This is a genomic window from Alkalihalobacillus sp. BA299, from assembly GCF_017745675.1.
Taxonomy (GTDB): domain Bacteria; phylum Bacillota; class Bacilli; order Bacillales; family Bacillaceae_F; genus Alkalihalobacterium.
Genome location: NZ_JAFLJM010000017.1, coordinates 57,672 through 114,833, shown reverse-complemented (window position 1 = coordinate 114,833; position 57,162 = coordinate 57,672). Strand labels below are relative to the sequence as shown.

49 protein-coding genes, 1 rRNA gene and 1 pseudogene (1 of these 51 cut by a window edge) are annotated in these 57,162 nt (G+C 36.2%); 11 read left to right on the top strand and 40 right to left on the bottom strand.

Annotation, left to right across the window (positions count from 1 at the left end):
* The 8 genes from J0N78_RS19875 to J0N78_RS19840 form a co-directional block, all read right to left on the bottom strand.
* Positions 1–88, bottom strand: a 16S ribosomal RNA gene (locus tag J0N78_RS19875); the annotation flags it as partial.
* 306 nt (positions 89–394) lie between these two features.
* Entirely contained in the window at positions 395–1,006 is a 612-nt protein-coding gene (locus J0N78_RS19870; protein ID WP_209124868.1) for a YitT family protein, read from the bottom strand.
* Positions 1,003–1,389, bottom strand: coding sequence for an OsmC family protein (locus tag J0N78_RS19865; RefSeq protein WP_209124867.1), 387 nt, complete (start codon positions 1,387–1,389; stop codon positions 1,003–1,005). Before J0N78_RS19865 ends, J0N78_RS19870 begins: the two co-directional genes overlap by 4 nt.
* Before the next feature lie 379 nt (positions 1,390–1,768).
* On the bottom strand, positions 1,769–2,545 hold the full coding sequence (locus J0N78_RS19860) for a VLRF1 family aeRF1-type release factor (protein ID WP_209124866.1): 777 nt from the start codon (positions 2,543–2,545) through the stop codon (positions 1,769–1,771).
* An 887-nt stretch (positions 2,546–3,432) separates the two neighbouring features.
* The gene (locus tag J0N78_RS19855; protein ID WP_209124865.1) at positions 3,433–3,807 is read right to left on the bottom strand and encodes a YtxH domain-containing protein; all 375 of its coding nucleotides are present in this window, start codon (positions 3,805–3,807) and stop codon (positions 3,433–3,435) included.
* 124 nt (positions 3,808–3,931) lie between these two features.
* A complete protein-coding gene (locus tag J0N78_RS19850; RefSeq protein WP_209124864.1) occupies positions 3,932–5,110 on the bottom strand; it encodes a CaiB/BaiF CoA transferase family protein in 1,179 nt (392 codons plus the stop codon).
* Between the two features lie 171 nt (positions 5,111–5,281).
* Positions 5,282–5,428 (bottom strand): hypothetical protein, encoded by a 147-nt coding sequence (locus tag J0N78_RS19845; protein ID WP_209124863.1) that lies wholly within the window; start codon positions 5,426–5,428, stop codon positions 5,282–5,284.
* Between the two features lie 384 nt (positions 5,429–5,812).
* Positions 5,813–6,232: a hypothetical protein gene (locus J0N78_RS19840; RefSeq protein WP_209124862.1), complete on the bottom strand. Its 420-nt coding sequence runs from the start codon at positions 6,230–6,232 to the stop codon at positions 5,813–5,815.
* Positions 6,233–6,563: 331 nt separating this feature from the next.
* Between J0N78_RS19840 and J0N78_RS19835 the strand changes: the two genes are divergently transcribed.
* Entirely contained in the window at positions 6,564–6,734 is a 171-nt protein-coding gene (locus tag J0N78_RS19835) for an FbpB family small basic protein (RefSeq protein ID WP_209124861.1), read from the top strand.
* A 69-nt stretch (positions 6,735–6,803) separates the two neighbouring features.
* Here the strand turns inward: J0N78_RS19835 and J0N78_RS19830 are convergent, their stop codons facing one another.
* From J0N78_RS19830 to treP, 9 genes are all read right to left on the bottom strand, one after another.
* Positions 6,804–7,766, bottom strand: a complete 963-nt coding sequence (locus J0N78_RS19830) for an alpha/beta hydrolase (protein ID WP_209124860.1) — start codon at positions 7,764–7,766, stop codon at positions 6,804–6,806.
* 50 nt (positions 7,767–7,816) lie between these two features.
* Positions 7,817–9,472: a gamma-glutamyltransferase gene (gene ggt / locus J0N78_RS19825; RefSeq protein ID WP_209124859.1), complete on the bottom strand. Its 1,656-nt coding sequence runs from the start codon at positions 9,470–9,472 to the stop codon at positions 7,817–7,819.
* A gap of 62 nt (positions 9,473–9,534) precedes the next feature.
* Entirely contained in the window at positions 9,535–10,011 is a 477-nt protein-coding gene (gene chrS / locus J0N78_RS19820) for a chromate efflux transcriptional regulator ChrS (RefSeq protein WP_209124858.1), read from the bottom strand.
* 75 nt (positions 10,012–10,086) lie between these two features.
* Entirely contained in the window at positions 10,087–11,610 is a 1,524-nt protein-coding gene (locus J0N78_RS19815) for a tripartite tricarboxylate transporter permease (protein WP_209124857.1), read from the bottom strand.
* 16 nt (positions 11,611–11,626) lie between these two features.
* Positions 11,627–12,076, bottom strand: coding sequence for a tripartite tricarboxylate transporter TctB family protein (locus J0N78_RS19810; RefSeq protein ID WP_209124856.1), 450 nt, complete (start codon positions 12,074–12,076; stop codon positions 11,627–11,629).
* A 26-nt stretch (positions 12,077–12,102) separates the two neighbouring features.
* Complete coding sequence (locus J0N78_RS19805) at positions 12,103–13,122, bottom strand: tripartite tricarboxylate transporter substrate binding protein (protein WP_209124855.1); 1,020 nt, start codon at positions 13,120–13,122, stop codon at positions 12,103–12,105.
* Between the two features lie 526 nt (positions 13,123–13,648).
* A complete protein-coding gene (treR, locus tag J0N78_RS19800) occupies positions 13,649–14,365 on the bottom strand; it encodes a trehalose operon repressor (protein WP_209124854.1) in 717 nt (238 codons plus the stop codon).
* 23 nt (positions 14,366–14,388) lie between these two features.
* Complete coding sequence (gene treC / locus J0N78_RS19795; protein WP_209124853.1) at positions 14,389–16,071, bottom strand: alpha,alpha-phosphotrehalase; 1,683 nt, start codon at positions 16,069–16,071, stop codon at positions 14,389–14,391.
* A 177-nt stretch (positions 16,072–16,248) separates the two neighbouring features.
* Positions 16,249–17,664: a PTS system trehalose-specific EIIBC component gene (gene treP, locus J0N78_RS19790; protein ID WP_209124852.1), complete on the bottom strand. Its 1,416-nt coding sequence runs from the start codon at positions 17,662–17,664 to the stop codon at positions 16,249–16,251.
* 397 nt (positions 17,665–18,061) lie between these two features.
* On the opposite strand from treP, the gene ureA reads away from it, so the two are divergent.
* From ureA to J0N78_RS19755, 8 genes are read left to right on the top strand one after another with little or no spacing between them, the layout of a single operon-like run.
* Positions 18,062–18,364, top strand: coding sequence for an urease subunit gamma (gene ureA / locus J0N78_RS25955; protein WP_247747443.1), 303 nt, complete (start codon positions 18,062–18,064; stop codon positions 18,362–18,364).
* 9 nt (positions 18,365–18,373) lie between these two features.
* On the top strand, positions 18,374–18,748 hold the full coding sequence (locus tag J0N78_RS25950; RefSeq protein ID WP_247747442.1) for an urease subunit beta: 375 nt from the start codon (positions 18,374–18,376) through the stop codon (positions 18,746–18,748).
* Positions 18,738–20,447 carry an urease subunit alpha gene (ureC, locus tag J0N78_RS19780; RefSeq protein WP_247747441.1) on the top strand — a complete coding sequence of 570 codons (1,710 nt, stop codon included), beginning with the start codon at positions 18,738–18,740 and terminating at the stop codon, positions 20,445–20,447. Before J0N78_RS25950 ends, ureC begins: the two co-directional genes overlap by 11 nt.
* 19 nt (positions 20,448–20,466) lie before the next feature.
* Positions 20,467–20,910, top strand: coding sequence for an urease accessory protein UreE (locus J0N78_RS19775; RefSeq protein ID WP_209124851.1), 444 nt, complete (start codon positions 20,467–20,469; stop codon positions 20,908–20,910).
* A complete protein-coding gene (locus J0N78_RS19770; protein WP_209124850.1) occupies positions 20,849–21,592 on the top strand; it encodes an urease accessory protein UreF in 744 nt (247 codons plus the stop codon). Before J0N78_RS19775 ends, J0N78_RS19770 begins: the two co-directional genes overlap by 62 nt.
* A 58-nt stretch (positions 21,593–21,650) precedes the next feature.
* The gene (locus J0N78_RS19765) at positions 21,651–22,259 is read left to right on the top strand and encodes an urease accessory protein UreH (RefSeq protein ID WP_209124849.1); all 609 of its coding nucleotides are present in this window, start codon (positions 21,651–21,653) and stop codon (positions 22,257–22,259) included.
* Between the two features lie 24 nt (positions 22,260–22,283).
* Entirely contained in the window at positions 22,284–22,919 is a 636-nt protein-coding gene (gene ureG, locus J0N78_RS19760; RefSeq protein WP_209124848.1) for an urease accessory protein UreG, read from the top strand.
* Entirely contained in the window at positions 22,891–23,706 is an 816-nt protein-coding gene (locus tag J0N78_RS19755; protein ID WP_209124847.1) for an urease accessory protein UreD, read from the top strand. The genes ureG and J0N78_RS19755 overlap by 29 nt, the downstream gene beginning before the upstream one ends.
* A 76-nt stretch (positions 23,707–23,782) precedes the next feature.
* On the opposite strand, the gene J0N78_RS19750 is transcribed toward J0N78_RS19755, so the two are convergent.
* The 12 genes from J0N78_RS19750 to J0N78_RS19695 form a co-directional block, all read right to left on the bottom strand.
* Entirely contained in the window at positions 23,783–24,157 is a 375-nt protein-coding gene (locus J0N78_RS19750; protein ID WP_209124846.1) for a hypothetical protein, read from the bottom strand.
* Between the two features lie 334 nt (positions 24,158–24,491).
* Complete coding sequence (locus tag J0N78_RS19745) at positions 24,492–26,105, bottom strand: long-chain fatty acid--CoA ligase (RefSeq protein WP_209124845.1); 1,614 nt, start codon at positions 26,103–26,105, stop codon at positions 24,492–24,494.
* 371 nt (positions 26,106–26,476) lie between these two features.
* On the bottom strand, positions 26,477–27,367 hold the full coding sequence (locus tag J0N78_RS19740; protein WP_209124844.1) for a DNA-3-methyladenine glycosylase family protein: 891 nt from the start codon (positions 27,365–27,367) through the stop codon (positions 26,477–26,479).
* A 475-nt stretch (positions 27,368–27,842) separates the two neighbouring features.
* On the bottom strand, positions 27,843–29,216 hold the full coding sequence (locus J0N78_RS19735; RefSeq protein ID WP_209124843.1) for an aldehyde dehydrogenase: 1,374 nt from the start codon (positions 29,214–29,216) through the stop codon (positions 27,843–27,845).
* Positions 29,217–29,291: 75 nt separating this feature from the next.
* Positions 29,292–29,924 (bottom strand): ribonuclease H, encoded by a 633-nt coding sequence (rnhA, locus tag J0N78_RS19730; RefSeq protein WP_209124842.1) that lies wholly within the window; start codon positions 29,922–29,924, stop codon positions 29,292–29,294.
* A gap of 42 nt (positions 29,925–29,966) precedes the next feature.
* On the bottom strand, positions 29,967–31,325 hold the full coding sequence (locus tag J0N78_RS19725) for an MATE family efflux transporter (protein ID WP_209124841.1): 1,359 nt from the start codon (positions 31,323–31,325) through the stop codon (positions 29,967–29,969).
* A gap of 183 nt (positions 31,326–31,508) precedes the next feature.
* The gene (locus J0N78_RS19720; RefSeq protein WP_209124840.1) at positions 31,509–32,927 is read right to left on the bottom strand and encodes an NAD-dependent succinate-semialdehyde dehydrogenase; all 1,419 of its coding nucleotides are present in this window, start codon (positions 32,925–32,927) and stop codon (positions 31,509–31,511) included.
* 17 nt (positions 32,928–32,944) lie between these two features.
* Positions 32,945–34,348: an APC family permease gene (locus J0N78_RS19715; protein ID WP_209124839.1), complete on the bottom strand. Its 1,404-nt coding sequence runs from the start codon at positions 34,346–34,348 to the stop codon at positions 32,945–32,947.
* A 19-nt stretch (positions 34,349–34,367) separates the two neighbouring features.
* Positions 34,368–35,735: a sigma-54 interaction domain-containing protein gene (locus tag J0N78_RS19710; RefSeq protein WP_374193940.1), complete on the bottom strand. Its 1,368-nt coding sequence runs from the start codon at positions 35,733–35,735 to the stop codon at positions 34,368–34,370.
* A gap of 131 nt (positions 35,736–35,866) precedes the next feature.
* Complete coding sequence (gene gabT, locus J0N78_RS19705) at positions 35,867–37,201, bottom strand: 4-aminobutyrate--2-oxoglutarate transaminase (protein ID WP_209124837.1); 1,335 nt, start codon at positions 37,199–37,201, stop codon at positions 35,867–35,869.
* A gap of 446 nt (positions 37,202–37,647) precedes the next feature.
* Positions 37,648–40,857, bottom strand: a complete 3,210-nt coding sequence (locus J0N78_RS19700) for a UvrD-helicase domain-containing protein (RefSeq protein ID WP_209124836.1) — start codon at positions 40,855–40,857, stop codon at positions 37,648–37,650.
* Entirely contained in the window at positions 40,850–43,882 is a 3,033-nt protein-coding gene (locus tag J0N78_RS19695) for a PD-(D/E)XK nuclease family protein (protein WP_209124835.1), read from the bottom strand. The genes J0N78_RS19700 and J0N78_RS19695 overlap by 8 nt, the downstream gene beginning before the upstream one ends.
* Positions 43,883–44,195: 313 nt before the next feature.
* On the opposite strand from J0N78_RS19695, the gene J0N78_RS19690 reads away from it, so the two are divergent.
* Entirely contained in the window at positions 44,196–45,077 is an 882-nt protein-coding gene (locus J0N78_RS19690; RefSeq protein ID WP_209124834.1) for a hypothetical protein, read from the top strand.
* Positions 45,078–45,351: 274 nt separating this feature from the next.
* On the opposite strand, the gene J0N78_RS19685 is transcribed toward J0N78_RS19690, so the two are convergent.
* From J0N78_RS19685 to J0N78_RS19655, 7 genes are all read right to left on the bottom strand, one after another.
* Positions 45,352–46,128 carry a nucleotidyltransferase domain-containing protein gene (locus J0N78_RS19685; RefSeq protein ID WP_209124833.1) on the bottom strand — a complete coding sequence of 259 codons (777 nt, stop codon included), beginning with the start codon at positions 46,126–46,128 and terminating at the stop codon, positions 45,352–45,354.
* A 13-nt stretch (positions 46,129–46,141) separates the two neighbouring features.
* Positions 46,142–48,049 carry an ABC-F family ATP-binding cassette domain-containing protein gene (locus tag J0N78_RS19680; RefSeq protein WP_209124832.1) on the bottom strand — a complete coding sequence of 636 codons (1,908 nt, stop codon included), beginning with the start codon at positions 48,047–48,049 and terminating at the stop codon, positions 46,142–46,144.
* A 557-nt stretch (positions 48,050–48,606) separates the two neighbouring features.
* Entirely contained in the window at positions 48,607–49,935 is a 1,329-nt protein-coding gene (locus tag J0N78_RS19675; RefSeq protein WP_209124831.1) for a polysaccharide biosynthesis protein, read from the bottom strand.
* A gap of 182 nt (positions 49,936–50,117) precedes the next feature.
* A complete protein-coding gene (locus J0N78_RS19670) occupies positions 50,118–51,317 on the bottom strand; it encodes a class I SAM-dependent rRNA methyltransferase (protein WP_209124830.1) in 1,200 nt (399 codons plus the stop codon).
* 188 nt (positions 51,318–51,505) lie between these two features.
* Positions 51,506–52,552, bottom strand: coding sequence for a lactonase family protein (locus tag J0N78_RS19665; RefSeq protein ID WP_209124829.1), 1,047 nt, complete (start codon positions 52,550–52,552; stop codon positions 51,506–51,508).
* Between the two features lie 89 nt (positions 52,553–52,641).
* On the bottom strand, positions 52,642–53,553 hold the full coding sequence (locus J0N78_RS19660) for a hypothetical protein (protein WP_209124828.1): 912 nt from the start codon (positions 53,551–53,553) through the stop codon (positions 52,642–52,644).
* Between the two features lie 369 nt (positions 53,554–53,922).
* On the bottom strand, positions 53,923–54,114 hold the full coding sequence (locus J0N78_RS19655) for a hypothetical protein (protein WP_209124827.1): 192 nt from the start codon (positions 54,112–54,114) through the stop codon (positions 53,923–53,925).
* 265 nt (positions 54,115–54,379) lie between these two features.
* Between J0N78_RS19655 and J0N78_RS19650 the strand changes: the two are divergent.
* A pseudogene (locus J0N78_RS19650) lies at positions 54,380–54,821 on the top strand (transposase); the annotation flags it as partial.
* Between the two features lie 265 nt (positions 54,822–55,086).
* On the opposite strand, the gene J0N78_RS19645 reads toward J0N78_RS19650, so the two are convergent.
* The 4 genes from J0N78_RS19645 to J0N78_RS19630 all read right to left on the bottom strand — a co-directional run.
* Positions 55,087–55,443, bottom strand: coding sequence for an S-Ena type endospore appendage (locus J0N78_RS19645; protein WP_209124826.1), 357 nt, complete (start codon positions 55,441–55,443; stop codon positions 55,087–55,089).
* Positions 55,444–55,538: 95 nt separating this feature from the next.
* Complete coding sequence (locus J0N78_RS19640) at positions 55,539–55,865, bottom strand: hypothetical protein (RefSeq protein ID WP_209124825.1); 327 nt, start codon at positions 55,863–55,865, stop codon at positions 55,539–55,541.
* A 20-nt stretch (positions 55,866–55,885) separates the two neighbouring features.
* Positions 55,886–56,752, bottom strand: a complete 867-nt coding sequence (locus tag J0N78_RS19635) for a class I SAM-dependent methyltransferase (protein ID WP_209124824.1) — start codon at positions 56,750–56,752, stop codon at positions 55,886–55,888.
* Positions 56,749–57,162, bottom strand: partial view of a motility associated factor glycosyltransferase family protein gene (locus J0N78_RS19630; protein WP_209124823.1) — the end only. It continues 1,512 nt past the right edge of the window; 414 of the gene's 1,926 nt are visible here — the last part of the coding sequence; the start codon falls outside the window, past its right edge; it ends in the stop codon at positions 56,749–56,751. The genes J0N78_RS19635 and J0N78_RS19630 overlap by 4 nt, the downstream gene beginning before the upstream one ends.

Genomic DNA, 57,162 nt, shown 5'->3' with positions numbered 1-57,162 from the left:
GAGCAAGCTCTTAATTGGTCCGCTCGACTTGCATGTATTAGGCACGCCGCCAGCGTTCGTCCTGAGCCAGGATCAAACTCTCCATAAAAGTGTTTGATTAAGCTCATTGTCACAAACGTGACGTTTTAAAACATTGACGAGATATCATGTATCTCTTTATTTCGCTTGGCTTTTTGTTCAGTTTTCAAAGAACTTTTTTACCGCTTGCGTTAGCAGCGACAAGAATTATCTTACCAAAATCCAAACACAAAAGCAAGTCTTTTTTTAAAACTTTTTTGGAATGGAAATTGATTGAAACGACCATCGCGTTAGCGACAAAAATTATTATATGACTTATTTCTTCATTCGTCAACAATAAATTATATAAAAATAATATCTACCTTTTTATCACTCATTATTTTGAGACAATTGCTTGTTCATTCAATAAATAATGATTAAACATTTTATAAAAAAGGTCAATGATCTTTGCAGAAATAAATTGAGTAGCGAGAGCAAAAATTAATAAGACCAAATCAATGACAATCGCCAATGACAAAAAGATCACTGAATTAAAAATAAAAAGTAACTTCCCTGGCATTAGATTAAATTTCTTATGAAGAACGTGTACGATAATTGCAATCCCACCAGATGACGCTCCACTGACAAACAATAAACTAACCCCAAACCCAAATAAAAATGCACCAAAAAACATATCCGTATAAACAAAAGAAATTGTTCCACTTAAAAAAGGGTTTACTAACCCTATAGTAATCGAAGTCATTGTTACAGAGTATAGAGTTTTTAATACACTAAATAACCCGATCCATTTATAGGCAATAGCTAATAGGAAAAAGTTAAATACCCATAATGTTAGTTCGTACTTAATAGATAGAAGGTGTTCAAATAAAATCGCAACTCCAGCTGCTCCACCTGAAGGTATGGCATGCGGGAATAAAAAAAGGGACATCGATAATCCTTGTAATACAGCACCTACCGTCAATGATATCCCTATTATCGACTTATTCATCCTTCTACAATCTCAAACGATTCAGTAATTTCAATACTATCCTTCACCGATTGAACCATTGAGCAATTCTTTCTCGTAACAACTAATGACTTTTCAATTTTTTCTTCACTTAAGTTTGAACCTATGATCGTAAAGTGCATATGAATCTTTTGTATCTCTTGTGCTCCTTCAGAATTTCTTGTTACTTTAGCACTTACCTTAATATCCTTATATTCAATTCTTTTTTTCTCCAATACTTTTCGCAATACTCCGCCACTACAAACAGCAACTGATGAAACTAACAACTGATATGGCCTAAAGCCAAACTCTTCATTCCCCGAAACATGTAATGTTCCATATTCAAAGTCTGTTTTAAAGCCATTTTCCTTCAATATAAACTCCATTAAAACACTTCCCTTGTCTTTTATCTTCTTTATTTTACAAAGATTCCAATTATTCGTCACCCTTTTATGCTAAAATATTAGTCTTTTCTCTAAAAATATTTTTCTTGAATATCTATCCATGGGTATTACAATAAACTGCATAATATTAAAGTTGATTATAAATTTACAGATTAAGGTGTATGTCTTTTTTCAACAAATACCGTTCTCGGTGTTCAATGATGAAATCAATAATCACAACAAATCGCATTGGCAGTTGAAGTCCAATGCGATTTTTAAATTTCAAATAATTGTTCACTCTAGATTACTGTTAATTGATTTGTTATTTCAAATTTTTTCTCTCAACCGAACAGGCTCTCGGTAAAAAGCCAGCCTCCTTCTTTTATCCAATCACTTCCCCAACTACTTTATGACTTGGCAATGAAGATAAATTTTTCGGTATGACTTTAATGATTTTTGTTTGTAAGTATTTACTTAGTTCCTTTGCCAGTTCCTGTGAACCAACAATATAAACTCCTTTCCATTGACACTCTTGAGACTTTTGATCGATCAATGGTGCCAGTCTCCTTAACCACCGTTGTTGATTTACTTCTATTCTTTCTTGATACTGATCTTTATGGCTAGTACTTGATCCCAAACGTTCAATAGTGGCTGTTCCTTCATATTTTCTCCAATTGTCATCATCAACATTTAAGGTATACCGTATTTCCTCTGTCACTTCGCCAAGACGGGTATTTAAAGCTAACAGGTCGTTTTGCTGAAGTAATAGCACTCCACTTGCAGGGTATTGTTGTTGAATCGTATCTAATTGTCCAATCATCGGTTGCTTTTCCCAATAAAAATTATTCTCCACTGAAAGTTGCAAATCATAAATCTCCCACACTTCCGCATTCGACGAGGCAAAAATAACAACTGCTTTTTGCATGTTATGTTGTCTTTCTAAGAGCTGCTTTTCTACCTTCTTTTTAACAGAACAATAATTCTTTAATTCTTCTGTGTCATTTCTTACTTTTACGTATTGCTCTAATTTCTTCAAGCCATTTTTCAGTTGTAATTTCCAGTCATCTTGACCAGATCGAAGTGTATTTAAATAAATGGTTAATACACCCTTGTCACAATGGGACACCCTTAATTCCTCTAACCGTTTTGAAAAAGCCAAAATTATTCCCCCTTTAGGACAAGATATATAACCCTATTACCATTTATATTCGTAATAAAACAAAAAAAAGAAGCACTTTTTTCAGTGCTCCTTAAAAATTTAGTGATAACCGTTTGATTTATTAGCTGAACTACTTGTCTTGTGACCATTTGCATGTTTATTACTTGATTTGTTTTTATTCTTATGTTTTTTATTACTCATGCGCGTCACCTCTCCAATTAGTAGAAGAAGGCGGCCAACGTAAGTGACCACCTTCTATACAAGTTCCACATCATTATTTCAAAAAATTACTTTCTGGGGTCGTAACGATTTTTGTCTTTCACAGACACCTCTTTCAACGAATTTGTTATTAACGAATTACACTTTCCGCATAATTGTTCAACGCAATTCACCTCTGAGGTATTTACTGACAAAATGTTATTACCGTAATTTTATTCATTCGATGTGAACTTGTTAATTGAGGATAGCTAACTGCCGTCCTCGGTTATTATGATGTCCCGCTTACGAAATACTATGTACGTTTTAAAAAAATTTTTTCAAAAAAGATTCTCCTTTACATCCCTATATATTATGTGACCCAAACATTGTAAATCGAAAAAGGTGACACCGTTAAAGGGTCACCTTTTTCGAAAGTTCTTCACCATAACTTCAAATGCTTCTGGGGCCGTAACGATATTTGTTTTTCGGTAACACCTCTTTCAATGAAGTTACTTAACAATTTACACTTTCGGCATAATTGTACAATGCAACCACCTCTTGAGGTATTGATTAACAATCGTTATTTCCTTCAGCTTAATGGTGAAAACTTATGTGGAGGATAGCAGCTGCCGTCCTCCTCCATTATGATGTCGCATAATGATAAAATTATGCAGATCTTTTGACAGGAATTATATCCCTTCAAGTGGATCTTCTTTTTTCGTTTCTTTGATTTTTTTGAAATCATCAGCCGCACCTTTGGCTGCATCAATAACTTCAAGCGAACTCGTTTTAATATGCTGGACACTTTCTGATATTTGCTTTACATCCTCACTAACGGAACGGAGCGCATCTGAAATTTGTGTACTTGTATTTTTAATTTTACCTATAATTTCCTCACGATTTTCTTTGATGTATATTGTTGCATCTTGAGCAGCATGCTTTAATTCCTCTGTACCTTCGACAATTTTCTTTCTCGTTTTAGGGTATGCTAATAGAGCCGTTACAACGATTGTACTACCAACAATGATCCCTTTATAAACTGATTGGCATTGCTTTTTCTCCATTGGTCTCCCTCCTCTGGAAATACTTTCATAACTTTAGTTTAGCAATATTTCTTTAAGGAAAAAAGGAAAACCCCTTCAATAAATCAAAAGTTAAATGGATAGTACAATTTCACTAATTTTTTCTTTAGTAAACGCCATGATAAACTTCATTAGCTTTAACGACTTTTTTCGTTTTTAACTTAGCAATCTCTTCATCATCATAATGTAGAACGTCTGCAAGTATCGCATCTGTATGTTCTCCCAAACCTGGAGCAGGGTGCAGCTCTGGAAAAGCCCCTTTTTCTTTATCATATGTAGTTGCCACCTCCGGGTATCCATCAAAAGGAGTGAATATTAAATGCCGTTCTTCAACGTATTTAGAGGATGTTAATTCGCCAGGTTCTAGGACTGGCGCCATACAGCAGTCAACCTTTTGTGAAAAGCTCATCCATTCATGCATCGAGTATGACAAAAATAACTCCTTTATATCACAATATACCGGATTGTCTTCAGTTGTTTCTGACATGTGTGCAGGTACCCATTCATCTTTACCAATAGCATTACAAAAATTAATCCAAAACTTCGGTTCTAAAGCCCCTAAACTCATGTACCGGTTATCCTTTGTTTTATAAACGTGATAGGAGACGATGGATCCCGTTAACTCCGCAACACCTCGCTGGCTCCCTTTTTCACTAGCTATGAGTACATGATTATTCATCAGAGAAACCATCACATCTGTTAACGATAAGTCAATATAACTGCCTTCCTTTTTAATAGAACGCTGAACGAGCGCAGCTAAAATAGCTTCTGAAGTAGCCATTCCTCCGGCTAAATCCGCTAACGTAATCGTTGGATGGACAGGTTCATCGTTTTTATCTTTCAATTGACTAAGTAAACCACTTAATGCAATGTAGTTGATATCATGACTACCAAAATGGCTAAGTGCCGTATCTTGACCATATCCTGTCATTGAAAGATATATGATATTTTTATTTTCACATTTTACATCCTCATAACCTAAACCGAGGCGCTCCATGACACCTGGTCGAAAGCTTTCAATAACTACATCTGATTTTTTCATTAAATCAAGGGCAACCTGCTTGCCCTCCTTTTCCTTTAAGTTCAGTGCAATACTTTTTTTATTACGGTTATTCGCTAAAAAAATCAACCCAGTGCCATCTCGTTTATCTCCAAGTGTACGAGCTGGATCACCTGTTAGCGGTTCAACTTTAATCACTTCTGCTCCCATATCCCCAAGCCGCAAACTCGCATATGGCCCAGGTAAGTATTGTGAAAAGTCTAAGATACGAATTCCTTCTAACATATTGTTCTCTCCCTATTTCTATTCCATTTTCACGAAAAGAGACTGACTTAACAGTGCATTTACACCACAAAACTTTTGAATATAGTGCTCCTTATCTCTTTAGCCCCTATATTAATAGTTGAGTAGTAATTCACTATCACTGAAAGTCAGCCTCATCGAAAATAGCTTAAATTAGTTATATACTTCTGTTAAGAATAGGTCCGTTTCTAATGGTTCAAAACCACTTTCATTATTACGCAGTTCACGAATTTCCATGGTCAATTTTTCAATTTTCTTTTCCATCTCTTCTAATACTCTCATCTCAACTGTAACCGTCATAGCTAACTCCCCCTAAGTTAAATTTAATGAATATTCTGATAATTAAAACCGAAAACAATACACTAACATTGTTGTCCAGTGACAACGACTACTCAACACGGTTTATGATGGTCCTTTCATCAGATAGTGCTCTTAAACTTAAATCCTGTAGTGCTTTAAATCGTTATTTAAATTTATGAATATTCTATCAACGTATTTGTCGTTTGTAAACCTCTTTTTCAAATGTAATCGCTTACAGTTCTAAAATAATTTTTTACCTATATTACCTCAATTTAACTGTAGCTTGTTGATATTGTGGATAAGTTTTGAAGTAGTTTAAAAACACTCATATATAGCCTCCTTTTGTTGTGGATATTATTGTGGATAAAAATATCACACCGTTTTTTACCTTTCTAAGTAGATAAGAACTTCTAGTACCCATTCTTCTTCTACAATAATATTGTCTACAACTGTTCGATATGGAACTTCTGTTATCCACATAAATAATTCTTTCAACAAGTCTAGCCTTCTTTGTTGACGTTTAACTTTAATGCTTATTCCATCTTTGTAAGTATCTGGCTTTTCAAAGGTTTCCTGATTAACAGTAACCATTTGACCTGATAATTGAAAAAAAAGCCATTTAAGCCTCTCATCATTTTTTCTCCTAATTTGAATAACCTCACTGAGCAATTGTTTGCTTTCTTCAGTTTCTGCAATGACCATTAAGTAATCATAGGTGATGATGGAAGTACTTTCTCTCGTCAATAGTTGTTTTATTATGGTTGCAGCTTCCATGTTCCTATACGAGTACTGACGATAATTCATTAGTTCTCCCCTGCTTTCCATTTGTTCATCTTTTATAAATATGAACAGAGTGCTTGCTCTATACGGACACAATAATTCGCTATAATTTTACAATCTTCACTAAATTCAAATATTTTTCGAAAAATTGTAACAATATCTTAATACTGTTAATACAAAGTAAGATTAAAATAGTCTTATAAATAAAAAATTGGCTCTTTTCTAAAAGGACATTGCTATTTGGATTGATAGGCAAGCTAATGCTTGGTACTTCACGCATTGCGTCTATAGATCCAAAATGTAACAAAGTTTACGGAGACAGCCAAAAATTAAAAAACAAAAGGTATGATGAGAGATGAGAAAACACGCACCATCTTTTGAAGAGTTAGTTCTCGAAAACAAGAAACAACTTCTTCAAGATCCTATCGCTTTAAATAAAATAGAAAAGCGAATCGAAGAAAGAAAAGCAAAAGAGTTCCAAAACTTAAACGCAACAGTTGAACAAGCAAAAAAAAGAAAGTTTTAGAACTATATTTTCTTAACACACAAAAAGGGTGCCTCGACGGTCACCCTTTTTAATAAATCTGATTGAAGTTTATAATACGTTTCCGCTCTTTAATTCTTCTAAAAGTAGCTTATACACATTTACACGAATCTCCTGTTTTTCATTAAGCAAATGATGCTTTCCACCATCAAACAAGCAAATTTTACTATTTAGTAAGTATTTAGCAATAAAACGACAATTATATTTCCAGTCAACTGTTTCATCGTCAATTCCTTGGAGTACAAAAACCCGCTGTTCATTCCCTTTCACTGCATGAATTTGATCATTCCAATCTATCAATGCTTTTAGCCAATTAAGAGGAACGTTTGTTGGCTGACATGGGTCTTGTTTAATAAACTGAATAAATTGTTGATCTGAACTATTTTCACGAATGACCCGCTTTATTTTTTTTACGATCGGCTTCATGAAATAGTATCCAAACTTTGTAGCAGCCCATAGGTTTGAACGTATAAGTGGGGCCACTAAAATAATTGAATGAAAATATTGTTGGTCACGTGTAAGTAAATTATTAATCACTACAGCAGCGCCCGTACTATGTGCAATCACATGTATTGGCGAACTAAACTGTCTTCTAACTTCTTGTATTAATGACTCATACACTCTTTGATATTCACTAAAATTACTTATGTTAGCTCGTTCTCCACTAGATAAACCATGTCCTGGCCAGTCAAAAGTAATAACGGTATACCCTTCATCTGTTAGTAACCGTATCGTCGCACTTAATACCCCAGCATGATCTAAATACCCATGCAACAATAAGACAACCTCACCATTAGTATGTTGCATTGAGGAGAACATCTGAACTTTAATTTTATAATGATCAACAGGAAGATCTCCCATTCTATAGTTTATATTTTTATGTGGTAATTTGTAATACTTTAGGTATTGATACACTTCCTCCGTCATTGCAAAAGGATTTTTGAAGTCGAAATTTTCTTTTTGATTTTGTAAATGGTTTATTACTTTTTGTATTTCGATACGGTTCAAATTCATCGTAAATTTCTCCTAAAAAGTTATAAGCGTAACTTACTGCATTTTTCAGCTTAATATCCTATTGCAGCACCATCTCCTCTAGGATCTGCTCCGCTATGTTTTACTTGGCTTTCAGGGTCAATTAATATTGCACCTGCATGGCCCATAACATCAGTAAAGTCTTCCATTATTTCTATCGTATGTCCTTTCTTTATTAACCCTTCAACAACATGTTTTGAAATTCGATTTTCTAGTTTTAAACTGTTTGAGCTTGCTCCCCACGTCCTACCATATAACCATCTAGGTGCTTCTATTGCTGATTGAACATTAAAGTTATAATCAATGATTCTCGTTACTAATGCCGCTTGAGTTTGTGGCTGTCCTTCGCCTCCCATTGTCCCATAAACGAGATATGGATCGTTCCCTTTAAATAGCATGGCAGGGTTTAATGTGTGAAATGTCCGTTTGTTCGGCTGTAAGCAATTTACATGATTTGGATCGAGCGAAAAGAAGCTGCCTCGATTTTGTAATAACACCCCGGTACCTTTTGGAATAATTCCAGAACCAAAATCATGATAGATACTTTGAATAAATGAAACGGCGTTTCCATCCTTATCAACAACTCCAAACCAGACAGTATCTCCTTTAGGATCTAACTGCTTTTCTGTTTCAAATGTTTTCTCAAAATTTATATTATCCGCAAGTTTGATGCCATGTTCCTTTGATAATAATTCATTTACAGGAATATTTGAAAACTCAGGATCTGTTAACCATTTATCACGATCAGAAAATGCTTGTTTAGTAGCCTCAATGAGGAGGTGGTAGTATTCGAAGGAACCTTCTTGAATTGTACTTAAGTTGTAATTGTTCAATATATTTAATATAGATAAAGAGGCCATCCCTTGTGTATTTGGAGGTAAATTATAGGCCGTATAACCACGGTAATCGACAGAAATAGGATCGACCCAATTCGATTGATGAGCTTCAAAATCTCGCTGAGTTAAAATTCCACCACACTTTTGAAGATCTTCTATGATACGCTCTGACAGTGTTCCTTTATAAAAAAGCTTTGAACCTTCATGAGCAATACCTTCTAATGTTAATGCCAAATCCTCCTGCTTCATTATTTCCCCAGTTTTATAACTCATACCACTATTCTTTAAGTAAACTTTTTCAAATTCTGAAAACTGCTGTAAATAACGAAACTGTTGATCTTTCTCATCCAAGTTTACATTTGTCCAGTATTCTTGACTCGGTGTAACCGGAAAGCCTTCTTTTGCGTAATGGATAGCAGAGCCTAATAATTTATCCCAAGAAAACGTACTGTCCATATAATTAACAGCGTATTCATAAGCTTTTTCCCAACCAGCGACTGCACCAGGTACTGTGTTTGCTGATAAATACCCTCTAGCAGGAATGGAAGTTAAGTTTTTTTGTTTATAAAAATTAATAGTTGCATTTTCTCCTGATCGACCACTACTGTTTAACCCTCTTAATTCATGTTTGCTAGCATTGTAGATCAACCAAAAATTATCTCCACCTATACTGTTCATATGTGGGTATACAACGGCAATTGTAGAGGCTGCGGCTATCGCTGCTTCAATTGCATTTCCTCCCTCTTGTAATACCTGCATTCCTGCTTGAGAAGCTAAATAATGTGGTGTTGTAATTACTCCATTAGGAGCCATTGTTGTCGATCGATAGGCACGCTCACGGTTATATAACATCTTTTATTCCCTCCAAATCAATTTAACGTCAAGTTGAGGTCAACACAAAGTGAAACGATAAGCTATAATTTCATTCCCATACGGCTCTTATAGCGCTTAATTAACATTTGACAATCTACACTAACTACACCTTCTAATGCATAAAGTTTCTCGATTAGAAAACGTTCCATATCCTGATCATTAGCAAAAATCCCATGCATATGCAGTTTACTTGGACCTGTCATATGATACAAACTTGTTACTGCAGCTTCATTTTCAAGGTGAGATGCAACTTTATCTAAATATTTTGGTTCAACTTCTACATTAAAAAAGACAGAAACGTGTATACCAATCTTAATCGGATTGATGACAGTAGTAAATTTTTCAATAATGCCTTCTTCCACTAGACTGTTAATACGTGCTTGAACTGCTACACGTGATAAATCCACCTTTTTTCCTAAGTCGGTATAAGATATTCTACTATTCTCATGTAAATATGAAAGTATTTTTCTATCAATCTCGTCTATTACAAGGTTAGGAATATGATACTCAAATGCCATCGCAGAAAATCCTCCTACATCTAATAATTTTATCCAAAGATCTCCCACCTTTAATGCTCATTCGTTTAACAACTATTACACTACCTTTTTTAATGATTCACTTGATTGTTCTACACCTTTTTTATTTTGACGTATGGAAAAAAAGATCGAACCAATAGCTAACAATAGAAATGCCAATGAGATTGGACGAGTAAAGAAAGTACTTATTTCAGAACTAATTTGAAATGCTCTAGTCATCTCACCTTCAAGTGTCGGTCCTAAAATCAACCCTAAAATTACTGGCCCTAATGGAACCTTTGCTTTTTCAAGCAGAAAACCAATTATGCCAAAAATGAGTACAACCCAAATATCAAACGGTCTATTGTTAAGCGCAAAAGCACCAACAGTACTAAAAACTAGAATACTTGGAATAAGAAGGGACTTCGGAACCAACGTAATTCTTATTAATATTGGCAGTAAAAGAGTTTGTAAAAGTAGTACAAATAGTGCACTACAAATAATGGCTACGTAAATAGAGTTAACTAAAATTGGCTGCTGTGAAAATAATCCAGGTCCTGGAGTGATTCCGTGTAAGATAAGCGCACCAATCATAACTGCTTGAGCCACATCTCCAGGTATACCTAGTGTAATAGTAGGAATAAACGCTCCACCAGCCACTGAATTATTCGAGCTTTCCGCTGCTACAATTCCACCTGGATGTCCTTTTCCATATTGCTCCTTGTCTTTTGCTGCCTTTTTTGCACGATCATAACTTATAAAATTTGCAGATTCTGCACCGGCAGCTGGCAGTGCACCTATAAAGCAACCAATCGTTGATGAGCGAACCAAATTCCATTTTTCCTTATAAATATCTTTTATTACTTGTAGGTAAGGAATGCTTACTTTCTTTGTTAATGTTGACTTTTCTTGGGATGAGTAGGATAACTTAATCTCCTCTATATTTTTTAACAATTGCGAAAAGGCAAATAAACCTATTAGTACGGGTATGGGTGATAAACCACCCGTTAAACTAGGAAATCCAAAATCAAACCGTATCGTTCCTGTTGGTGCCACTCCGATTGTTCCAATTAACAATCCTAAACAACCCGCAATGAGCCCTTTTGTTAAATTTCCTCCACTTAAACCAGCGATGAGTGTTAAAGCAAAAACAACTAAGGCAAAGATTTCCCACGGACCAAACTGAAGAGCTACCTTAGAAATAATTGGACCTAGAAAGAAAAGTAATATAGCTCCAATAATAGTTCCTAACACAGAAGAGGCTATTCCAATACCTAAGGCCCTTGCTGATTGACCCTTTTTGGACATTGGGAACCCATCAAATATTGTAACTACTGATGATGGAGTACCTGGAATACCTAATAAAATTCCAGAAATCAATCCTCCTGATAGACCTCCAATATATATACCGATCATTAAGGTTAGACCTTGAACAGGTGCCATACCAAATGTAAATGGAAAAGCTAAAATAATTGCCATCGTAAAAGTAAAACCTGGAATAGCACCAGCGACAATACCGAAGAAGACTCCTATTAACAGATATAATAGAGTAAGGGGTTGAAGTACCTCTTGTATCGCTAAAATAATCGATGTCATATCCATTGGGTTCAACTCCTTTCTATGGTAAGTAGATTTTTAATATGCTTTGAAACACCCACTGAATACCGAACGGTAAAATAACTGCTAACAGTACGTTCACCACTAAATATTGTCTTTTTATTGGTCCTAGCATCGCAAAGACCATTAATAAAAAGAGCATCGTACTGATTAAAAATCCGATGATTGGTAACAAAGAAATATAGATAACGAGCAAAATTAGCGTAATCACAACACGCCAATGTTCAATAATATACACCTTTAAGCTTTTTAATAGATCATCTTTTTGTTTATCTTTAAAACTCTGAATAAAAAGAGAGAGTGCTAGTATTGACATTACTATGATAATTACACTTGGAAAAAAGGAGGGAGCAAATGTTTGCATCCCTGTTTTTTCCGAAAAGCCTCGAGACTCAATAAAAAATATTCCAGCTACTACTAAGACAAGTATCGAAAAAATTCTGTTAACCACTACAACCACTCCCCCTAAGACAAAACTTACTCAAATTTCATTTTGTCTGCTAACTCTTCCATTTTTGTATCTAATTCTTCTAAATGTGAGGTGTATTCATCGGTCGGTTTAAAGTTTGGAAAGCTTCCAAGCTCTTCGATTTTTTCTTGTAATTCAGGGTTTTCTAAGGCTTTTTTGAATGCTTCACTAAGCACTGCAATAACTTCTTCTGGTGTATCTTTTGGTGCTAAAATACCTCTATCAACGGTTACAGCGAAGTCGATTCCTTGCTCGATCAAAGTCGGAACCTCTGGTAAGAATGGATTTCTTTCATTAAACACCATACCTAAAGGTACAAGTGAACCATCTTCAATATATCCTTTACCAGACGCAAAATCAGCCGTCATACCTTCTACTTGATTAGCAACAAGTGCTGCATATTGAGGACCTGTCCCATCATAGTTCACATAATTTAACGATTTCGGATCAACACCCGCAGCGTCTAGTAACGCTGCAATTGTATAATGGTCCTCTGAACCTGTTGTATATGCCCAAGTCATTTCGTTTGGATTTCCCTTAATATACTCGATTAAATCATTAACATCCTTCACATTATTCTTTTCACTAAAATCTCTACTCACTGCAGGGATGTGTGGCGTAGAAGTCATCATCATAACTGGATCAAATGCTGAAAACCCGTAATCGACAATTCCTGTATGGTAAGCTGTTGCAGCAACCTGGTGAATGCCTAAAATAGTATACCCATCAGGTTTTGCATCTTTGACATGTCGTGATCCAACTGTTGCAGTCGCCCCTGCCATATTAGTCGGAACGATTGTTTGTCCCAAATGTTCCTCTGCATAACTTGCAACTAAACGAAATAGTACATCCGTTCCTCCACCTGGTGGATATGGAATAACTAGACGGACAGGCTTGTCAGGAAATTGATCATTGGAACTTACCGAACTATCTCCTGCATTTGTAGAAGAAGAGCTACCACAAGCCGATAGAGTAATTAACAATGCTGCTATTACTACGGTTGTTAAAAGCGAATAAATCTTTTTCATTTGACACCACTCCTAATGTTATTATAATTTCTTTTTTTCATTCAGTATGAAAACTGAAACAAAACTTCCATTTACAAATATTAATCATTTTTCATATATTGCTTACCTTTTGTTAAAAACATTAAATCAAATATTCAGAAACGGGTTCAACAATGTTGTAAGATTTATTAACACATTTATTTTTCAAATAAAGAAAAGCGGAAGCGTCATTCTCGAAATTGATACGTTCTTATTTCTCAAAAAAAAGGCTGTTTCGTAAACTTTGTTGCTTTTGGCCGTTTTTTGAAAATAAAATAGCCTTTTCAAGACAAATTCATTTGTCTGAACGGCTATTTTATTTTCAAAATCTTCACGCTATGCGTGAAGAGCCAAACATCCGCTTGGCTTACGGTCCAAAAACTAAAAGCAACAATCTTTGAAAAAAGAGCAAAAAAAAAAGACGCTCTCAGATTTTTTACTGAGACGCCCCTAACGATAAAGCCCCCACTTCAAATTCAAAAAGTAAAGTGGGGGTGCGATCGATGGATTAAGTTAATTTTCTTCTAGCAAAATCGACGAAACGAAATTTATCAGGTCTGTGCCTGGACTCTGTATATTGAAACAAACTTGCATCATCTAAATAGACAAAGTTTTTTACAACGACAATGTTTACAAACCCTTCAAGATCAAGTAAACGTCGATCTTCTTCTGTCGGTTCTTCAACGGTAATTTCCTTTTTAGCAAAACTAATTGTTAATCCTAATTCTTGTTCAATATACTCATAGATCGAGTTCTCACAAATCGACCTTGTCAAATGCGGAACATATTTTTTTAATATAAAGTCTTTATCAAGGATAATCCTTTCCTTTGTAATCTCACGAATTCGAATGACTTTCCAAACTTCATCCTCATTTACAGCCTTCAATTGTTCTTTTAGAAAAGGGGTTACCTTCATTGCGTTGAACTCTTCAACAATTGTATTTGCACGATTGCCCATTTTCTTTGCCAACTCTTTAAAACTGACGAGCCCTGATATCGGAAAATTCAACTTTTGAACATCGAGCACAATCGAACCTTTTCCTTGCACTTTTTGAATATAGCCGTGTTCTGATAATAGCTTTAGCGCTTTTCGGATCGTTTCTCTTGACGTATCATATAACTCGACTAGGTCATTTTCTGAAGGAAGCAGACTATTTGCGGGATAATCTCCCACTTGTATTTTCGTTGAAAGCTCTTCATATATTTTTACGTATTTATTTTTCACAAATATCACCAATTACAATTATATCATTTCTTAGATAGATGATAAACGACCGATTCATATGGACGAATACTCATCACCTTTGTAAGTTGAATAGCTTCATCATAGTTGGCAATAAGTAATTTATGATTATGTGCATCGATATTCATCGTATCAGGTAGCTTGTAAGATACTTCTTTGTCCGAAAAATTATTAATGACAAGAAGTTTCTCATCCTTCAATGAGCGAATATAGGCGAAAATCTGGTGATGAGCTCGGTCGATTAATTGATAATCACCATACGTAATAATGTCATATTCTTTACGTAATTGAATTAATTTTTGATAGTGATAAAAAATAGAGTTATTATCTTGCAATGCTCTTTCCGCATTAATTTCCCCGTAATTACTAGCAACGTTTATCCATGGTGTGCCTGTCGTGAAGCCAGCATTCATTTTATCATTCCATTGCACAGGAGTTCTTGAATTATCTCGAGACTTTCGTTTGATAATTTCCATGATTTCATCTTCTGCCACACCCTTTTGCTTCATAATCTCATAATAATTTAACGTTTCTACATCACGGTAATCACTAATGTGATCAAACTTTGGGTCGGTCATCCCGAACTCTTCTCCTTGGTAAATGTATGGTGTTCCTTGCATCATATGGATGGTCGTTGCTAGCATTTTCGCAGATTCATTATGATATTCCGAGTCATTTCCGTAGCGAGTAACGACACGAGGCTGATCATGATTACACCAGAACAGAGCATTCCAGCCTCCACCTTTATGCATTTCAACTTGCCATTTCGAAAGTATATCTTTAAGTGCGAGAAAATCTATTTTCCCGATGGCCCATTTTTCTCCGTTCGGATAATCCACCTTTAAATGATGAAAATTAAACGTCATGCTCAATTCTTTTCGATCTGGGTGCGTATATTTGATACAATGATCAATCGTTGTAGATGACATTTCACCAACCGTCATACTGTCATATTGAGAAAACACTTCACGATTCATTTCTTGCATAAACTCGTGGACCCTTGGACCATCTGTATAAAATTTACGTCCGTCACTTGGATGAATAGAACCGTCATCATTAGGAAATTGTTGATCTTTTGATATTAAATTAATAACATCTAATCGAAACCCATCAACACCTTTTTTGAACCAGAAGTGCATCATATCATACACTTGTTTTCTCACTTCTTCATTTTCCCAATTAAGATCAGCTTGCGTCACATCAAAGAGGTGCAAATAATATTGCTCGGTTTGTTCATCATATTTCCAAGCGGAACCACCAAACTTTGAAACCCAGTTCGTTGGCTCTGCACCTTCAACAGGATCTTTCCAAATATAAAAATCACGATATTGATTATCTTTGGATTGCTGTGATTGCTTAAACCATTCGTGTTCGGTTGAGCTATGGTTCACGACAATATCCATGATCACCTTGATATCTCTAATATGCGCTTCTGTTAACAATCGATCGAAATCCTCCATCGTTCCGTACTCTTCATGGATGGCAAAATAATCACTAATATCATAACCGTTATCTCGTTGAGGTGATTTATAAATTGGTGTCAGCCAAATGACATCAATACCAAGCTTTTTTAAATAACTTAATTTATCAATAATACCTTGTAGATCACCAACACCATTACCAGTTGTGTCATTAAAACTTTTTGGGTAAATTTGATATACTGTTGATTTTCTCCACCATTCCTTCATTTTTATACCACTCCTAATGATTTCATTTTCCACTAAGGTACATAAACTTTGTATGGTTTTAGTTTTTCTTTTCTCTATCTTGTCAATGTCATATTTACTTAATCAATAACTACCATCGTTTCCTCTTGAAAAATACCATTGGTACATATCGGCTACCAATGGCATTTTCTTTATTCATTATTGCCCTTTTTTAAATTTCGCAAAGAGATAGGTTAATATAAATGGAACAATCACGGCAATCCCCATCCCAATAAAAAAAGGTACCCATTTATCCGCAACGATAGAGAAAAATGCTGGTAAACCACCTACTCCTATAGATGGTGCTAATACACGATTCATTGTAATAAACATAGCAGCGATGGCTGAACCAATAATTGCACAAATGAACGGATATCTAAAACGTAAGTTCACTCCAAACATGGCGGGTTCAGTAATTCCTAAATAGGCTGATATAGAAGAGGTCATGGATAAACCTTTTACCTTCTCATCTCTCGTTGCAAAATACATCGCTAGAGCTGCAGAGCCTTGTGCAATATTTGAAAGAGCAAGAATAGGCCATAAGAATGTTGCTCCGGTAGAACCTATAAGTTGTAAGTCAACTGCTAGGAATGTATGGTGCATCCCTGTAATAACTAAAGGTGCATAAATTGCTCCATACAGTAGCCCACCAAGAATTGCAAAATTATCGAAAATACCTACAAATAATGCAGTTATCCAGTTACCAATTGTAAACGTAATAGGTCCAATCAGGATGAATGCTAAAAACCCTGTTACTAATAAAGCAATTGGAGCTACGACTAATAGCTTTATCGCATCTGGAACGCGTTTATTAAGAAAAATTTCAATCTTTGCTAGAACGTACGATGCAAACAGAATCGGTAATACTTGTCCTTGATAACCTATTTTGGCAATATCTAAGCCAAACAAGTTCCAATACGGGATTTCACCTGCCTCTTTAGCAGCACCGTATGCCCAAGCATTTAAAAGATCAGGGTGAACAAGCATCAACCCGAGTACGATTCCCAATAGTGGATTACCACCAAACCTTTTCACCGCTGACCAACCAATTAATCCAGGAAGAAAGACGAAGGCGGTATTTGCAATTAAATTAATAATTCCAGCGAAATCTGCCCACTGTGTATGAACATCAACTAGCCCTTGTCCTTTATAAAAAATGTCAGGTGCTGTTAAAACGTTATTAATCCCCATTAATAAACCTGCTGTAACAATCGCTGGTAGGATTGGAATAAAAATATCTGCTAACGTTTTAATAGCACGTTGGAGTGGATTTAAATTTTTCTCCGCTGCACTTTTTGTATCTTCTTTAGTCGCCTCTCCTATTCCTGTTAACGCTACCAATTCTTTATAAATTTTATCAACTAAGCCTTGCCCAATAATAACTTGAAACTGCCCATTTGTAGAAAATGATCCTTTCACCAAATCTATATTATTCAATTGCTCTTGACTCACTTTTCCTTCATCATGTAAAGCAAAACGCAACCGTGTCACACAATGACTGGCAGATGATATATTTTCTTTGCCTCCTATGGCTTCAAGTATTTGCTCGACTGACTGTTTATTCACGTCTCCCATATTCAACTCTCCTTCTGTTATCGTTTACATTTCATAATAAAAATTAGGATAACACTAATGATTCCAACCTTTAATGTTTCTTAATAAAAGGTTCTTATTCTCTAGTTAGAATAACTCCAATAAATACGCTTTCATATAACTTGTATATACAAGAAAGCCGCTTTATTTATAGTAACTTGTATATACAAATATGTCAACTACTGCTGCAAGAAAAGCTTCCTTCTTAACATGTTAAATTTTTGAATAAATAACAGGAAAGGATGAATCAAAATAAAATATCGTAAGCTTTTCTGACGCTATTGTTGTTAATCCCCTACAATTTCTATTAGATTGTGAATAGTAAGAATTAACAGGCAGTGTATTAAAAGCTCACACTAAATGTAAGGCGGTGAACAATTTGCGACTAACACCGATGGAAAAAGAAAAACTTCTAATCTATTTAGCTGGAGAACTTGCCCTCAAAAGAAAAGCCAAAGGGTTAAAACTCAATTATCCAGAAGCAACTGCTATTTTAAGCTGTTTTATATTAGAAGGAGCTAGGGAAGGAAAGTCGGTTGAACAACTCATGAGTGAAGGAAAACATGTCCTTACTTCTCAAGATGTGATGGAAGGTATACCGGAAATGATCGATCAAATTCAAGTTGAAGCAACCTTTCCGGACGGTGTAAAGCTTGTAACAATCCATGATCCAATAATTTAGGAGGAGACTATGATACCAGGTGAAATTCGTTTAGGAAGTGGCTTTATTTCATGTAATAGAGACAGAAATACTATAAAAATGAGAGTAGCAAATACTGGGGATCGCCCTATACAAGTAGGATCTCACTTTCATTTTGCTGAGGTTAATCGTTACTTGACCTTTGAGCGTATAAAAGCAATTGGTATGCGGCTTAACATTGCTTCTGGTACTGCTGTTCGTTTTGAACCTGGTGAAGAAAAAGACATTGAGTTAGTTGAAATAGCTGGAAAAAAGATTGTTCACGGGTTAAATAGCTTAACGAATGGACACACGTCTGAAGTAACTGATATCGAGAAACGGATGAAAGACAAGGGATTTATTGGGGTGAATAATAATGAAACTTAACCGAAGGCAATATGTTAATTTGTTCGGCCCAACAACGGGAGATCAAGTTCGATTAGCTGATACTGACTTATGGATTGAAATTGAAAAGGATTATACAACGTATGGAGATGAATGTAAGTTTGGTGGCGGAAAGGTACTTCGGGACGGAATGGGCCAAAACGGGGTTTTATGCCGAGATGCTGGAGTCCTCGATCTCATTATTACCAATGCAACCATCATTGACTATACCGGTATATACAAAGCAGATATCGGTGTAAAGGACGGTCGAATTGCCGGAATCGGAAAAGGTGGAAACCCCGATATTATGGATGGCGTTAACCCTAATATGATTGTTGGCGCTGGTACTGAAGCCATCGCTGCCGAAGGACTTATTGTCACAGCTGGTGGGATCGATGCTCATATCCACTTTATTTGCCCACAGCAAATTGAAACGGCAATAGCTTCTGGAGTAACAACGATGCTCGGGGGTGGAACAGGTCCTGCCACCGGTACAAATGCTACAACTTGTACACCTGGTGTATGGAATATCGAACGTATGTTAGAAGCCGCAGAAGAATTCCCTGTTAATCTTGGCTTTCTTGGAAAAGGGAACGGCTCGCACGTCAACCCACTCATTGAGCAAATTAAAGCAGGAGCGATTGGTTTAAAGCTTCACGAAGATTGGGGTACAACACCACATACCATCGATACATGCCTAAAAGTAGCAGATGAGCTTGATGTTCAAGTGGCTATTCATACGGACACATTAAATGAAGCTGGTTTCGTTGAAGATACAATTACTGCCATCAATAATCGTGTCATTCATACATATCATACGGAAGGTGCTGGTGGTGGTCACGCCCCTGATATTATGAAAATTGCTAGTTTACCTAATATATTACCTTCGTCAACGAATCCGACAAGACCCTTTACTGTGAATACGATCGATGAACACCTTGATATGCTGATGGTTTGCCACCATTTAGATCCACAAGTACCTGAAGATGTTGCGTTCGCAGACTCTCGTATTCGTCCCGAAACAATTGCAGCTGAGGATATTCTTCATGATTTAGGGGTGATTAGTATGATTGCCTCTGACTCTCAAGCGATGGGGAGAGTCGGCGAAGTCATTATTCGAACGTGGCAAACCGCAGATAAAATGAAGAAACAATTTGGATATTTAAAAGAGGACGCTAAAAATGACAATACTCGTGTTAAACGGTATATCTCAAAATATACGATTAATCCTGCTATTACTCATGGAATCAGTCATGAGGTAGGCTCGATTGAAATTGGAAAGCTTGCAGATTTAGTCATTTGGGATCCGATGTTCTTTGGTGTTAAACCAGAAATCATTCTTAAAGGAGGGTTAATCGCTTCAGCACAAATGGGTGACCCAAACGCATCCATCCCAACTCCGCAGCCTGTTTTTCAAAGACCTATGTTTGCTAGTTTTGGACGTGCCAAATTCTCAACCTCAATCACTTTTATTTCGCAGGTTGCTTTTGAAGATAAAGTACATGAAAAACTAAAATTACAAAAGAAAATTTCACCTGTAAAAAACTGCCGTAATATCGGAAAGGAAGATATGAAATGGAATACCGAAACTCCAGCCATTGACATTAACCCAGAGACCTATGAAGTAAAAGTGGATGGGAAGATCATTGAATGTGAACCATTTGAATCTGTATCTCTTGCCCAACGGTATTTCTTATTTTAACAATGAGGAGGAGTAATTAATGTTAGTAGATACGATAATTGGAAACGTAAAAACACTTACTAATGTCGATAATGTAGAGTGGATTGAAGTAGATTGGGAAGAGCTCAATAAACGTATATTGCGAAAGGAAACGGATAAAGGTAGAGAGATTGCGATCCGTTTAGCAGGAGACGCTCACTTACATTTTGGAGATATTGTTTATCAGAATGAGGGAGTTGTTATTGCCATCCGGACAAAGCTTGAACCCGCATACGTCATCACACCAAAATCAATGAATGAGATGGGAAAAGTTGCTTTCGAACTTGGAAATCGCCACACTCCTTCCCTGATAAGTGATACAGAAATTGTCGTACGATTTGATGAGACGTTAGAATCAATTTTTTTAGAGGCGGGTGTCACGTATGAAAAGAAAGAACGACGCTTCGAAAAACCATTTAAATACAAAGGACATCACCACCATTAATCCTAACTTTTTACATTTTCTACAAATCCATGATTCTGCTTTCCCAATTGGTGCTTACACTCATTCATTTGGAATGGAAACCTACATTCAATCAGGAAAAATAAAAGACAAAGGAACGCTTATTGAATATTGTAAGACCTACCTTTTTACAAATTTAATATGCGGGGATGGAATTTTTGTAAAAGAAGCTTATTCTCTGGCTTTCCAAGAAAAGATCGATGAGTTGATCCAGTTAGAACAACTAGCTCACGCAATGAAAATAGCTTCTGAATCGAAAACTGCAAGCATGAAAATGGGAAAACAATTTATTGAAACCGTCAGTAGACTTTCAAATGCGGATTCCATTTCCGCTTGGAAGAAGAAAATAAAGGAAAAAACGGCTTATGGACATTATGCGGTTGTTTACGGGATATACGCCGCCCATCGTCAATTTCATATCGACGACGTACTTAGTGCATTTTTATATACAGCAATGAGCTCACTCATTCACAATGCCGTACGTGCCATTCCGCTTGGACAAACTACAGGAGTACAAGCGATTTATACCCTTTTAGAGCCAATAACAAAAGCAGTGTCTCTTTTACAAGAAAAAACAATAGAAGATTTAAGTAATTCATCTGTCGGTATTGAACTAGCTTCTATGGAACATGAGCGGCTGCATACCCGTTTATTTATTTCATAGATCAAGAATGTCAAAGCTTCTCTATTAAACAATTACTTAATGAAAGGTGTAGTCTGAGATGGAAATTGGAATTTGGTCCGTATTAGGAATGGGCCTACTTATTGGGTTGCGACATTCATTAGATGCAGATCACGTTATTGCGGTATCAACGATTGCAACTAGAACAGGAAATCCATTTAAAGCAGGGATAACAGGAATCTTTTGGGGGATAGGTCATACTTTAACGATAGTCATAGTGGGGTGTATCTTCCTTTTATTTGGGTTAGGTATTTCAGAGCAGTTTGAATATTATTTTGAAGCAATTGTTGGAATCGTCCTGATTTATTTAGGAATAAGGACTCTATTAGATGCAAAATCCCAGCATGCAGCCACAACTACGTCACTAAATAAGTTCCATATTCGCTCGTTTTTAGTTGGTTTAATTCATGGCCTAGCTGGAAGTGCTGCATTAACGATTTTAATGGTGAGTCAAGTGAATCATAGTGGACAAGGAATTTTATTTTTACTCTTATTTGGAATTGGGTCAGTGGTTGGTATGTTTATTATTGCCACGTTAATAAGTATTCCAATGCGAACAGCAAAAACGAGAACAGTTCAAAATTTTATTTTATATGTTGTCGGGACTGTAAGTATTGGGTTTGGAATTGCTTTTTTCTTTCTAAATTAAAACTAGAATTGGAGGAGATTTGATATGAAACCAATACGTATTGGTATCGGCGGTCCTGTAGGTTCTGGAAAGACAGCATTAACAGAAAGACTTACTCGAGCCATTCACAATGATTATAGCTTAGGTGTAATTACAAATGATATTTACACGAAGGAAGATGCTGAGTTTTTAACAAATAACGGTGTTCTTCCTCCAGAACGGATTATCGGTGTAGAAACAGGTGGTTGTCCTCATACTGCTATACGAGAAGATGCATCTATGAATTTTGAAGCAATCGACGAACTAAATGAGAGATTTGATGATTTAGATATTATTTTTATTGAAAGTGGTGGTGACAATTTATCTGCAACGTTTAGTCCAGAACTTGTCGATGGTTTCATATATGTGATTGATGTGGCTGAAGGACAAGATATTCCTCGTAAAGGTGGACCTGGCGTCACCCGATCAGATCTATTAGTCATTAATAAAATTGACTTAGCTCCTTATGTCGGTGTAGACCTTGATTTAATGACAGAGGATGCTACTAAAGCTCGTGACGGACGACCATTTATTTTCACGAATCAAAAAACAGGAACTGGTATTGATGAAGTGATTCAATGGATTAAACATCAACTATTATTAGAGGATTTGTATGCCGAAGCTCAAACAGGAGAAAAGTAATTCAAAACTAAATCAAATGAACGGCCAGCTATTTCTTTCATTTGATAACTTACATGGTCTGACAAAACTTACTCACTGTCATCAATCATCCCCATTAAAATCTAGTAAAGCACTTTATCTCGATGACACAAATTGTGCAACGGTCTATTTAGTAGAAACATCAGGTGGTATGGTTTCGGGGGATACAAATGAATTTCGTATTTCCTTGTGTAAAGAAAGTGAAGTGACCTTAATTCCACAGTCATCATCCAAGATTTACCCAGCAAATCAACACAAGCCTTGTATGCAATCCATTGATATTGAAATAGAGGAAAACGCAAAGCTCGTTTGGCTACCTGAAACGACCATTCCGTATAAAGATTCAATCTTTCATTCGCATACGACGATACGAATGAAACCTTCTTCTTCTTTAGCTTATAGTGAAATTTTTTCTTCAGGGCGAGAAAAAAGTAATGAAAGTTTTTTATTTCACAGGTTTTCATCTAAAGCATTCATCTATGTAGATGAAAAATTAATCATCTTCGACCATTTAAATTTACAAGGTAAAAATTCATCACTCTTCCATTTAGGGATGTTTGAATCGAGTACTTATTTAGGAACGATATGGTATATCAATTCTAAAGCCAAGAAAGAAAGCTTTGCAGCGATAGTAAATGAATTTAATACATGCCAAACTCATCGTGTTGGCTTAACAAACATTGATGGATACGGATTGCATTTTCGCTGGCTATCCAACGACTTATGTTTAATAAAGGAACAAATGAATACACTACTTGAAAATTTATAAAAAGATGCATTTTTGCAGAGTCAGGCACCGTTAGCACTGTACAGTGTTAACGGTGCCTGACTCCCACATAATTCCCCTACCTTCTTCTCCGCTTTAATATAACAAGGTTTGAGCCTTTCACTTTTACATACGGACGAACGTAACTCCGATAGCTTATCGCTGCCAAAACATAAATGGTTGTAATAAAAGGAATCGGCAGAAGAACAGCTTCTAATAGAACGCGTAGCATTCCACCATGATCTTTATATGTAGATATCGATCCGTAAAGCGCTAATTGAGATGTACTATAAAACATGAGCATAACGAGTACGTTAATGACATGAAAGAAAAGTGACAGTCTACGTTCTTTTGTTTCTCGTTCAATGTTCCACTGAATTAATAAAACAAGTACCATAGAAATAATGGCAACTATCGCTGAAATCGTATTAATTACACCATTTGAAAGTGACATAAACTATCCCTCTTTTATAAAAGAATTTTTGTTATTATGTGCAATTTTAAATTTCAATTATCATATTTCAGCAAAACTAAAAAAAATCTTTAAATAAACGTTTAATTAATTTATATTTGTATTACTTCCATTTTACCAACTCTAAACAATTGGTAAATAAATTTCACCTAGAATACAAAAAAGGGTAAGCTCAATAAAAAGTGTTAGGTCCCCCACAAATTGGGATACACAAAACATACTAAGCTTTACCCTTTTAAACCACTTCTATTCAATTATACCTAACTCACTTTTAACTTTGACTAGATTACAATTTCATAGATTGATTGATATTATTTTACTGAACTTGAAAATGTTCTTTTAATTGGTCACGTAACGCTCTTTTCAGAAATTTTCCGACCGATGTTTTCGGAATTTCCTCTAAAAAGACGACATCATCTGGTAACCACCATTTTGCAAATTGCGGGCGTAAAAATTCAATGACGTCCTCTTTTGTAATTTTTCCTTTATATTCTTCTTTCAATACCACGCAAGCTAACGGACGTTCCTGCCACTCAGGGTGGGGTATAGCTACAACTGCAGCTTCAAAAATAGCGTCATGTGCCATTAATCCGTTTTCTAAATCAACAGAAGATATCCACTCGCCTCCACTTTTTATAAGATCCTTCGTCCGGTCAACGAGCTTTATTACACCTTCTTCATCAATTGTAGCGACATCACCAGTATGTAGCCACCCGTTATGGAATGCCTCTTTACTTCTTTCATCCTTATAATATTCTTTAGCAATCCAAGGACCACGAATCAAGAGCTCGCCCATCTCTTCTCCATCCATTTTTACTTCCCCTTCTTGACCAACGACTTTAATTTCTAATCCCGGTACAACAAGGCCTTGCTTAGCACGAATCGTTAATTTCTCTTCTTCAGGTAAGTCTATTTGATAACTTTTCAATCTAGAGACACTAACAAGCGGGCTCGTTTCCGTCATTCCATATGCATGAAGAAACGGAATTCCGTATTTTACTTCAAATGCTTTAATCATTGCAGCTGGAGCAGCGGAACCCCCGCAAAGGACAGCCCTTAAACTACTCGTATCATATTCACCGGTTTCAAGTTCCTTCAACAGCCCAAGCCAAATCGTTGGAACACCTGCTGTTAATGTTACTCGTTCACTGACAATGAGTTCCGCTAAGACCTTTGGCGTAAACTGTGCTCCAGGCATAATTTGTGTCGATCCAAACCACGTAGCGGCAAAAGGCATTCCCCAAGCATTCGCATGGAACATTGGAACGACAGCCATGCATCGATCTGACTCAGAAAGAGCGCCTGTATCTACTAATCCAAGTGCCATACTATGAAGAAAAATTCCACGATGGCTATAGACTACACCTTTAGGGTTTCCAGTCGTAGCTGACGTATAGCATATTCCAGCTGGTGCATTTTCATCGATGTCTTTAAGAAATTCAAAGTCTGAATTCCCTTCAGACAATAATTCCTCATATGAATAAACAGGGAATAAACTCGTTTCTGGTAATTCACCATCTGTCATGATAATGTACGCTTCAACTGTTTTAAGTTCATCTTTTACACGTTCAATTAATGGTAGGAGGTCACTATCAATTAGAAGTACTTTATCTTCAGCATGGTTGACGATATATGAAATATGTTCAGCAGCTAAACGAATGTTAATTGTATGAAGAACAGCACCTAAGCCAGGAATTGCAAAGTAGGCTTCTAAATGACGATGAGAGTTCCAAGCAAATGTAGCCACTCGGTCACCTTGCTCAACACCTAGCTTTTGTAACGCATTTGATAATTGCCTTGTTCTTTGACCAATTTCACGGTACGTATGTCGTTTAACTCCTGCTGGTGTTTTTGTGATGACTTCTTTTTTTGGAAAATATTTTTCTGCTCTTTCCATCATAGAAGAGATGTTTAATGGTACATTCATCATAAGAAAACGCCTCCTAACATTCTTTTAATCTATAATTTCGGCTTAAAAGCCGTATTACTCGAAATAATGAACTCCCCCTTATGTTTGTAAGCGCTTTCTAAACGCAAAACATAAAGCTCAACTAACATAAGAAACACACAAGCGCCTGTTAACTGGTGTACGGACTTGACTAAGCCGCAGGAGATAAAGAAAACTCGGGTGCTCGTTAGTGAGTCGATGTTAACTTATCGTACGGAGGTGAGGGAAATCTCGTTAATCGGTGGGCGCTTGCCTAGACATTCTAGAAACAATGATAAGAACTAACAGCCACAAAATGCGTATTAGCTCTTATTTACACTATACAACGGTATGTTGAAAAACTAGATTTCATTCTAATTTTTTAAAAACTCATCTAGTAATTGAGGGCGTTCGACACTTAGCCATAAATATAAGCTAGCATAGCTCGAATAAGGTTCCCATTCTTTTGCTAAATCTATAATTTCGTCAGGTTTTGGTTTCGTTTCTAAATGATAGAGACGCTTTAGTGCGTTTTGAATGCCGATATCAGCAGCAGGTAATAAATTAGGGCGACCTAAACCAAATAAAAGAAAGTTTTCAGCTGTCCACTTTCCGATCCCACGAATTTGTATTAATGTTTCAATCACTTCTTCATCTCGCTTGTGACGAAGGGATTCTAAATGGAGATCACCTGTTGCTATTTTTTTAGAAGTATCAATGATATACTCTGCTTTTCGTTGACTAAATTGCAGCTCACGTAGTTGTTCTACCTTTAATACACATACTTGTTCAGGACGAGGATAAAATAGCACTCCTTCAACCTCATAGCCATACTCTTTAACGAATCGAGAAGTAAGTTGATGAGCAAACTTCATATTCAATTGCTGATGAATAATGGTTTTCATTAAACATCCATATAAATCAAAATCACAAACAAGAGGTGCTCCATAAAATATATCAAATAAAATAGCTAACCTTGTATTTTGAAAATGCTCCTTAACTAGCTGAAGATTAACATCCCACCTGAAAATATTTTTTAACTTTTCAAAAACCTTATCTTTATGTTGAATTTCACCTGTGATCATTATTCTCGTTACATCATCTTTTTGTCCAAAAGAAACCGAAACCACGTGGTTTTCATCATAAATAGGAACTTTTACTTCCTGTTTTACGATATCAACAACATGAAGTGGGTCAGATGACAACCTTTCAAGCATGTGAGAAACGGCATAAGGTGTCTTAATTTCGTGTATAATCTCCATCATCTAAAAAAGCTCCTTACTCGTCCCTTAACTCTCATTAAATTATTCGAATTTTCACTAAGTATATAATACGAGATCATTCTCTCTTTTCCTCCTTAGACTTTTAAAAAATAAATATGTAATTTTTAAGGTAGATGTAGAATAAGAAAAGCGCAAGCGCCCGCTTAGCGGTGTATGGACTGGAGCCCCACCGTATGAGATAAAGGAAACACGGCGAGTGCTAACGAGGCGATGTTGACTTATCGTAAGGAGGAGGAGCGAAGTCCACTAGACGCTGGGCGCTGTAGCTAGACAAGAAAAGCAGAAGGTGTCTGCTTATCGGCGACAAGCGCTGGAGGGCCAACAATTAGTGTCCTGACTTTTGGACACGTTTGATGGACCGAAGCGACCTCGAGCCGATGACACCTGCAGCTAGACATCCTCGAAATTTCTTATTCTTAGAAAAAAAACGACTTCAAGTCAGCTTTTTTAAGGAAATTTATTTCATAATTCGTTTTAATACTTTTAGTCCACCTTTGGTCTTGTGATATCTAAAGGGAATATCTATTTTCGTTGATTGATGCATGACTCCTTTTTCGTGTGAGAAAGCATCAAAACTATATTTACCATGATACGCTCCGATACCACTTGAACCAACACCACCAAAAGGGAGCCTCGTCGTTCCAACATGGTAAATGACATCATTAATACAGCCACCACCAAATGATAGATGCTTTAGAACGACTTGCTCCATCTTTTTATTTTCTGCAAATAAATAAAGAGCTAGTGAATTCGGTCGTTTTCTAACCATGTCTATTACTTCTTGTTCGGTTTCATATTCAATGACTGGAAGAATAGGACCGAATATTTCTTCTTCCATGACCGCAGAATTCCAAGTAACATTTTCTAGGATCGTAGGAGCGATAAAAAGACGTTCTCTTATGGAACGCCCACCAAATACGATCGTTCCATCTTTCATGTAACTTAGTAGTCGATCAAAATGGCTTCCATTAACGACCCTTGGATAATCTGAATTTTGAGTTACATCATCCCCAAATTGATCTTTTATTTGATACATTAATTTTTCTAAAAAACGTTCTTTAATACTTTTATGAATGAGTAAATAATCTGGAGCCACACATGTTTGCCCTGCGTTTGTAAACTTCCCCCAAGCAATACGCTTGGCAGCCACATCTAGTTTCGCATCTTTATGAACAATCGTTGGGCTTTTTCCCCCTAGCTCTAAGGTGATCGGTGTTAAATGTTTAGCCGCTGCTTCCATAACGACCTTCCCTACCGTAACACTTCCTGTAAAGAAAATATGATCAAAATTTAACGCTAATAACGCCTTACTCGTTGCTACGTCGCCTTCAACGACTGCAATATAACGATCCTCAAATGTCTGTTTCAATAAGTGTGCAAGGATACCTGAAGTATTTGGTGTTAATTCAGATGGCTTAACAATTGCGCAACAGCCTGCAGCGATCGCTCCAATTATAGGAGCAATCGTCAAGTTTACTGGAAAATTCCATGGTGAAATAATTAATGAAACTCCGTACGGTTCAGGATAAATATAACTATCTGATCCAACATGTGTAATTGGCATCTTTACTTTTCGTGGCTTAGCCCACGCTTTCACATGTTTTACCGCTTCTGTAATTTCATTGTATAGAACACCTAATTCAGTGAGATATGATTCAAAGTCTGACTTATTTAAGTCCTTTCTTAATGCATCACTAAGCTTTTTTTCATTTGCTTTTATAGCGTTTTTTAACTTCTTCAGTTGTTGAATACGAAAATGAACGTCCTTTGTCTCACCGCTATAAAAATAATTTCTTTGCAACTGTAATAATTGTTCATACGTTTCACTCATTTAAAATCTCCTCGGTCCCTAATCAATTCATGTTACTAATATGACGTTCCTTACATCCTCTTACTATAGAAATAGTTATTTCCGACCATAGTCGGCTTTAATTTCACCCCATAATTCTGTACGCCATTTGAGAATTGGATTTTTATACGTACTCGTTTGTAACCATCTTTCAGCACGCTCGACTAAAGACCAAATGTATTCAGTTTCTTTATCACGCTTTAAGTTTGAATTCACTTTCTTATCTTTTACCCATTTCATGGCCGTTTTGGAATCAGAATAAATCGGCGTTTCATCTTTTCCTTGTTGCTTTAACCACGCTAAACCATGTACGATTGCTAAAAATTCACCCATATTATTCGTTCCGATATGTATTTCTGGGTGTGAAAATAGTACCTCTCCTGTTTTCGTATGCACGCCTTTATATTCAACGATCCCAGGATTTCCCCTGCAGCCAACATCAACAGAAACACTGTCCCATACAACATCACTTACTGACTCTACCCTTTTAGTTTGAATTGTTTTTCTCGCTGATGACTTTTTTGTAGGTGCCTTTCCACTTGATAAAGCCGCTTCTGCTTCAGCTTTACTTTCGAACGACTTAAATCTCGCACCTTGGAAGCCTTTAACTTGCCTTTCACATTCAGCCCAAGTGTTGAAAATTCCTGTTTTTCTCCCACTCCAAACGACATAATACTTCTTTTTTGCCAAGTCATTCACCCCATAATTAAATTTCCTTACCATTTTATTTCATTACGGTATCGTCTTTACCGCAAATTTCCGTTGAACGATAACTAAACGGTACAATAGCGCTGTGGCACAGCAAGCAAGTCCTGTAATAAGGCCAACCCAATAACCAAATGGTCCAAGAGAGGTAAAGTTTGCAGTGATATACCCCGTTGGAAGCCCAATGAACCAAAAAGATATAAGTGCCATGAGAAATGGAATATTAACGTCTTTATATCCTCTAAGAGCTCCTTGAATCGGTGTTGCTAGTGCATCAGAAATTTGAAAGAAAATCGCAAACAAAAGAAAATGTTGAATTAAGATTAACACGTCCGGATCATTAGAATAAAGTTCAGCGACTGGTCCTCTTGTGAAATATAAAATAAAAGACGCAACAATCGAAAACAAAACAGCAAATCCGATTCCTAGATAACTATATTGTTTAGCATCCTGTAAACGTTTCGCACCAACCTCATAGCCAACCGCGATCGTTAGAGCAAACGCCACACTCATCGGTATCATATACAGTAAAGATGCAAAGTTAATGGCTGCTTGGTGAGCAGCGATAGTTTCTGTGTTAAATTGACTCATGAGTAAAGTAACTGCCGCAAAGATACTTGTTTCAAAAAAGATCGTAAATCCGATCGGTAACCCTAGTATTAATAATTCTTTCCAAGCGGAAAATGATACCCGAAAAAATATATGAAAAATCAGATATTCCGAAAAAGGACGTATTTTAATGACAAAGTACAAGCCTATACCAAATATAAACCAATAGGTGATGGATGATGCATAGCCTGCTCCGATACCACCCATTCTCGGAAAACCAAAGTGACCAAAAATAAGAATGTAGTTAAAGAAAACATTAATAGGTAACGCAAGCAGTGTAATGATCATCGTTACACGTGTTTGACCCAGTGAGTCAAAAAAGCATCGAAGAACGGTGTATAAAAATAGCGGGAATATACCATAGGATAGCCCAATTAAATAATGCTTGGCTATTCTACTTACTTCATCCGTCAAGCTCATCGCTTCAAGAATAGGATCAAGGAAGATGATCCCAGCGATTATTATGATTGCAACAATTGCGAGTGATAAATATATGGCTTGCATAACAGAAAAAGCCACTTTCCCATGTTTTCCAGCACCAATATCTTGGGATAATATCGGCGTTAACGCCATGAGTATTCCAACTAACCCAGTAAAAATAGGCAACCAAATACTTGAACCAATTGCTACACCTGCTAAATCGTCGGCACCGGCTTGTCCTGACATCGTCGTATCAAAGAAGTTCATTCCATAAAGCCCCAATTGAGTAATAAGAATGGGGACAAGGATGTACATTAGGAGGCGTAACTTTTCTTGCCACGTTTTTGTTTGTTTCATGGTGCAACCAACTTTCCATTACGTAGAACACAATAATCGTTTTATTTACAGGCTAATTTTTTATTTTTTAACCATAACAATAATAACTTGCTTTCATAAATGATAGCAAATAAAAGAGATGGGATACGATCCCACCTCTCATAATTTGAAATTGTTCGTTTTTACTAAGCTCTTCAACTATTATTAGAAAGCAACAGATAGATATTTAACTTCAAGATATTCATCAATTCCGTAATGACCACCTTCTCGTCCTAACCCACTTTCTTTCCAACCTCCAAATGGAGCTTGCGGTACAGATGGAAGCCCATCATTAATACCAACTATTCCATACTCTAACCTTTCACCAATACGGATTGCACGACCTATATTTTGAGTAAAGACATAAGCCGCTAAACCATAAGGTGTATTGTTAGCTCGTTCAATTACTTCTTCTTCTGTTTCGAAGGTTGAGATTGGAGCTAACGGGCCAAAGGTTTCTTCATTCATGCATAGCATATCATCGGTTGCATTTTTCAATATAGTTGGTTCAAAGAAATGCCCTTTTTCACTTAATAGTTTCTTACCTCCAATTACTATTTCTCCTCCTTTTTCTACAGCTTCTTTTATTTGGCCTTCAACCTTATCTAAAGCACTTTTATCAATTAAAGGGCCTATCGTAACACCTTTATCAAGCCCGTTTCCAATTTTTAGGTCTTTAACAGCTAGAGAAAACTTTTCGGTAAATTCTTCTGCTATACTGTTTTGTACAAAAATTCGATTAGCACATACACATGTTTGTCCCGCATTACGATACTTTGAAGCAATAACTTGGGTAGCAGCAGCGTCTAAATCTGCATCTTCCATAATAATAAATGGGGCGTGGCCTCCAAGCTCAAGAGAGATCTTTTTCACAGTTTCCGCTGCTCCCCGCATGAGAATTTTCCCTACTTCGGTAGAACCAGTAAAGGTTAATTTCCTTACTCTTGTGTCACGCTGCCATGTTTCTCCTATTTCCTGCGCATTTCCTGTTACCACATTTAAGACTCCTGCTGGAATACCTGCTTTTTCTGCTAATTCAGCTAATTTCAGCGCAGTTAAAGGAGTTTGTTCAGCAGGTTTTACTACAGCTGTGCAACCCGCTGCTAAAGCTGGTCCAACTTTTCTTGTAATCATAGCAGCTGGAAAGTTCCACGGGGTAATCGCAGCAATAACTCCGATCGGTTGCTTTTGAATAATGATCCGCTTATTTGGAGCAGATGCAGGTATCGTCTCACCGTATACTCGTTTACCTTCCTCTGCATACCATTGAATAAATGAATTTGCGTATTGTACCTCACCGAGTGCTTCTTGCAATGGTTTTCCTTGTTCTTTTGTCATAAGTTCTGCAATTTCTTCTTTATGTTCATTAATTAGGTTAAACCACCTCATTAAATATTCACTACGCTCAGCTGCTGTTTTTGCTGACCAACTACGAAACGCCTGGTAAGCAGCTGTTACTGCCAGCTCAGCCTCCTCCTTCCCTCCAAAAGGAACTGTATCTACATTTTCTCCTGTTGCAGGATTAATTACGTCTATCGTTTGTAGTCCTTCTCCTAGCCATCGGCCGTTCACAAACATATCCATCTTGTTCCCTCCTTCATCTAAACAGATATACTTTTCTTGTTCTGTTCACTTTCGGTACTCCCTTTATACTTTCCTCTATTCATTTGTACAAAGAAATACAAGCCTATAAGAAACCAACCCATAAAAATTGCCCATTCAGGTCCTGTTAATGCTGCAGGCATTCCTGGGAGATAAATGATAAGAAAACCAATACTCAATATAGAAGCTACCCACCCTACTAAAGTAGTTTTTCCAGCTCGGTATGGTCTTTCCATCTCCGGCTCTCTTTTTCTAAGAAGAACAAATGCAATAGCAACAAATAAATATGCTATAACGATTGCTGGGCCACCACTGTCGACAAACCAGACTAGCGCCGGACGACCTAGTAATGGACTTAACACAGCTAATGCACCAATAAAAATAATCGCATTTGCAGGTGTCTTATATTTAGGGTGTAATCGACCAAACCATTCAGGAAGCATCCCCGACTGTGCCATCGCATACATTACACGACTGCCGCCAATTATAAATGCATTCCAGCTCGTCATTATTCCAGCCACCCCTCCGAGAACTAACAAATTACCGAAAAATGAGGAGCCAAAAAGTGCGGTCATTGCATCTGCAGTAGCGAGTTGGGTTACTGAAAGAGCTGCACTATCTAGAGCTAACGCAACACCAATTGCAATACAAATGTAAAACACAATTGCACAAACAACTGATAAAATTAATAATTTTCCAATACTTTTAGGCGGAATATTTGCTTCTTCAGCCGTTTGTGGAATGACATCAAACCCTATAAATAGGAATGGGACCATAATTAATACGGCCATAATTCCACTTGCTCCACCTACAAAGAGTGGTTCAAAGTTTGCACTTTCTCCACCAATTGCTGACCCGAAAATTAACATTAAGCCTATTAAAATAATACTTAGTGTTAATATAACTTGAACTTTTGCAGCAGGTTTTAAACCAAAATAATTAATAGCAATTACAAACAATGACCCCCCAACGCCTACTAAAACCCACGAAGCATAAACATCCCATCCAGCAACCGTCCACATATACCCAACCTGATAGTTAGGGAAAATATATTCGATTACTGTAGGAAGTGCGACTGCTTCAAAAGCTACAACAGATACATATCCTAATGTTATCGCCCAAGATGCAATGAAAGCAGCTTTATCTCCCATTGCACGGTGTACATAAACATGTTCACCTCCAACTTTTGGCATTGCAGAGGCTAACTCAGCATAAGTAAGCCCAACAAAGGTTACCAATAAACCTCCAATTAAGAATGCAAGTACGGTACCGAGAGAGCCTGCTGAATTCAACCAACTCTCTGATAATACAACCCATCCCCACCCGAGCATGGCACCAATTGATAGAACAAATATATCTAAGCGTGATAAAACTTTATTAAGCTCTTGTTTTTCTTTGAACAAACTTATCCCTTCCTTTCGTTCACTCTAATTTTTCAATATACTTTTTTACTTTTCTAGTGGCTGCTGATTGACTGATTCCAAGAGCATCCGCTAATTTGTAAGACGACTTATACTTCGCATATGCTTCTTTAATAATCGCTTTTTCCGTTTCTTCTAATATTTCTTTTAAACTATGACTATGTAATTTCCCCACCATTACATCATGTTTAAAAGGCAGATCTTCTAGCGTTACATACCCGTCTGAGGTAACGACTAATCGTTCAATCATATTTTCTAACTCCCGTACATTCCCAGGCCAATGATATGAAAATAATGCATCTAACGCCTTTGGAGAAAGTTTAATATTAGATGAGTAACGTTCGTTAAACTGGTCAAGAAAGTAGTAAACAAGCGGTAAAATATCTTCTTTCCGTTCACGTAGTGGCGCAATAACCACTGGGACGACGTGAAGGCGATAAAATAAATCGCTACGAAATTTATGATGTTCGACCATCTTTTCTAGCTCTTGGTTTGTTGCAGTAATTACCCTAACATCTGCTTGCAAAATTTCCTTGCCACCAATTCTACGAAATCTCTTTTCTTGTAATACTTGTAATAGCTTACCTTGCAAATGTAAAGGTAGTTCAGCGATTTCATCTAAAAATAACGTTCCACCATTCGCTAACTCAAATAGTCCCTTTTTCCCTTTACTACTAGCCCCTGTAAAAGCTCCTAATTCATATCCAAATAGTTCAGATTCAATTAGTTGTTCGGGTAAAGCTGCACAATTTATTTCATAGAAAGGTTTGTCTTTCCTGTCACTTAACTCATGGATTAATCTTACGACCTTACTTTTACCGACACCTGTTTCTCCAAGAACAAGAACAGTACTGTCAACCTTTGCTACCCGCTTAACAAGCTGTAATAACTTTGACATTTGTTCACTTTTTGAAACCATTCCTTCAAGGACAAGAGGATTTTCTAATTCCCGCTTATAATCAGCTAACTGTCCTTCCATTTCTTCTATTTTTTGTTTTAAATTTGTTAACTCTGTTAAGTCACGAGAATAACTAACAACTCTTGTAAGCTTTCCATTTTTATCAAAAATCGGTCTAGTTCGGACATGTAGATATCTACCAAATCGAGTTTGCTGTAATAACTCAATCGGTTCCTTCGTTTCGATCACTTTTAATGTCGCTGAAGGATAAAATATTCCTATCTCTTCTAATTCCTTAACATGCTTGCCTATTATATCTTTAGCTGCCAATTGGTAATTTTTTTCACACATTGAATTCACTTTGACAACAATACCTTCTGCATTTGTGACAAATATTTCATCAAAGGATGCTTCAAAAATATCTTCTAACTCCGCATTTAAGAGTTCGAGCTCATTTTCACGTGACCCCATATCCATACCTCCCCATTCCTTTCTGTCTAGTTTACTACTTAAAGAGATGGGGAGAAAATATTATTTTTATCCCGTTTAACTACACTCAGGTAGGGGGTGAAACCCACAAAAATTGCAGCTTCACTATATTATTAGTAATCTATTGCTGTTTGAAGTGCTTCCTCAAGAATAGTTAGTCCTTGTTCTAGCTGATGATCTGTAATAACAATCGGCATGAGGAAACGTAGTACATTTCCATATTGTCCAGCACTTAAAAGGAGCAACCCGCGTTTTCCCGCTTCCGCTACGACCTTGGCTGTTAATTCTTTATCTGGTTCTTTTGTTTGACGATCCTTTACAATTTCCATTGCGCACATTGCCCCTAGACCTCTGACATGGCCAATACAATCAAAGCGATCTGCTAACCGTGACATCCTACTCATTATTACCTCACCGATCTTTGTCGCTCGCTCATTTAACTTTTCCTCTTCTATAATATCAAGAACCGCTAATGCCGCAGCACACCCCAATGGACTTCCACTATAAGTACCACCTAATTCACCTGGACTTGCTTCATCCATAATTTCACTTCTACCAATTACGCCACTTATCGGAACTCCTGCTCCAAGTGATTTCGAAACTGTGATTAGGTCAGGTTCCACCTCAAAATGATCAATGGCAAAATGTTTCCCTGTTCTTGAAAATCCTGTTTGAATTTCATCAGCAACAAAAAGGATGCCATGCTCTTGACAATATTCATATACCCCTTGAATAAATTGCTTATTAGGTACTATAAATCCACCTTCTCCTTGAACAGGTTCCATAACAACGGCCGCAACCGATTCTGGTGCTACTTCCGTATTCATAAAGTTCTTGAACTCATTTAATACGTGACCATGGTACTCTTGCTCATTCATGCTATCTGGACGACGATATTCATATGGATACGGTGCTTTATAGACTTCTGGTGCAAATGGACCAAAGCCAAATTTGTAAGGTTTTACTTTACTCGTCATCGTCATTGTCATGAGCGTACGACCATGGAATCCACGTGAAAACGTTACAACCCCTTGTCTCTTTGTATATTTTCTTGCTATCTTTACGGCATTTTCTACAGCTTCAGCACCACTGTTTTGCAAAAGAACCTTCTTTGGAAAGTTTCCTGGTGCTAAATTTGCTAATCGCTCAGCAAGCTCAATGTAAGATTCATACATCATCACATTAAATCCTGTATGAATAAATTTCTCAGCTTGTTCCTTTAAAGCATTAACTACTTTAGGATGACTGTGACCTACGTTTATTGTTCCTATCGCACCTGCAAAATCAATAAAAGTTTTCCCATTAACATCTGTTACAAGAGCACCTTCTGCCTTTTCTGCAAAGGTTTGTATATTATTCGAAACACCACGAGGAACAATATGATTACGTCTCTCTATTAATTGACTTACATCCTTTGTTTGTAAAACTGTAGTCGTTTCTTTCATCATGCTTCATCTCCTTTTTGTCTTATAACAATGGATATGCAAATATTATGCCAAGTCAAAAAATACAGATAAATACTGAGGTTAGTAGGAAATGTATATTCTCACTTGATGAAATAAGTCGAAAATGACTTATTTCATCAAGTGGTAAGTCATTAATTGGTGGTAAAGTTTCCCTACTAACAAAAATTACGTAAAATTAAAACAGGATATATCATGCCACAAATTAATTCTCCTTCGTAATGTATCGCTAAATCCTATAAATCTATTAGTAAGTACAAAACGACTTATTTAAGTCGTTTTGTACTTATATTGATCAAAGGTAAAAAAATACCTGTCCCTCTATGCCTAGGGACAGGCTTTTATCGTAGTACTATATAGTTTCTCACTTTTCAATTAACACCTTATAAGTCAATTGCTAAAATGTATGATTGAAGCCATCTTACCTAAGATCAATCAGTATGTAACTCTACACACTCATTCGTCTGAACAAAATAGATATTCATTTCTCCTACTCGTTCTTTCGTTATTTCTTCCCACGCTTGTTTATATACATGGAGCTGCTTGGCATAATGGTTTTTCAGCTTATCAATATCTTCTTTTTGTATAAAGCGATCTGTCTTATAGTCAACGATAACCCACTGATCCTTTTCTTTAAAGATGAGGTCGATGATGCCAGTTAATACAGTATCCCCTTTCTCTTTTCTGAACAGGGGATGTCCTTCTTGAACTAACACTGTAAACGGCATTTCAGCATACCATTCATCAGCTTGCCTACATCGCTGCCAGATCGGTGATTGTAAAAAGGTCTCAATTGCATCATTTACTTCTTCAGCACGGTCTAATGGGAAATCATATTTTGTAAGAAGATCCTCAATAACTTCACTTTTCTCCCCATTACTTTTTAGTACCGCCTCAAAAGCTTCATGAATAACACTTCCCCAATCCTTTCCACCACCTGTTTCACGAGCTATACGAAGTGATGTAGTGTCACTCTCTGTTCGATCTGTCGGCCTTTCTACTTCGTACGTACTTTGTTTTAAGGAGTGAGCCCAGTTTGAAACTTGTTCTCTTACACGTTTCAAATTTAGTAAGTTAACGACCTTTTTATCTGTCATTTCAGGCTTCGGAATATCTTCAGGTACTTGAAATTCATTAAGCTCTAGCCCTTCGATTAAATCATTCCACGGGTTATTCTTTTCATTTCCTTTATCCATACTACTAATCACAAGCATTTTTTCAGCACGAGTTGCTGCAACATAAACGAGACGCATTTCTTCAGCTTTTAAATATTCATACTCTTCCGCTTGCAATTGTTTCCAGTTCGGCGGTTGAGCCATCATCTCGTCTTTGTCATTTGTAAAACAGAAGTAACCAATAGACTGCTCTTGCTCGCGTTGAATGTGACGACCAATCCTACCTTTTTGATCAACAAACTTTTTGGGATGCGCTAGAAATACGATAGGCGCCTCCAGCCCTTTAGATTTATGAACATTCATGACCCGAACTGCATTTTCTTCGTCAGGTAATGTCATTTCCTCCATTGATTCCTCGACGACTAATTGCTCTAAATGGTCAACAACCGCATAAAATTCTGTATGGCCGCTCGCTTCTAAAGCCCTTAATTTTTCTAACACTTGATAGATTCTTGTATAATCTCGTTTACTTTTTTCTAAATCCATGTACATAGGGAGTAAACCTACATCCATTAAAATTTTCTCTATCGCAGCGGTTGGCGTGTCTTTTCTACGCCACATGAAATACTGTTTTAATTTTTCATATACCGTGCTTATTATCTTTTGCTCTTCTTCTTTTAATTCGGTAGGAATTATCGAAAATAACGAAAGTCTCCCACCGTTAGCTGTAAAATGATATAACAGCTTGTCACTTATCCCGAAAAAAGGACCTCGTAATACTGCAGCAGCATAAAGGGTGTTAGTTGGCTCTGCTAGAAACTTCAGCAAATAAAGTAATGCACGCAGCTCTTCTTCTTCCGCTAAACTTACCTCACCTGTCGTCATCACTGGAATACTATATTCTTCTAATTTTTTTGCATAATCATCAATTCCACCATTATAACGAGTAAGTATCATGAAATCTCTTGGTTGCGCTTCATTAATCAATAACTTGGAACGAATATATCTTGCAATTCCATCCGCATCCGCTTCGATGACTTCTGCTGTTTTCCGCGCATTAGGAACAGTCCATTTAAAAATGCCCTTTCGTTGTTCATCCTCAAGCTCATCCCTTTTAACAGAATTCAATGGTCGGTACGCCGCTTGATAGTTTGTTTCTTGTTCAGGTAAATGCTTAACAAATACGTCATTTAATGGTTCAGTCACAAGACTAGTTGTCCGAAAGTTCATCGTTAAGTTGAGTGCTTCACCACCTGTGCTCGCAATCATTTCTTTTACACGCTGATAAATATCAATATCCGCTCGTCGGAAACGGTAAATCGACTGCTTTGGATCACCAACCACAAATAGTGATCCTTGTCGTGGCGTTAACTTCGTCCAATTTTTCTCCTCTGCTTCCTCACCTGTTAAATACATCATCAACTCTGCTTGAATAGGGTCAGTATCTTGGAATTCATCAACGAGTAGACATTTGTACTTACTTTGAAAGTAGCGACGAACTTCACTATTTTCTTTTAACAGTTTTGCCGATTCAGAAAGAAGGTCTTGAAAGTTTAATGAAGACCGCCTCTTTTTAAGATCTTGGTAGTACGCTAATGCCGGCTTTAAAAATGGAATTAATCGACTATGACAGTATTCAAACCACCTTTCTAAAACAGGAGCAACTGCTTCTGAAAGAATGATTTGCCGTTCATCCCGGATTTCTTTAGCTACATCATTATCTTTCCAACGGTTTAACGTTACCGACGTTTTCTTTTGATAGGGTCTTAACATCGAAACTTTTGTTTTATCTTTCAAAATATCAAAATATTTAAATTCACGCATCGTCCGAAGCACTTTTTTCTGTAACGTATCATACCCTTTATCTGGCTCTTCCTCAGGTAAATTTGTTTTCACATACTCAATAAAAGCTTTTAGCTCTGAAAATACTTTATCTAACCTTGGACGTTCTGTTGTTTTATAAAACCACTTAACATCGGCATACTCACGGAGCTCATGCAAGTTACTTCTTAATGAAGCGACATCAATTCCTAATTCAGTCAGTTCATCAATTTTCTCAGGTGACTTTAGGCGAACATCATTGATATATCGTTCCCACGCTTCATCTGCGATCATCCTGTCCTCGCGCTCATCTAATTCTTTAAAGTCAAAGTCAAGCCCTGCTTCTACTGGACGTTCTCGTAATAATCGAGCACAAAAGGAATGAACTGTCCCTAAATAACATTGATCAAAGTCAGCCAGTGCACGTTCGATTCGTTCTTTTGCAGCTTGGTTAGTAATTTCTTTTCTCCTATTTTCTAATTCTGTTTGAAAGCGTTCCTTTAATTCATCTGCCGCTTTTCTTGTAAAGGTAATGGCTACAATTTCACGAATTTCATATGTTCCTGTTGTCACTATATTGGCCATTCGCTGTACAAGACTATATGTTTTTCCCGACCCTGCTCCTGCTTCGACGAGAAAATTAGTATTTAACTCGAGCATGATTTTGTCCCGTTCATTCTTATCCATTAATACTACATCAGTCATAGTCGCGCACCTCCTTTAACCGCAGAGCTCCTGAGGCGGATTCCTCTCCATGTTTCTTATTTAGTACATCTTCTTGATATGTGTGACGCTGACAAATCATTTTATAATCACAGAATTTGCAATCATCCGGTGAATCTGTATAAGGAAAATGTCCAGTAGCTAACAATTCGCATAAATGTTCAACGATTGTTAGAAACTGCTGTCTCTCTTCAGTACTATGCTTTCGTTCAATTTTCTCTCCTTGTCCTTTTAAAGTTGGAAAAAGGTAAGTACTCGAATCTACTTGCGCATTTTCATGAGCAAAAAGCTTTTCAAACGCGAGAGCATAGAGACTATGTTGCAGCTTTCGCCCACCATTAAAATAAGCTTTATCCGTGTAGCCGTAAGAGCTTCCTGTTTTATAATCGATAATAGTATATAATCCATTTGTCAGCCGGTCGATTCGGTCGATTTTTCCACTTAAATGAATGGACGCTCCATTTGTTAGCTCGACTGTAGCTGGATCTTGTCCACTCATCCCGAAATTAAATTCAAAAAATAATGGTTCTCCGTCACCACTTGCCTCTTCCTCTGCTTTAAGAAAGACCATACATGATTCAAGGATCTCTTGTCGCTCTAGTAAATAAATCATTTCACTAGGGGGAGGGTTACTCTCTCGTACTCTCGATAGCACTTGATCGGCAATGTCAATAATAACATCGACATGCTCTTCTACTTTTGGCTTTTGTTTCGTTTCTTTTAACTGTTCATAGAAACGCTCAAACACTTCGTGTAATAAGCTCCCGCGCGTTTGCGGTTTCAACCATTTGTACATATCAAATTCTTCTACTTGCTCTTCTTTAATGTATAAAATATGTTTTAAAAAGTACTTATATGGACATGTCCCTAACATCTCTAACTTGCTCGTTGTTACAGTCATATCTTCATTATTCCTAGGATCATGTGAGTCGTGGTCATACTCAACTCGACCATCAAATTCAGTAAATACCTCTTCTCGACGAGCTGCTCGAGCAGTCTGAGCTTGCTTTAAGTGTAAGAATGGCTCTTCACTATATAATTCTTTAGTCAACTTATAGCTACCCCATAATTGCTGCGCCCACCATTCACTTTCATGTAACAAATGATCTGATTTCTTTTGAATAAAATGAACATCACTTTGAAGCGCTGTAGCTAACTCCTCCCCGGTTACCCCAGGTTGTCTCGTTTTTAATCGATAACATTGTAAAAATAGATGTGAAGGTGCTGTTCTTCGGTTTTCTACCGTATCCATGAAAGGGTAACTCATTTGAACATGACCTCTTGTCGTTAATAATAGCTGTACAAATAAATAAAAGTTTCGCTTTACATACTCACGACCAAGCGTCATTTCAGGGTGAATCGCCTTCCTTTCCAAATCAAGAAGGATCGGGTCTTCTTTTTGACGGCCAGGAAATCTACCATTATCAAGTCCAACGATAAACACATGAGGTCGATCCATGTACAAGCCAATACGATGTGGAGAAACATGGATGTGACCTGGTTTTGGCATGGAAGCCCCTACAGTTAGCTTCATAAGCCATTGTTCCGTATCATTTAGTGCCTCACTTAATGTCATTTCCCCATCAGCTAGATTTTCAACTTCTGAAATAGCTTCGATTAGTTGGTTTTTAGCAGAAGTATTTAATCCATTGTTAGAGTTATCCTCCACTAATAGTAAATCTTTTAAAGACGATAACCAGCTTTTATAAGAAATAATGCTCCACGTTTTATCGCCCTCAAATCGTTGAATCCAACGGGTTAGCCATTTCTCTAATTGGTTGTATCTCTCTAGCTTTTTAAGAGCCTGTTTATTGTTTTCATCTTCTTTTACTATTAGTGTTAACTCAGCTATTTTTTCACTCACCTTTTGCAAATACCTATCTTTACCCCAATGAATATCTGCATCCTGTAAAAGTTCAATAACTATCTCACCAGAAATTTCAATATTATCGAAGGAAATACACCCTTCCCGTATTAGCTTAGCCAATGAATTAACACTATAATTTTCACGGACCCAATGGAATACACCTTTAATAAGCTTACCTGGTTTTGTTAGATTTACAGGAACTCCTTCAGCAAAGGTAACCATGTCTTCTTGATCTTGTTTTTGAACAAATCGAAGGACACTTTCTACATACGGACGACCACTCGTATAAAAAATTACAGATTGATCGAAAGGTAAATTTTGATTTTTTAATTGTCTAAATACGCTTTGAATCTCTTCATCTTCACTAATCGCTGCCTTTAAAGTGACATCAGGTTCACACGTCGCCTCTTCGATTTGATATAAATAACTAAATGGATGTGTTGTTGAGATTTCTTTAGGTGGCTGAATCATTGCTGGAAGTGGCTCTACACCAGTAATCGATGGCAACCCTAAAGCGATAACGTTTGCTTCTTTTGTATACTGTAGAAAAAAGTCTTTTTCAATTCGATCGTACGCTTCATGTGGGAAAAATACATAGAGTTCATTACGATGGTGGCTAGCTTCTTGTTGCATAGCTAGTTCAAAAATATCAGCATCATCTACTAAGCGGTTTTCTTGCCGTTTTTTCTCATAGGCTTGATACAGCTTATGTAAGTCCTCTCCTTTTTCAGCCTTAAGAAAGGCCTGTTTCGGAAATGCTTGTACAGATACTCGAGCTTGTTTTAAGTCTAAAATGGCTTGATAAATGGCCTGACTAAAAGCAGGCGTTAGTTGAACAGAATTAAAGTATTTTAATTGTTTAGATTCTTTTAAATGTTGGAGCTCTGAAAAAATATATTGTTTACCTATTTGATAAGGCATCAATTTATACCTAGCTTTTTTCATGATTGGACTTGCTTGCTCAAGAGCTAGATCCATAAATGTTTTTACTTTTACATTCAATACAGGCTGACCTGCTTTCGCTAACGCCAGTATCGCCAATTGACCGTCACGATGTGAAGGAACGACAAAAATCTTTTCTGTTAACAAATGTTTCGTAACAATTTCCTTAAGCTGTTCATTAATAGGATGAGGGTGCATAGTAACCTCCTAGCTTTTAATAATACACATTATTAAATTATACAGGAATTGCAAGTTTGAAACGAAGCTTTTCCAACTGAACAACCCAAATACGAACATTAGTTCTCGTAAAAAGTATAACAAACTGATAGTCTGTTTGACTAGTATTTTTTCAATCATTCATCATTTATATTTTTAACCCCTTTTTTCCATTCAAGACGATATCCATTAAAATAATTTGAACTTTTTACTTTTTCCAAAAAAACGAGTACAATAGTAGGTAAGGAGAAATTGGACGTTTGAAAATATTCTCCATTGAAAGGAAGGTTATTTTATGACTCTACCTACTTGCCTGATCGGTAAAACCGTAAGTTTAAATAACGATTCCAAATATGTCATTAAGTATCAGGAACCTACCCTTAAAGATAACCATGTCATATTATTTGAAAATGATCGGCCGAAAATTTATGCGCGTGTTTCCCATAGCGGGCAATTTCTACAGTCTTTTTTCTTAAATAAGACACAAGATGAACATGCAGTGCGTTGTCTTGAACAGTGTAAACAAATCGACAACGCCCGATCGAACAGTCCTCTCACACAAGCAGATATTAAAGATGCATTAAACGAACATGATAATGCGAAATTTCATAATAAAAATTTAGAAAAATTGCTTACCGATGAACATCTACAAGACATTAAAAACTGCTGGCCTTCCCGTTTATTAACTTCACAATCAACATTTAAAAAGTCATCTAATTCACTCATTCATTCCACACTAATAAATGCACTCTCTACTGCTAACGCGAAAAAAGCAGTCGATTTTTTACTCCTTCACCGCTATGACCCATTTTTAATCTATTTACAAAATGAGTTTGAACAATTACCACATTTAGTTACTGATATTCTTACTTACTATAAACAACACCAAGCTTTTGATGAAGCCACATCATTCCTTATCAAGTTAGCAAAAAAATGTTCATTAACAAATGTTTCCTTTTTAAACTTATTGTTAGATGAAAGTCGACAGTTGAATAAAACAATAGATAACTCTGCCATATTTAAACAAGTATTTTTAACAATTTATCAACGAGGAAAAAACGAATACGGAAAAGATGTAACCTCATGGCTCAGTACGATTACAAATGAAAAGAAAAACCACTTAAAAAAAGACATCCTTCAGCTCATAAAAGACAGAAAAAAGAAGAAAAGCAGTTAAAAGAAGATTACTCAATAGTGTAGTAGTTCGATATTGTGGAGTAAAAGGTAAAATAGCCGGTTAAAAAACATTTGGGAACTCATCAGAATTAGCAAAGGAAATAACAGGACAATTATTATAAAAGCTCAAATTCATATGCGATTTGAGCTTCTAATTGATATGTTATTCCTTATGCTTTTCTATCACACCAAAACTATTTATCAATAGTGTCTGGCCTTTACTCGTGTTTGAGATCCTTGGCCACTTCCTTTGAGCAATCCTCTATTTTATATTTTTACCATTTATTACCCCAGATTTGCTTTAATACACTAAGAAAATAAGTATCGATTTGGTCATAGAGGTCTTTACGATTTTCTACTGTTTTAACATATTCCGATAAGCGCTCAATCTCTTCAAAAATGTATTGTAGAAGGCCATCAACATGGTGAATACCTACCTGCTGAATCCGATTCTGCTTATCGCTTACCAATTTTTCAATTTCAGAATAAAGTCTAGAATCCTTAACGGTTCCATCCAGTAAGACTTGAATTTCATTCGGTGACATCGAATGGTTCTTTTCGATCCATTTACAAGCAAGCAATGGTTTGACTACATTTAAGAGCTGCTTAACTTTTATGATTTTCTCATCGAAGCCTCTCTTTGCATTTCGTTTAGCCATATTCAAATAATGAAAAAGACAAGACTTTTCTGAAAAAGTCTTTTGTGCTAACACTCTTAAGTCATTAACTACAGATGAATGTTCAGTATAAACGATACTCGATTGAAGCCACTCTAGTAATGGCGGGTTCGATTTCTTTAATAAAAGCAATGCTTTTTTTAAGTCCCAGCCGACGATATCGAGTTTATGGTCAATGGGCATTTCAATGACATCTCGCTTTTGCTCGATTGATAAATACCAACTTACTGGATGAAGATAAATAAAACGTACATCATAATCACTTTCAGCTGAAGCAACCCCCCATGCCCTACTTCCTGCCTCGCAAGCATAAATCACCTTTACATGATGTTCTGCTTCAATTTCTGTTAAGGATTTTGCGATTTTCTCTTCCATCTAATCACCCGATTTATTTATATCCTTCAATCTCCTCGATTAAAAGGGACAATTCCGTCCAACGTTCCATAGCTTGTTCTAGTTCTTCCTCTTTTTTCTTCTGCTCATTCATCAATTCTTGGATTTTCCCAAAATCGCTACCTGCTGCAACAATGTCACTTTCTATTTGTTCAATTTTTAATTCTAATTCGGTAATTTTATCTTCTATATTGTTCCAGTCTTGCTGATCTTTATAGGAAAGCTTCTTTCGCGATTCTTTTTTCTTTTTCTGATCGATCGTTTTTTTTGCCATTGTTTTACGTTCTTGTAGCTCTACTTCTTTTTCAATTTTTCTCTCTTCCATATATTCAGAATAAGATCCTTGATAACGGCTAATTGAGCTATTTCCTTCAAATACAAGTAAATGATCAACGACGCGATCCAAAAAGTATCGATCATGGGAAACCGTTAATACAACACCAGGAAACTGATCTAAATAATCTTCTAATACACTAAGCGTTTGCGTATCAAGGTCATTTGTAGGCTCATCAAGAAAAAGAACGTTCGGCTCTTCCATTAATACTCGTAATAAATAAAGTCGTCGACGTTCCCCACCTGAAAGTCTGCGAATATACGTCCATTGCATCGCACGAGGAAATAAAAACCTTTCTAGCATTTGTTCGGCTGTAATGATTTGATTGTCTACCGTCCGAACGACTTCAGCACCTTCCTTAATGTAATCGATCACCCGTAAATTTCCGTCAAGTTCCTCATCATCTTGTGTGTAATAAGCTATTTTCACGGTTTCTCCGACTTCAACCTCACCTGCACTCGGTTCTATTCTCCCTGCTAAAATATTTAACAATGTTGACTTTCCTGTCCCATTTGGCCCGATAATACCTAATCTTTCACCTGGAACGATTAAGTAATTTAAATGATGAAAAAGGGTATGATCCCCATATGTTTTAGAAATATCTTTAACTTCAATGACTTTTTTTCCAAGTCGCGTTGATCCAATCGCAAAGTCGATATCGCCTTTTTGAGTTAGTCCTTTTTGATCTTTCAGTTCTTCAACTCGCTGAATCCGAGCTTTTTGTTTCGTCGTTCTTGCTTTCGCTCCTCTTTGTAGCCAAGCTAACTCACGGCGTAATAAATTTTGCCGTTTCGATTCACTTTGCTCAGCAAGTGCTTCTCGTTCCGCCTTTTTCTGTAGAAACATTTCATAATTTCCTTCGTAAGTATAAAGGTGTCCTTGGTCCAATTCATAAATCTTATTCGTCACTCGGTTAAGAAAATAACGATCATGCGTTACCATAATAAGTGAGCCTTTATATTGCGCTAAATAACCTTCCAACCATTCAATCGTTTCATTATCTAAATGATTTGTTGGCTCATCTAATATGAGTATATCTGCAGGCTGTATTAACGCTTTTGCAATCGCAACACGCTTTTTTTGTCCACCAGATAAATGGCTCACTTTTTTTGTAAAGTCAGTAATTCCGAGACGTGTCAATACAGTCTTCGCCACAGTATTCGCTTCCCATGCCTCACATTCATCCATTTTCGCTTGGATTTTTAATAAACGTTCTTGGAGTTGTATATTCTCAGGTTCAAGCTGAAGTTTATGTAATGCTTGTTCGTACTCACGCATCACTTTCATGATGAGCGAATCACCGTAATAAATTTGCTCTAATGTCGTTAGCGACTCTTCTAGTTCTGGTTGTTGCGGTAAATATTCAATGTGTAGTTGATTTGAATGGGTGATTTTTCCTTCTTCCACCCCTTCTTCACCTGCAAGCACTTTAAGTAACGTCGATTTACCCGTTCCATTAATGCCAATTAAGCCAATTCGCTCTCGTTCTCCTATGGAAAAGGATATGTGGTCAAATAATTCCTTATCTCCAAATGATTTATATAAATTTTCTACTGTATAAATACTCATCTTCTCAATCCTTAGTTTTCATTTTGTTTCCTCTATTTTAAAGGAAAAAAAGGAGAAGTGCTAAAAAATTAACGAACTTAAGTAAAAAGAATTATTTTTTTAGTTTGCTAGTTTAGTATTCAAATAATGTGGAGATACTTTTAGTAACCTTAACAATCTTGTTCATTTTATTGGGGGAGGAATACAAAATGAGCTTATATGAATATATCGAGAGCATAAATAAAATGTTAGAAGAAGCTAAAAAAGAAACGACTGAAGAATTATTGAACACGGACTATTAAGAAAAGCGGAAGGTGTCTGCTTATCGGCGACAAGCGCTGGAGAGCCAGCAATTAGTGTCCTTGATTTTTGGACACGTTTGATGGACCGAAGCGACCTCGAGCCGATGACACCTGTAGCTAGACAACCTCGAAATTTATGCATTCTTATTCTACAGTAAAAAGCTACCACAAAGTGATAGCTTTTTTCGTCAGTTTATTCATCTTTTACACGATTAGCGACGCGAACTTCTCCAAATACTTCTTGAACTATTTCACTTTGATAGTGAAAACCATCAATTAATACTTAAAATTAGATGGAGCTTTTAACAATAGTGTTGCTCCAATTCGGTTACAAATTGTTACGTAATGCATTAAAGTTAGTAACACGACCCCTGTATTCATTCCAATGATGACACCTTCCATTTGCAGTTGCGGCATGGATCCAAGAAAGAACATAAGAGCAAATGAGACGGAGGTTGCCCAAACCGCATGAAGAAATGCATCCTTTACTAGCCCCACCCCTATTAAATAGGCTTGCATTGGCATGATAAAATAGTGAAATAAAAAATAGAGACATAGTAACTGAAGGTAGCCAGCTGCACGCGAAGACTCGAAAAATAACGTCGTCAGTGGTTCAGCATAAACATAAAAAATAGTTACTGCAGTTAGTCCATAAAAGAAAGTAAACAGCATTACTTTCTGTAATAGCTTTTGCAGCTTTAAATAATCTCTTTTTGCATAAGCTTCCGAAACAGTTGGAATAAGCACGATAAGTAAGGAATGGGCAATGAAGGCAGGAAAAAATCCAATTGTAAAAGCTACCCCTGCTAGCTTCCCATATTGTGCTAAAGCCACTGCTTCGGTTAACCCTGAGCGAAGTAACGCTTCTTTGATTAAAAATGGCTTAATTGCAAATGTTACCGCATGGAAAATCCGAACCCCCGTCGTCGGAATCGAAACGGCTAATAGCTGTTGGCGGACTGTTTTTCCGCTTATTTCTTCACTCGGTTCTTTTTTCAGCGCATTTACCTGTAAAAAATAAACAGTGATTAAATACACAAACACAATAAATTCACTACCAATTAACGTACAAATCGCAATAAGAATGGCTAATTCATGCTCAAAGTGAAACCACTGAAAGAGGATAACTAGTAAAATGAGTTGAGCCGCTCGCCGTAAAAAGTTTGATAGCGCAATTTTACCCATTCGATGTGAGCCCATAAAATAGCCTCTAGCGACCGAAGACAAGGAAATGATAGGAATTAATAAAATAATAAGCCACTGGATCATTGGGTGGTATCGATCAAATACAGGAATGAGTGGTAGTATGACAATCGCTAATACCGTAAAAATGATAGTAAAGAGTAACGTAAATCTTAATGTATGCTGCAGCATATTAAGATGATACTTTTTATCCTGCTCAGCAATAAATTTAGATATGGAAATTGGCAATTCGATACTCGCAAGGACAACAATCAAAATAATGGTTGGAAGAATGGACATATAGCGCCCTAAACCTTCATCACCTAGTTCTCTAGCCAACACCATATTAATAACAAATTCAAGACACTCACTTAAAAATGCCGCAATGACTAACAGAAGCGCACCTTTAAAAAATGTTTTCATAAGTCTCTCCTTATCTATACATACTTCTATATAGATATGAGACAAGTCTTGATAATATTTTGATCTATTTATTTTTTCTCTTGGGTACGTTTCAAAAAGCAAAATTTAATACCTTAAAAAAACTCAGCCTTCCCTAACAAGAAAGTACCGTGCCCATATCGCTCGCACGGTACCTTTAAGTATTAGCCCTTTATCTTTTGAATAAAAACTACTTTTAGATAATTTCCTTCTGGAAAGCTTTTGATCGTTTTAAAGTCGCTTGGAAGCGAGTATTCTTCTATGTATTTAAATCTTCCATTCACTTCTTTAAACGCTTTTTCAATCATACTTTTGAATTTTTTCATCCCAAATGAACTACAATTCGTAGAAGCAACAATAATTCCATCATCAGCAGTGATCGCAATCGTCTCTTTTAGTAAATCTGTATAATCTTTTGCTGCACTAAATGTATGTTTTTTGGAACGAGCAAAGCTTGGTGGATCTAAAATTACCATATCAAAGGTTAAGTTCTTTTTTCCTGCATATTTAAAATAATGAAAGACATCCTCGACAATAATATCTTGAGCCTCATAGTCAATCTTATTAATACTAAACTGCTCGATCGTTTTACTTAAACTTCGATTCGCTAAGTCCACACTTGTTGTTTTCTTGGCTCCCCCTAAAGCAGCAAACACAGAAAAAGCCCCCGTATATGAAAATGTATTTAAAACAGTTTTTCCTTTAGCATATTTTTCGCGAATCGCTTTTCTTACTTCGCGTTGATCTAAAAAAACGCCGACCATTGCCCCTTCATTTAAATAGATGGCAAATTGGACGCCATTTTCTTTAACGAAAATCGGAAACTGTCCTTTCTTACCTGTGACAAAGTCATCTTCATCAATGTATTTTCCATCCGTTGCAAATCTTTTCTTCTGATAGATCGCCTTATAATCGGCGATCGTTTGCAACGATTGAATGATCTCATCCTTAAACTGATAAATCCCTTTGTTATACCAATGGATCAGGTAATATCCATCAAAGTATTCAATTGTTACCCCACCAATGCCATCACCTTCTCCATTAAACACTCGGAAGGCGGTCGTATCGGGATTATTGTAGTATCGCTTTCTGTGTTCGATGGCTGCAGAAATTTTCCTTTGAAAAAATGATTGATCAAAGCTTTCATTATCGTTTCTAGAAAGAACCCATCCATATCCTTTATTTTGCTTTCCATAATAGCCTTTGGCAATGAATTTATGATTGTTATCGACTAGTTTTACAACCGTACCTTCACTATTAACGTCCTTCCAATTAGAAATTGCTTCTTTTGTTAGCAGGGGAAAACCACTTTTATAATCGTTAATAAATTTTGGTTTTACGGTTAATCTAATTTCTTGTCTCATCATTTCATCCTTTAGATTTTTGTTTATTAATGAATTTTTCTTATTTTTTTGATTCATCTCCAAATGTTATTACTTTTTTAAAATCGTTTATCTCTGCAATTATCGGCGAGAGACTGCTTCTGCTAAGAATACAAATAGTATCTCAATATGAATGATGAGTAAGGACCGTCCCCACTCATCACTTACTCTTACATCTTCAAAAATTTCATACAAACTGGTTCTGGGACTTTTACACCAGATTGGATTAAAGCTAGCTTTCCTGTAAATTTGTCTCTGCTAAACAAGGTCATTGTGTTTGATTTTTGATTGGTAGCAACGAGAAATTCTTCGGAAGGATCTAAAACAAAGTCACGTGGCCAATTGCCTTCTGTTGAAGTCCATTCTATAAAGGTTAATTGACCAGAATCTTGGTCCACCTTAAATACTCCGATGCTGTTATGTCCACGATTTCCGGCATACACATATTGCCCATCAGAGGAAATGTGGATTGCACTTCCATCATTTGTTTCCTTAAAGTCTTGTGGAATGGTGGAAATATATTGCTGTTCTGTAAATTTTCCATCTTTATCATCATAATGAAGCACGAGAACTTCTGAGCTTAGCTCGGTCATGACGTAGGCGAATTTTTTAATGGGATGAAACGTAATATGTCTTGGTCCACTGCCAGGTTTCGTTGTAAAAACTTGCGCCTCATTTAAATTCCCATTATTGACAGTGTAAGTTATAACACGATCGCTCCCCAAGTCAATCGCTATTACGTACTTTTCATCCGGAGTAAAGCCAGCATAATGCATGTGGGGTTTTTCCTGTCTTTCATGTGGACCGGAACCATTATGTTCAATAACAGAAGTTGCAGGATTGAGTGAGCCATCTTCATTTGTTAAATAGGATTCAATTTTCGTTGTATGATAATTGGCAGTTAAAACATTGCTTTTGTGATGATTTACACTAACATGGCACGGAGGTGCTCCTGCAGAGGTTTGACTATTTAATTTTGCTAGCTCACCTGTTCCACTATTAATTGAAAACGCTGTAACTCCGCCATTTTCTCCCTCTTTGGCTACTGCATATAAATTTTTATTATTGTCACTCACCGTAACATATGTAGGGTTGTCTAATTCAGCAGCTAGTTTTACATCCGTAATCTCTTTTTTCTCCGTATCGAGCGTAAACTGATAGACTCCTTTACTTTCCTCTTTTGTATAAGTTCCAACATATCCAATAAATTTTGTCATTGTAAAACTCCCCTAAAAATAATTATAAAAACTCTTTTTGAAGTATTTATATCTACTACATTTACCACTATAACATCCTACTTAGATATTTAACTAATATTCAATTCCTTCTTATGTTTCTTTGTAAAAAAACTAATAATCAATAGGATCGCACCTAGAAAAAAAACAGTTAATGCACTCCAACCGAGATGTTTGAAGAAATCACTAGTAACTAATTCAGCCAATTGAATAACATTACTTTCTAAATTTTTATAAATCGTTGGTAGTTGAATTTTTGAATAGAAGATTTGTTTATCAAAGAATGTCCATGCCATAAAAGTTATCAATAGAATTCCACTTATAACCACACATATAGTACCAAACCACTTCAACATTTTATGAAAGTTGTATATTACAAGAAAAGACAGAACAGTTGTTATAATGAACGAGATAATTAACGATAAACTTAATTGTTTGTATCTTTCATAATACATCTTAATTTCATCCAATCTTTCTGTTTCCACTCCATAGACCTCAGCCCAATTTAATTTGCCTTTGAAATTCTGTTCAAACGCCTTTAAGTTTTCTTCTACCATTTCTTTTGGGTACTTGGCTAATAACTTTTCTTTTATTGCAGCCATAAATGGTGTAGTAACATCAGAAATGTCGATTCCTTCAATTTTACTATCTTTCTCTAGAATATAGTCCCAAATTTCTCTTTGTATTAAGGTAAGTTTATTATAAATCCAGTCATCAGTAATATGCTTTTGAATAACTTCTTGTAGCGCTTCTTTCATTATCTGATCATCTTGTCCCATGTTTTCTTCTACATTATTTCCTTTTATTAATTCAGGAATAATACGTTCCATACCTTCAATTATTCCACTGTCTTTTAAATAATCAACAGACGAATAAGGCTTTAATATTGATTGGTTTATCGAATAATTCAATAAGCTTAATGTACCGATTATTACCATTAAAATACTTGTTAAACATAAAAAAAGAATTTTGATTATTTTCAAACAGGTCCCTCCTCTTTCACTATGATTGCAGAACGATTAAAAGACAAGACATATCAGTTAGCAGACTTTATACCTACCCAACTTAATTTATTATAACAAAAAGAGATAGGTTATCTTCATAAACCTATCTCTTGAATTTGTCCGTAGTTTAATCACATACAAACGTAAGCAATTGAACAAGTATACCTGTTTTTCTTTTATGTTCTCAAACATTTTTTCACCGAATGAGGGATGGCTTTCCTAATGTAGCCAAGAACCATCGATAAGCATCAGATTAATTTTGTATCTCAGCATTCTTTTTGACTAAGCATGACGACTGTCTCAAAATGGTTTGGGTAGTGATCGCAGACTATTCCAACACTAACTGCGCTACACACTCCACATGTGTTGAGTACTGGTCACTACTTCAATTAACAGAAAAAGGTTAGAAAAACGATATTCGATAGCAATATCCTTGTTTTCCCATACTTTAATTTTATGAATAAGCTTATGAAGTAACTCTGGTGTAATATCTTTTATATCTATAATCTTTTTTAATTCGTTTTGGACTTTTTGAAGCATCTCTGTACTTTCCGTGTAATGCTTTATTATATCTTTCTTTTGAAGTATTTCTGATTGCAATTTTTTAATTTCGTTTCTATTTTCATTGACCGCATCATCATATTCAACTTTGTCTATATCTTCATTGGCTAATAGCTTTAAGAATTGCTTATTTTCCTTTTTCAGCTTTTCAATTTTTTTTCATTCTTTTCTATTTCTTTAAAAAGAGATTGCTCCTGCTTCTTAATTTTTGGCTGTACCTTTCTAAGTAAGTCTTTTTCATCCACAAGGCTATCGTAAAAAAGAAGATGAATTTGAATTAATAAAGATGCAGGAATGTATGTAAGGCAGGACATATGTCGATTAAAAAAACATATGATAAAAGAAAAGGTATAAATAAAAATGCACGTTACTAGTATCACTTTGATATTGAAAAATGCAAGCACTGTCCTTTTAAAGAAGGATGTTATAAAGAAGGTGCTAAAAGCAGGACATATTCGGTAACTATTAAATCACATGTACATACAGAGCAAGAAAAATTCCAAGAAAGTAATACTTTTAAAGAAAAATCCAAAGAACAATATAAAATAGAAGCAAAAAATAGCGAATTAAAACACAGACACGTGTATGATGTTGCAAAATCCTCGGGTCTTATTGGCATGGAATTACAAGGTGCCATGGCTATATTTACAGTAAATATAAAAAGAATATTGAAACTAATTGATTAATATAAAGGTAAAATAGACACCAATTATTAATAAAGACGACCTAAAATTCACTTTCTGAATTTTTGGAGTCGTCTTTTTTGATACTACTATTTAGTTCCTTTGAAAAAACGTACGTTTTTCAGTGCCCTCATAAATTAGTTAGGGATTATTTGACGTTTACCTGGCATTTATATCTTTTGGAAAATTTAAAACCTTTATTGAAACCATCTTTATGATTATATGATTTGGTTATCATATGTGCCGATGCTGTGTCCACTATTTCTTCTTAAATTTGATAACGCGGAGTTAAACAAAAACTTCCAGTAGCACTTTCCGATGGATCTGTTGCATTCCCTTGCAATGTAATCGTATCGAATCCAACAACAGTAAATGATAGGCATTGTTGATCTTCCAATGTAAAAGTTTCGATAATTTTTGTCCCTCTAGAAAAAATTACGTCTACTTGCGTCAATCCACTCGTACTGCTCGATAGCTCAATGGTCCCTGAAGCTGAAACAACTTGATTGGATTGAAAGATGATTGTAGGGGTTTGGTCAATAATAAGCCATCTACACTCCACACAATCTTGGACATCTTTACGTTTAATTCCACAACAAATCACGGTATGACAAAAACAACTCATTAGCGATCTCCCTCTTACTCATTTTATTGATGACTATGTGTCAATTACTATCATCCCAACCCTCCGTCGTGAATAATTAGTGTTGAACATTCCAATCACCCTTTATTAGGGGGAGAGTGTTTGATCATTTCATCCTGTCTCCATTCAGAAATAAAAGGTCTAAATTCATACTCCAGCAAATCAATAATTCCAACAATATCCTTATTACTCACATACTGATACAATTCCTGTATAAAGGTTACCAATTGTTCTTTTCTCTCCATGAATCTGTCAAAATGGGAGTCAACCATAAACTCTAAATGCTCAATAATACGAATGAAAGCTTCATAGCATTCAGCATCACTCCCTTGCTTCCAATGTATGATGCATGTAACCGTTACGTTCTCCATTCGCTCTAGTTCCTGCATAATGTTATCCTTCATTTTTATCCATCTTCTCTTTCTTACAATTTTTTTTTTCTAATGATGGCTAAACCTGAATGAGACTGCCTTTCAAAGTGAACCGAACAACCAGTAAAGATGTCAATTAAATCTTCCGACTCTAAGCCGATTGAAGTATATGCATAAAATGGCTCTAAACTAGCTATTGCGTCTTTAGTTAGATTAAAGGTAATAATAATACCATCATCGGAAAGGACTCTTACGATTTCACGTCCTATTTTTTTTCGTAAAGATTCATCAAGAACGTGCATAAGAAAACCAAACATCAAAATCACATCAAATTTTTTATCTTCAAATGGTAGTTCATCTGGATATATTTCCATAAATTGGATACTAGAGTCTGAAATTTTCTTCGCCTGATTAATAATAGGCTGATAGACATCAATACCTACTAAGTTTCCTGGTAACGCTCCCCACTCTTGGAACGACTTTAACCATTTTCCATCCCTGCACCCTATATCCATAACAGAAGCTTTTTGAAAATCGTCACAGCCATAATCAGAAAGTGTCTTAAGCAGTTTCTCTTCGGCTAATTGCCTATGAAATAAATAATAAAAATCATCGATTTCAGTAACTCTCTCTATCCATTTCATAAAACGTTCTTTTTCTTTTTTTATTCGTTCGTCTTGCTCTTTTTGCTCAATTAATTCTTTATTCGGAAGAAACTTTTTCCATCCTATTTTTTGATACTGATATAAACTATTCATGATGTGATCCATCATTTTTTCCATATTAAGATTCACTGAATTAATAAAATCTTTGTTTTCCATCATTTCTTCGCGTGACCATAACACATTACGCATATCTTTCGATTCTGCCTTTATATCTTTTAATAGACCTTTTATTTGTTCTTTTTCTTTAGCATTCATTGGTGCTCCATTCCTTCACATGATGTAATTTCCACTGTAGAAAGCTTTTCAATAGCGACCTGAAAATTTCTAACGAGACTTTGACAAATGACAGACAAGTTCTCAAATAATTTCATTTGAAATTGTAGAGCATAACGAAGTTTCTCGAGAGTATGGATAACACCTAATTCATTGATCTGATAATATCCAACCATAATCACTTGTTGGAAAAACATATTGTGTACACCAGCTCGAATAAATTTCATTATATGTGTACTATTTTCTATGAATGCATTACGTAATAATTCGATATTTTGTGCTTTAGATCCATCGAGTAACTGTTGAATGATCGCCTTTCTTTCCTCCGTTAACTGATTAAATGCACGAAAGATTTCGATACATTTTTTTAGTTCAATTTTTAGGTTCTTAAT

Coding starts and splice junctions, on each gene's coding strand:
- J0N78_RS19870 (WP_209124868.1), bottom strand. CDS start 1,006: ATGAATAAGTCGATAATAGGGATATCATTGACGGTAGGTGCTGTATTA.
- J0N78_RS19865 (WP_209124867.1), bottom strand. CDS start 1,389: ATGGAGTTTATATTGAAGGAAAATGGCTTTAAAACAGACTTTGAATAT.
- J0N78_RS19855 (WP_209124865.1), bottom strand. CDS start 3,807: ATGGAGAAAAAGCAATGCCAATCAGTTTATAAAGGGATCATTGTTGGT.
- J0N78_RS19850 (WP_209124864.1), bottom strand. CDS start 5,110: ATGTTAGAAGGAATTCGTATCTTAGACTTTTCACAATACTTACCTGGG.
- J0N78_RS19845 (WP_209124863.1), bottom strand. CDS start 5,428: ATGACGGTTACAGTTGAGATGAGAGTATTAGAAGAGATGGAAAAGAAA.
- J0N78_RS19840 (WP_209124862.1), bottom strand. CDS start 6,232: ATGAATTATCGTCAGTACTCGTATAGGAACATGGAAGCTGCAACCATA.
- J0N78_RS19835 (WP_209124861.1), top strand. CDS start 6,564: ATGAGAAAACACGCACCATCTTTTGAAGAGTTAGTTCTCGAAAACAAG.
- J0N78_RS19830 (WP_209124860.1), bottom strand. CDS start 7,766: ATGAATTTGAACCGTATCGAAATACAAAAAGTAATAAACCATTTACAA.
- ggt (WP_209124859.1), bottom strand. CDS start 9,472: ATGTTATATAACCGTGAGCGTGCCTATCGATCGACAACAATGGCTCCT.
- chrS (WP_209124858.1), bottom strand. CDS start 10,011: ATGGCATTTGAGTATCATATTCCTAACCTTGTAATAGACGAGATTGAT.
- J0N78_RS19815 (WP_209124857.1), bottom strand. CDS start 11,610: ATGGATATGACATCGATTATTTTAGCGATACAAGAGGTACTTCAACCC.
- J0N78_RS19805 (WP_209124855.1), bottom strand. CDS start 13,122: ATGAAAAAGATTTATTCGCTTTTAACAACCGTAGTAATAGCAGCATTG.
- treC (WP_209124853.1), bottom strand. CDS start 16,071: ATGAAGGAATGGTGGAGAAAATCAACAGTATATCAAATTTACCCAAAA.
- treP (WP_209124852.1), bottom strand. CDS start 17,664: ATGGGAGACGTGAATAAACAGTCAGTCGAGCAAATACTTGAAGCCATA.
- J0N78_RS25950 (WP_247747442.1), top strand. CDS start 18,374: ATGATACCAGGTGAAATTCGTTTAGGAAGTGGCTTTATTTCATGTAAT.
- ureC (WP_247747441.1), top strand. CDS start 18,738: ATGAAACTTAACCGAAGGCAATATGTTAATTTGTTCGGCCCAACAACG.
- J0N78_RS19775 (WP_209124851.1), top strand. CDS start 20,467: ATGTTAGTAGATACGATAATTGGAAACGTAAAAACACTTACTAATGTC.
- J0N78_RS19770 (WP_209124850.1), top strand. CDS start 20,849: ATGAAAAGAAAGAACGACGCTTCGAAAAACCATTTAAATACAAAGGAC.
- J0N78_RS19765 (WP_209124849.1), top strand. CDS start 21,651: ATGGAAATTGGAATTTGGTCCGTATTAGGAATGGGCCTACTTATTGGG.
- ureG (WP_209124848.1), top strand. CDS start 22,284: ATGAAACCAATACGTATTGGTATCGGCGGTCCTGTAGGTTCTGGAAAG.
- J0N78_RS19755 (WP_209124847.1), top strand. CDS start 22,891: ATGCCGAAGCTCAAACAGGAGAAAAGTAATTCAAAACTAAATCAAATG.
- J0N78_RS19750 (WP_209124846.1), bottom strand. CDS start 24,157: ATGTCACTTTCAAATGGTGTAATTAATACGATTTCAGCGATAGTTGCC.
- J0N78_RS19745 (WP_209124845.1), bottom strand. CDS start 26,105: ATGATGAATGTACCATTAAACATCTCTTCTATGATGGAAAGAGCAGAA.
- J0N78_RS19740 (WP_209124844.1), bottom strand. CDS start 27,367: ATGATGGAGATTATACACGAAATTAAGACACCTTATGCCGTTTCTCAC.
- J0N78_RS19735 (WP_209124843.1), bottom strand. CDS start 29,216: ATGAGTGAAACGTATGAACAATTATTACAGTTGCAAAGAAATTATTTT.
- J0N78_RS19725 (WP_209124841.1), bottom strand. CDS start 31,325: ATGAAACAAACAAAAACGTGGCAAGAAAAGTTACGCCTCCTAATGTAC.
- J0N78_RS19720 (WP_209124840.1), bottom strand. CDS start 32,927: ATGGATATGTTTGTGAACGGCCGATGGCTAGGAGAAGGACTACAAACG.
- J0N78_RS19710 (WP_374193940.1), bottom strand. CDS start 35,735: ATGGGGTCACGTGAAAATGAGCTCGAACTCTTAAATGCGGAGTTAGAA.
- gabT (WP_209124837.1), bottom strand. CDS start 37,201: ATGATGAAAGAAACGACTACAGTTTTACAAACAAAGGATGTAAGTCAA.
- J0N78_RS19700 (WP_209124836.1), bottom strand. CDS start 40,857: ATGACTGATGTAGTATTAATGGATAAGAATGAACGGGACAAAATCATG.
- J0N78_RS19695 (WP_209124835.1), bottom strand. CDS start 43,882: ATGCACCCTCATCCTATTAATGAACAGCTTAAGGAAATTGTTACGAAA.
- J0N78_RS19690 (WP_209124834.1), top strand. CDS start 44,196: ATGACTCTACCTACTTGCCTGATCGGTAAAACCGTAAGTTTAAATAAC.
- J0N78_RS19685 (WP_209124833.1), bottom strand. CDS start 46,128: ATGGAAGAGAAAATCGCAAAATCCTTAACAGAAATTGAAGCAGAACAT.
- J0N78_RS19680 (WP_209124832.1), bottom strand. CDS start 48,049: ATGAGTATTTATACAGTAGAAAATTTATATAAATCATTTGGAGATAAG.
- J0N78_RS19675 (WP_209124831.1), bottom strand. CDS start 49,935: ATGAAAACATTTTTTAAAGGTGCGCTTCTGTTAGTCATTGCGGCATTT.
- J0N78_RS19670 (WP_209124830.1), bottom strand. CDS start 51,317: ATGAGACAAGAAATTAGATTAACCGTAAAACCAAAATTTATTAACGAT.
- J0N78_RS19665 (WP_209124829.1), bottom strand. CDS start 52,552: ATGACAAAATTTATTGGATATGTTGGAACTTATACAAAAGAGGAAAGT.
- J0N78_RS19655 (WP_209124827.1), bottom strand. CDS start 54,114: ATGCTTCAAAAAGTCCAAAACGAATTAAAAAAGATTATAGATATAAAA.
- J0N78_RS19645 (WP_209124826.1), bottom strand. CDS start 55,443: ATGAGTTGTTTTTGTCATACCGTGATTTGTTGTGGAATTAAACGTAAA.
- J0N78_RS19640 (WP_209124825.1), bottom strand. CDS start 55,865: ATGAAGGATAACATTATGCAGGAACTAGAGCGAATGGAGAACGTAACG.
- J0N78_RS19635 (WP_209124824.1), bottom strand. CDS start 56,752: ATGAATGCTAAAGAAAAAGAACAAATAAAAGGTCTATTAAAAGATATA.